The sequence below is a fragment of the Salicibibacter cibarius genome (genome assembly GCF_016495725.1).
GTDB classification, from domain to species: domain Bacteria; phylum Bacillota; class Bacilli; order Bacillales; family Marinococcaceae; genus Salicibibacter; species Salicibibacter cibarius.
Window position 1 is genome coordinate 57,672 of sequence record NZ_CP054705.1, and the last position, 57,671, is coordinate 115,342.

At 46.2% G+C, this 57,671-nt stretch carries 58 protein-coding genes, 1 tRNA gene, 3 rRNA genes, 1 other RNA gene and 1 pseudogene (2 of these 64 cut by a window edge); 62 read left to right on the plus strand and 2 right to left on the minus strand.

Going from position 1 to position 57,671, the window contains the following annotated elements; all coding sequences use genetic code 11:
- The 8 genes from HUG15_RS00230 to HUG15_RS00265 all read left to right on the plus strand — a co-directional run.
- Positions 1-1,161, plus strand: partial view of an N-acetylmuramoyl-L-alanine amidase family protein gene (locus tag HUG15_RS00230; protein WP_200126182.1) — the 3' end only. It extends 1,656 nt beyond the left edge of the window; 1,161 of the gene's 2,817 nt are visible here — the last part of the coding sequence; the start codon falls outside the window, past its left edge; the stop codon is at positions 1,159-1,161.
- A 284-nt stretch (positions 1,162-1,445) separates the two neighbouring features.
- A complete protein-coding gene (locus HUG15_RS00235; protein WP_200126184.1) occupies positions 1,446-2,879 on the plus strand; it encodes an ATP-binding protein in 1,434 nt (477 codons plus the stop codon).
- A gap of 234 nt (positions 2,880-3,113) precedes the next feature.
- The gene (locus HUG15_RS00240) at positions 3,114-6,131 is read left to right on the plus strand and encodes an SH3 domain-containing protein (protein WP_211202311.1); all 3,018 of its coding nucleotides are present in this window, start codon (positions 3,114-3,116) and stop codon (positions 6,129-6,131) included.
- 448 nt (positions 6,132-6,579) lie between these two features.
- Complete coding sequence (locus HUG15_RS00245) at positions 6,580-7,965, plus strand: sugar transferase (protein ID WP_200126188.1); 1,386 nt, start codon at positions 6,580-6,582, stop codon at positions 7,963-7,965.
- A gap of 34 nt (positions 7,966-7,999) precedes the next feature.
- Positions 8,000-8,971: an SDR family NAD(P)-dependent oxidoreductase gene (locus HUG15_RS00250; protein WP_200126190.1), complete on the plus strand. Its 972-nt coding sequence runs from the start codon at positions 8,000-8,002 to the stop codon at positions 8,969-8,971.
- Between the two features lie 445 nt (positions 8,972-9,416).
- Positions 9,417-9,509 (plus strand) — tRNA-Ser (locus HUG15_RS00255).
- Between the two features lie 195 nt (positions 9,510-9,704).
- Positions 9,705-10,721 carry a tyrosine-type recombinase/integrase gene (locus HUG15_RS00260; RefSeq protein ID WP_200126192.1) on the plus strand — a complete coding sequence of 339 codons (1,017 nt, stop codon included), beginning with the start codon at positions 9,705-9,707 and terminating at the stop codon, positions 10,719-10,721.
- A 216-nt stretch (positions 10,722-10,937) separates the two neighbouring features.
- Complete coding sequence (locus HUG15_RS00265) at positions 10,938-12,014, plus strand: helix-turn-helix domain-containing protein (protein WP_200126194.1); 1,077 nt, start codon at positions 10,938-10,940, stop codon at positions 12,012-12,014.
- 782 nt (positions 12,015-12,796) lie between these two features.
- On the opposite strand, the gene HUG15_RS00270 is transcribed toward HUG15_RS00265, so the two are convergent.
- Both HUG15_RS00270 and HUG15_RS00275 read right to left on the minus strand, forming a co-directional pair.
- A complete protein-coding gene (locus HUG15_RS00270) occupies positions 12,797-13,348 on the minus strand; it encodes a tyrosine-type recombinase/integrase (protein ID WP_200126196.1) in 552 nt (183 codons plus the stop codon).
- Between the two features lie 241 nt (positions 13,349-13,589).
- Positions 13,590-13,808: a helix-turn-helix domain-containing protein gene (locus tag HUG15_RS00275; RefSeq protein WP_200126198.1), complete on the minus strand. Its 219-nt coding sequence runs from the start codon at positions 13,806-13,808 to the stop codon at positions 13,590-13,592.
- Between the two features lie 126 nt (positions 13,809-13,934).
- Between HUG15_RS00275 and HUG15_RS00280 the strand changes: the two genes are divergently transcribed.
- The 54 genes and pseudogenes from HUG15_RS00280 to rsmI form a co-directional block, all read left to right on the plus strand.
- On the plus strand, positions 13,935-14,183 hold the full coding sequence (locus HUG15_RS00280) for a hypothetical protein (protein ID WP_200126200.1): 249 nt from the start codon (positions 13,935-13,937) through the stop codon (positions 14,181-14,183).
- Positions 14,170-14,334 (plus strand): hypothetical protein, encoded by a 165-nt coding sequence (locus HUG15_RS00285; protein WP_200126202.1) that lies wholly within the window; start codon positions 14,170-14,172, stop codon positions 14,332-14,334. The genes HUG15_RS00280 and HUG15_RS00285 overlap by 14 nt, the downstream gene beginning before the upstream one ends.
- Complete coding sequence (locus HUG15_RS00290) at positions 14,335-14,664, plus strand: hypothetical protein (RefSeq protein ID WP_200126204.1); 330 nt, start codon at positions 14,335-14,337, stop codon at positions 14,662-14,664.
- The gene (locus tag HUG15_RS00295; protein WP_200126206.1) at positions 14,665-14,847 is read left to right on the plus strand and encodes a hypothetical protein; all 183 of its coding nucleotides are present in this window, start codon (positions 14,665-14,667) and stop codon (positions 14,845-14,847) included.
- Positions 14,848-15,464: 617 nt separating this feature from the next.
- Positions 15,465-15,854, plus strand: a complete 390-nt coding sequence (locus HUG15_RS00300; RefSeq protein WP_200126208.1) for a hypothetical protein — start codon at positions 15,465-15,467, stop codon at positions 15,852-15,854.
- A 13-nt stretch (positions 15,855-15,867) separates the two neighbouring features.
- Positions 15,868-16,077, plus strand: coding sequence for a helix-turn-helix domain-containing protein (locus HUG15_RS00305; RefSeq protein WP_200126210.1), 210 nt, complete (start codon positions 15,868-15,870; stop codon positions 16,075-16,077).
- A 29-nt stretch (positions 16,078-16,106) separates the two neighbouring features.
- Positions 16,107-17,249: a DnaJ domain-containing protein gene (locus HUG15_RS00310; RefSeq protein WP_200126213.1), complete on the plus strand. Its 1,143-nt coding sequence runs from the start codon at positions 16,107-16,109 to the stop codon at positions 17,247-17,249.
- 370 nt (positions 17,250-17,619) lie between these two features.
- A complete protein-coding gene (locus HUG15_RS00315; protein WP_200126215.1) occupies positions 17,620-17,871 on the plus strand; it encodes a helix-turn-helix transcriptional regulator in 252 nt (83 codons plus the stop codon).
- Between the two features lie 326 nt (positions 17,872-18,197).
- Complete coding sequence (locus HUG15_RS00320) at positions 18,198-19,622, plus strand: TOTE conflict system archaeo-eukaryotic primase domain-containing protein (RefSeq protein ID WP_200126217.1); 1,425 nt, start codon at positions 18,198-18,200, stop codon at positions 19,620-19,622.
- 195 nt (positions 19,623-19,817) lie between these two features.
- Positions 19,818-19,964, plus strand: a complete 147-nt coding sequence (locus HUG15_RS00325; protein ID WP_200126219.1) for a hypothetical protein — start codon at positions 19,818-19,820, stop codon at positions 19,962-19,964.
- 30 nt (positions 19,965-19,994) lie between these two features.
- A complete protein-coding gene (locus HUG15_RS00330; protein ID WP_200126221.1) occupies positions 19,995-20,525 on the plus strand; it encodes an HNH endonuclease in 531 nt (176 codons plus the stop codon).
- Positions 20,522-20,674, plus strand: coding sequence for a hypothetical protein (locus HUG15_RS00335; RefSeq protein WP_200126223.1), 153 nt, complete (start codon positions 20,522-20,524; stop codon positions 20,672-20,674). Before HUG15_RS00330 ends, HUG15_RS00335 begins: the two co-directional genes overlap by 4 nt.
- A gap of 495 nt (positions 20,675-21,169) precedes the next feature.
- Positions 21,170-21,547, plus strand: coding sequence for a hypothetical protein (locus HUG15_RS00345; protein ID WP_200126226.1), 378 nt, complete (start codon positions 21,170-21,172; stop codon positions 21,545-21,547).
- The gene (locus tag HUG15_RS00350; RefSeq protein ID WP_200126227.1) at positions 21,535-21,966 is read left to right on the plus strand and encodes a hypothetical protein; all 432 of its coding nucleotides are present in this window, start codon (positions 21,535-21,537) and stop codon (positions 21,964-21,966) included. The genes HUG15_RS00345 and HUG15_RS00350 overlap by 13 nt, the downstream gene beginning before the upstream one ends.
- 161 nt (positions 21,967-22,127) lie before the next feature.
- A complete protein-coding gene (locus tag HUG15_RS00355; protein ID WP_200126228.1) occupies positions 22,128-22,367 on the plus strand; it encodes a hypothetical protein in 240 nt (79 codons plus the stop codon).
- Positions 22,364-22,606, plus strand: a complete 243-nt coding sequence (locus HUG15_RS00360) for a hypothetical protein (protein ID WP_200126229.1) — start codon at positions 22,364-22,366, stop codon at positions 22,604-22,606. The genes HUG15_RS00355 and HUG15_RS00360 overlap by 4 nt, the downstream gene beginning before the upstream one ends.
- Entirely contained in the window at positions 22,596-23,081 is a 486-nt protein-coding gene (locus tag HUG15_RS00365; RefSeq protein WP_200126230.1) for a hypothetical protein, read from the plus strand. The genes HUG15_RS00360 and HUG15_RS00365 overlap by 11 nt, the downstream gene beginning before the upstream one ends.
- Positions 23,082-23,096: 15 nt before the next feature.
- Positions 23,097-23,753: a 14-3-3 family protein gene (locus HUG15_RS00370; RefSeq protein WP_200126232.1), complete on the plus strand. Its 657-nt coding sequence runs from the start codon at positions 23,097-23,099 to the stop codon at positions 23,751-23,753.
- Positions 23,750-24,124: a hypothetical protein gene (locus HUG15_RS00375; RefSeq protein ID WP_211202312.1), complete on the plus strand. Its 375-nt coding sequence runs from the start codon at positions 23,750-23,752 to the stop codon at positions 24,122-24,124. The genes HUG15_RS00370 and HUG15_RS00375 overlap by 4 nt, the downstream gene beginning before the upstream one ends.
- Positions 24,124-26,739 (plus strand): phage tail tape measure protein, encoded by a 2,616-nt coding sequence (locus tag HUG15_RS00380; protein WP_200126236.1) that lies wholly within the window; start codon positions 24,124-24,126, stop codon positions 26,737-26,739. Before HUG15_RS00375 ends, HUG15_RS00380 begins: the two co-directional genes overlap by 1 nt.
- 383 nt (positions 26,740-27,122) lie before the next feature.
- Positions 27,123-27,761: a hypothetical protein gene (locus HUG15_RS00385; protein ID WP_200126238.1), complete on the plus strand. Its 639-nt coding sequence runs from the start codon at positions 27,123-27,125 to the stop codon at positions 27,759-27,761.
- 46 nt (positions 27,762-27,807) lie between these two features.
- A complete protein-coding gene (locus tag HUG15_RS00390) occupies positions 27,808-28,473 on the plus strand; it encodes a hypothetical protein (RefSeq protein ID WP_200126240.1) in 666 nt (221 codons plus the stop codon).
- 9 nt (positions 28,474-28,482) lie between these two features.
- Complete coding sequence (locus tag HUG15_RS00395; RefSeq protein ID WP_200126242.1) at positions 28,483-29,928, plus strand: DUF6792 domain-containing protein; 1,446 nt, start codon at positions 28,483-28,485, stop codon at positions 29,926-29,928.
- Positions 29,929-29,949: 21 nt separating this feature from the next.
- Entirely contained in the window at positions 29,950-30,261 is a 312-nt protein-coding gene (locus tag HUG15_RS00400) for a hypothetical protein (protein ID WP_200126244.1), read from the plus strand.
- A gap of 6 nt (positions 30,262-30,267) precedes the next feature.
- Complete coding sequence (locus tag HUG15_RS00405; RefSeq protein ID WP_200126246.1) at positions 30,268-30,606, plus strand: hypothetical protein; 339 nt, start codon at positions 30,268-30,270, stop codon at positions 30,604-30,606.
- A 134-nt stretch (positions 30,607-30,740) separates the two neighbouring features.
- Positions 30,741-31,841 carry an IS630 family transposase gene (locus tag HUG15_RS00410; protein ID WP_200126248.1) on the plus strand — a complete coding sequence of 367 codons (1,101 nt, stop codon included), beginning with the start codon at positions 30,741-30,743 and terminating at the stop codon, positions 31,839-31,841.
- Complete coding sequence (locus HUG15_RS00415; RefSeq protein ID WP_200125331.1) at positions 31,842-32,132, plus strand: hypothetical protein; 291 nt, start codon at positions 31,842-31,844, stop codon at positions 32,130-32,132.
- A gap of 454 nt (positions 32,133-32,586) precedes the next feature.
- Entirely contained in the window at positions 32,587-33,093 is a 507-nt protein-coding gene (locus HUG15_RS00420; RefSeq protein WP_200126251.1) for a hypothetical protein, read from the plus strand.
- A 122-nt stretch (positions 33,094-33,215) separates the two neighbouring features.
- Positions 33,216-33,617: a nucleotidyltransferase substrate binding protein gene (locus tag HUG15_RS00425; protein ID WP_200126252.1), complete on the plus strand. Its 402-nt coding sequence runs from the start codon at positions 33,216-33,218 to the stop codon at positions 33,615-33,617.
- 2 nt (positions 33,618-33,619) lie between these two features.
- The gene (locus HUG15_RS00430; RefSeq protein ID WP_200126254.1) at positions 33,620-33,946 is read left to right on the plus strand and encodes a nucleotidyltransferase domain-containing protein; all 327 of its coding nucleotides are present in this window, start codon (positions 33,620-33,622) and stop codon (positions 33,944-33,946) included.
- Positions 33,930-34,397: a tRNA adenosine(34) deaminase TadA gene (gene tadA / locus HUG15_RS00435; protein ID WP_200126256.1), complete on the plus strand. Its 468-nt coding sequence runs from the start codon at positions 33,930-33,932 to the stop codon at positions 34,395-34,397. The genes HUG15_RS00430 and tadA overlap by 17 nt, the downstream gene beginning before the upstream one ends.
- Positions 34,398-34,444: 47 nt before the next feature.
- Positions 34,445-34,710, plus strand: an RNA gene (gene ffs, locus HUG15_RS00440) — signal recognition particle sRNA large type.
- Between the two features lie 110 nt (positions 34,711-34,820).
- On the plus strand, positions 34,821-36,122 hold the full coding sequence (locus tag HUG15_RS00445; RefSeq protein WP_200126258.1) for an IS91 family transposase: 1,302 nt from the start codon (positions 34,821-34,823) through the stop codon (positions 36,120-36,122).
- A 294-nt stretch (positions 36,123-36,416) separates the two neighbouring features.
- Positions 36,417-37,298: an Rpn family recombination-promoting nuclease/putative transposase gene (locus HUG15_RS00450; RefSeq protein ID WP_211202313.1), complete on the plus strand. Its 882-nt coding sequence runs from the start codon at positions 36,417-36,419 to the stop codon at positions 37,296-37,298.
- A gap of 319 nt (positions 37,299-37,617) precedes the next feature.
- The gene (gene dnaX, locus HUG15_RS00455; RefSeq protein ID WP_200126262.1) at positions 37,618-39,360 is read left to right on the plus strand and encodes a DNA polymerase III subunit gamma/tau; all 1,743 of its coding nucleotides are present in this window, start codon (positions 37,618-37,620) and stop codon (positions 39,358-39,360) included.
- Positions 39,357-39,671, plus strand: a complete 315-nt coding sequence (locus HUG15_RS00460) for a YbaB/EbfC family nucleoid-associated protein (protein WP_200126264.1) — start codon at positions 39,357-39,359, stop codon at positions 39,669-39,671. Before dnaX ends, HUG15_RS00460 begins: the two co-directional genes overlap by 4 nt.
- Positions 39,672-39,683: 12 nt before the next feature.
- Positions 39,684-40,280 carry a recombination mediator RecR gene (recR, locus tag HUG15_RS00465; RefSeq protein ID WP_200126266.1) on the plus strand — a complete coding sequence of 199 codons (597 nt, stop codon included), beginning with the start codon at positions 39,684-39,686 and terminating at the stop codon, positions 40,278-40,280.
- 1 nt (position 40,281) lies between these two features.
- The gene (locus HUG15_RS00470) at positions 40,282-40,494 is read left to right on the plus strand and encodes a YaaL family protein (RefSeq protein ID WP_200126268.1); all 213 of its coding nucleotides are present in this window, start codon (positions 40,282-40,284) and stop codon (positions 40,492-40,494) included.
- A 92-nt stretch (positions 40,495-40,586) separates the two neighbouring features.
- Positions 40,587-40,862 carry a pro-sigmaK processing inhibitor BofA family protein gene (locus tag HUG15_RS00475; RefSeq protein ID WP_200126270.1) on the plus strand — a complete coding sequence of 92 codons (276 nt, stop codon included), beginning with the start codon at positions 40,587-40,589 and terminating at the stop codon, positions 40,860-40,862.
- A gap of 351 nt (positions 40,863-41,213) precedes the next feature.
- Positions 41,214-42,770: ribosomal RNA gene (locus tag HUG15_RS00480) — 16S ribosomal RNA — on the plus strand.
- A gap of 196 nt (positions 42,771-42,966) precedes the next feature.
- Positions 42,967-45,902, plus strand: a 23S ribosomal RNA gene (locus HUG15_RS00485).
- A gap of 69 nt (positions 45,903-45,971) precedes the next feature.
- Positions 45,972-46,088: ribosomal RNA gene (gene rrf, locus HUG15_RS00490) — 5S ribosomal RNA — on the plus strand.
- The 16S, 23S and 5S rRNA genes sit together here, the layout of an rRNA operon.
- 549 nt (positions 46,089-46,637) lie before the next feature.
- Positions 46,638-46,769: a transposase gene (locus HUG15_RS00495; protein WP_246516448.1), complete on the plus strand. Its 132-nt coding sequence runs from the start codon at positions 46,638-46,640 to the stop codon at positions 46,767-46,769.
- 654 nt (positions 46,770-47,423) lie between these two features.
- Positions 47,424-47,624 (plus strand): sigma factor G inhibitor Gin, encoded by a 201-nt coding sequence (locus tag HUG15_RS00500; RefSeq protein ID WP_200126272.1) that lies wholly within the window; start codon positions 47,424-47,426, stop codon positions 47,622-47,624.
- Between the two features lie 167 nt (positions 47,625-47,791).
- Positions 47,792-49,198: an aminotransferase class I/II-fold pyridoxal phosphate-dependent enzyme gene (locus HUG15_RS00505; protein WP_200126274.1), complete on the plus strand. Its 1,407-nt coding sequence runs from the start codon at positions 47,792-47,794 to the stop codon at positions 49,196-49,198.
- A gap of 1 nt (position 49,199) precedes the next feature.
- Complete coding sequence (gene tmk, locus HUG15_RS00510; protein WP_200126276.1) at positions 49,200-49,826, plus strand: dTMP kinase; 627 nt, start codon at positions 49,200-49,202, stop codon at positions 49,824-49,826.
- A 429-nt stretch (positions 49,827-50,255) separates the two neighbouring features.
- On the plus strand, positions 50,256-50,585 hold the full coding sequence (locus HUG15_RS00515) for a cyclic-di-AMP receptor (protein WP_200086711.1): 330 nt from the start codon (positions 50,256-50,258) through the stop codon (positions 50,583-50,585).
- Between the two features lie 18 nt (positions 50,586-50,603).
- Positions 50,604-51,593, plus strand: a complete 990-nt coding sequence (locus tag HUG15_RS00520; RefSeq protein ID WP_200126278.1) for a DNA polymerase III subunit delta' C-terminal domain-containing protein — start codon at positions 50,604-50,606, stop codon at positions 51,591-51,593.
- Positions 51,594-51,595: 2 nt separating this feature from the next.
- Positions 51,596-52,411, plus strand: coding sequence for a PSP1 domain-containing protein (locus tag HUG15_RS00525; protein WP_200126280.1), 816 nt, complete (start codon positions 51,596-51,598; stop codon positions 52,409-52,411).
- A 25-nt stretch (positions 52,412-52,436) separates the two neighbouring features.
- The gene (gene yabA, locus HUG15_RS00530) at positions 52,437-52,796 is read left to right on the plus strand and encodes a DNA replication initiation control protein YabA (RefSeq protein ID WP_200126282.1); all 360 of its coding nucleotides are present in this window, start codon (positions 52,437-52,439) and stop codon (positions 52,794-52,796) included.
- A gap of 565 nt (positions 52,797-53,361) precedes the next feature.
- Positions 53,362-54,285, plus strand: a pseudogene (locus tag HUG15_RS00535) (IS4 family transposase); the annotation flags it as partial.
- A gap of 93 nt (positions 54,286-54,378) precedes the next feature.
- On the plus strand, positions 54,379-54,810 hold the full coding sequence (gene tnpA / locus HUG15_RS00540) for an IS200/IS605 family transposase (protein ID WP_200126286.1): 432 nt from the start codon (positions 54,379-54,381) through the stop codon (positions 54,808-54,810).
- Between the two features lie 1,229 nt (positions 54,811-56,039).
- On the plus strand, positions 56,040-57,119 hold the full coding sequence (locus HUG15_RS00550) for a GIY-YIG nuclease family protein (protein ID WP_200126290.1): 1,080 nt from the start codon (positions 56,040-56,042) through the stop codon (positions 57,117-57,119).
- On the plus strand, positions 57,049-57,671 hold the 5' portion of the coding sequence (gene rsmI / locus HUG15_RS00555) for a 16S rRNA (cytidine(1402)-2'-O)-methyltransferase (protein WP_425504041.1). It continues 250 nt past the right edge of the window; the window shows 623 of its 873 coding nt (coding positions 1-623); its start codon is at positions 57,049-57,051; its stop codon lies off the right edge, out of view. The genes HUG15_RS00550 and rsmI overlap by 71 nt, the downstream gene beginning before the upstream one ends.

Sequence of the window (57,671 nt, forward strand, 5' to 3'; positions counted from 1 at the left end):
AGTGATCTTCTAAACGTCCGCGAAGGCCCGAATACGGATGAAGCGCGTGTGCATCAATTAGAACGTAATGAACAAGTGGCCATTGTCGGCGAGATAGGTGACTGGTATAAATTACAATTGGCTGATGTTGACGGTCCGACATACGTGAATACCGATTACATCAGTGAGGAAGAAACGTTAGTGTCGCCTGAGCGCAGCCACGGGATCGTGCAGTCCTCCCACTTGAATGTCCGGTCCGGTCCCGGAACGGACTATGACACGATCGGCGGCTTGAGCGATTACACAAGAGTGGAGCTGGAAGGCGAAACGTCCGATGGCTGGTATAAGATCAGTGGCGAAGGGTTCAGTGGTGAAGCGTATGTGTCGGGAGACTTTATTGTCCCGGTCGATTTACCGGAAGAAGATATCGGTTATGTCGATGCCAATGTATCCCTGAACGTACGTGAAGGTCCGGGAACGTCTTATGATCAAGTCAGTTCCATCCCACGTGGAGAACAAATCGATGTTGTCGGGGAAATTGACGGTTGGTACAAAATTCAAATGGATGATGTTAGTGGACCAACGTACGTGAGTGCGAGTCTAGTATCCAATGAAGAAATTACTGCTCCTGAAGTCAAAATCTTTATAGACCCTGGTCACGGTGGAAGTGACTCCGGTGCCGCCGGTAATGGTTTACTGGAAAAAGATGTTGTGCTTGATATATCGCTCCAAGCAGCTGAAGTATTGGAGGAAGAATACTTAGGCGTTGACGTCATGATGCCCAGAACAACAGATGAGTTTATTGAGTTGGAAGATAGGGCAGCAATGGCGAATGACTGGGGCGCAGACTATTTTGTTAGTTTACACAATAATGCCTTTGATGGCTCGGCAAGTGGCTTTGAAAGCTTTATCTTTGATGGCAACGTATCAAGTACAACGATAGAGAAGCAAGAAGAGGTCCATCAGTATATTGCTAATGAGTTAGATGCTACTGATCGAGGTATGAAAACGGCAAATTTTAGCGTGTTACGCAATACAACCATGCCAGCTATATTGTTAGAGTTATTGTTCATTGACAATGCTGTCGATGCAGAAATGTTAGGAAGTGCTGAAGGTAGAGCTGAATTGGGTCGTATTACGGCAGACGCCATTGCTCATGCTTGGGATATAGAGGAAAGGTAGCAACGGGGTAATCAAACAGATGATCATAACAGGAAACTGTCAAACTGGTTTGCTCTTTCACAAAGCCGTGGATAAGCAGGCATGATAGGGTCCCTCTTGATTTTTAGCAACTCTGAGGGTGTCCTACCTTTTTACGCCATCTTGTTGACACCTTTCAACTATGGCATCATTGTTAAGTGTCCAAATCACTCTGCGATTTGGACCTTATTTGTAATTGATTGTCGAATTTTGACACATAATGTGTTTGTTCTGTAAATAGATTTTATAGTAAATGGGGTATTTAAGTGAGCAAAGATCATCATTTAGAGCATTTGAAACATTCATTGCCCAAAGATGTTGTTACATATCAAACATCTTTTTATACCGTTGCTTTAGAGGGATGGCGAAGAGGGCTAAAATTAAATTTTTATAACAATAAAAGAGGAAGTGTACCGCCACTTGCATATCAATATTCCCTATCTGATGGGGAAAACGAATATTTATTTACTTGTGCTCGTGGTTCCAAAACATCGGATAAGGCTATTGATCTAGCAGAAAATAAAAGTACTGCCTATAAATATATGAAAAGAAATAACGTTCCGGTACCTGAAAATAAAACATTTACCTTTAGTAAAACCTCAATAGAAAAAATGTGCAAGCATGGCGAAAAAATTGGCTATCCACTTGTAGTGAAACCAACTGATAGGGGGAGCGGTAAAGGGGTTTATACGAACATTACCTCCAGGAAAAGGTTAGAAGAATGCATATCGAAAATAAGGGATGAGTTTAAGGCTAAAGAAGTTATAATCGAACAATATTTTGCAGGAGGCGTAGACTATCGCTTCTATGTGATAAAGGATGAGGTTATTGCGGTTACTAAGTCATACTCTTCAAATGTTATTGGAGATGGTGTCAATAATATAGAGGACCTTATAAGTGAAAGAAATAAAGACATACGAAAAAACGTTGCAACTAAGAATAGGTCTATTGTGATTGATAATGATTTAAAAAGATTTTTAGAGGAACAACACAAATCGCTTGAGTTTATACCTGAAAATGGGGAGCGAGTATTTGTAAGACGACATGGTACGCATCTTGGAGATCGATTGAACGTTGATTGCACCCAGAGCGTAGATCCAAAATTTAAAAAGTATGCTATAAAAGCTTTAAATGCCATTCCAGGTTTACCTACCGGTTCTATAGATATGGTCATCAATGAAGAAAAGAATGAAGGTATTGTAAATGAGATCAATACCAAAGGTGAAATTATGATGCACGTTTTCCCATTTGAAGGGCGTGCAATCGATGTTCCAAAACACTTATTAGACTTCTACTTTCCGAATAGCGATAGTAGAAACGAGAAGTTTTATTTTGAATTTAAACCTATAAAAGATTTATTATTTAACGGATATGCAGATCAGATCAGTATACCCATGATTCCAAAAGAGATACAGTATCAGAAAAATTTTACTATAAAAGGAAAGCATCTCGGACCTCGTTACTTGAGACTGTTGAAAAAACAAGCAGTGAAATTATATTTAATCGGTAGCATTAATCCGGTCTCAAAAAAGTGGTTAGAAATAAAGGCCATCGGTTCACAAGAAAAAATAAACCAATTTGAAAAAGTTATTAATACATTAGGTACTAAAAAATCAAAAACAGAAGATGTTACTGCAACTCAATTTGAAGAGTTCGAAGGAAATAGTAACATATCTTTTGAAATCATTTCTGATGTTTAAGGTTCATGTTTGCCCATATAACAAAATGAATAAACATGCTTAAAAACTGACTTCATTTTTATGGAGTCAGTTTTATTTTTAAATAATATATCCTTTTATTTCAAAAAACTGATATTATAATAATAGATTTAAAGTCTTGAGTATATCCTAAACACATAGTGTTAGTTTATGATATCTATGATATTATGATTACGTGCAAACTTTTACTAAATACTTTAATGAAGGAGAGTTGAAATGATATTCAGGTCTTTAATGTCAGTTTTAATAATCTTATTTCTATTTGTTGTTTTACAAGACGATGAGCTAAATCATGAAACCTTAGCAGAAGCTAGTACATTGGAGGAAGTTGAGCACGATTATGGCGTTGTCGAAGGATCGGACGCGTTGGATGTCCGAGAAGGGCCTGGCGATGATTATGATGTAGTCGGGCAGCTGGACGATGACACGCGCGTGGAATTGGAAGGCCAGACTTCGGATGGTTGGTATAAAATAAATGCCGATGACATCAACGAAGATGCCTACATTTCGGAAGAAGACCTTGTGCCGGTTGATGAACCGGACGAGGAGGAAGGCTATGTGGACGCGAGCACTTCTGTCAACGTCCGGGAAGGCCCCGGGTCGTCTTATGATCAAGTTGAAACCCTTTCACAAGGCGAATCTATTGATCTCTTGGGGGAAGTTGAAGGCTGGTATAAGATTCAGTTAGATGATGTAGATAGTACATATATCAGCGGCGATTATGTGACGTTCACAGAACCTCTTGAAGCCGCTGAATTAACGGAAACAGCGCGAACGCACGGTGTGGTCCAAGGATCCGGTTCGTTGGATGTTCGAGAAGGTCCAGGCAATGACTATGAAGTGGTCGGCCAGCTGGACGATGACACGCGCGTGGAATTGGAGGGCCAGACCTCGGATGGTTGGTATAAAATAAATGCCGATGACATCAACGAAGATGCCTACGTTTCGGAAGAAGGCTTTGTGCCGGTTGATGAACCGGACGAGGATGAAGGCTACGTGGACGCGAGCACCTCTGTCAATGTCCGGGAAGGCCCCGGGTCGTCTTATGATCAAGTGGACTCCATTCCGCGAGGAGAGTCGGTTGATATCGTGGGCGAAATCGATGATTGGTATCTCATTCAATGGGACGATATGGACGAGCCCGCGTATGTGAGTGGGTCTCATATAACGTCAACCGAAATACAGGAAGAGACGCAAGCAGAAACGCAAGACCAAGCATTGACTGAACCCGAACATAGCCACGGGATTGTGCAGTCCTCCTCCTTGAATGTCCGGTCCGGTCCCGGAACCGACTATGACACGATCGCTGGGTTGGATGATTACACAAGGGTGGAACTGGAAGGCGAAACATCCGATGGCTGGTATAAGATCAGTGGCGAAGGATTGAGCGATGAAGCGTATGTGTCGGGGGACTTTATTGTCCCGGTGGATGTACCGTCCTATGACGAAGGATATGTCGACAGCGATCTTCTAAACGTCCGCGAAGGTCCGAATACGGATGAAGCGCGTGTGCATCAATTAGAACGTAATGCACAAGTGGCCATTGTCGGCGAGATAGGTGACTGGTATAAATTACAATTGGCTGATGTTGACGGCCCGACATACGTGAATGCGGATTACATCAGTGAAGAACAAACGCTAATGTCGTCCGACCGCAGCCATGGGATCGTGCAGTCCTCCCACTTGAATGTCCGCTCCGGCCCCGGAACGGACTATGACACGATCGCTGGGTTAGATGATTACACAAGGGTGGAACTGGAAGGCGAAACGTCTGATGGCTGGTATAAGATCAGTGGCGAAGGATTGAGCGGGGAAGCGTACGTGTCGGGGGACTTTATTGTCCCGGTGGATGTACCGCCTTATGACGAAGGGTATGTCGACAGTGATCTTCTAAACGTCCGCGAAGGCCCGAATACGGATGAAGCGCGTGTGCATCAATTAGAACGTAATGAACAAGTGGCCATTGTCGGCGAGATAGGTGACTGGTATAAATTACAATTGGCTGATGTTGACGGTCCGACATACGTGAATACCGATTACATCAGTGAGGAAGAAACGTTAGTGTCGCCTGAGCGCAGCCACGGGATCGTGCAGTCCTCCCACTTGAATGTCCGGTCCGGTCCCGGAACGGACTATGACACGATCGGCGGCTTGAGCGATTACACAAGAGTGGAGCTGGAAGGCGAAACGTCCGATGGCTGGTATAAGATCAGTGGCGAAGGGTTCAGTGGTGAAGCGTATGTGTCGGGAGACTTTATTGTCCCGGTCGATTTACCGGAAGAAGATATCGGTTATGTCGATGCCAATGTATCCCTGAACGTACGTGAAGGTCCGGGAACGTCTTATGATCAAGTCAGTTCCATCCCACGTGGAGAACAAATCGATGTTGTCGGGGAAATTGACGGTTGGTACAAAATTCAAATGGATGATGTTAGTGGCCCGACGTACGTCAGTGGTAGTCTCATAGAATTCTATGAGACGTCTGGTAATGAGCACATTGCTTATACAAGCTATGATGTTACGTTTGATGAAGCATTATCCATACAAATGAATGGTTCACCACAAATATCTTCTGCAAGCGGTGGTTTTCAGGATGCCAGTGAGGCTGATGTTGCCGAATATCTTGACCCCAGTAACAACAACCAATTCCAACATCTTTTACTAACCGAGAGTGTAGGGGTCTCAGCGAACCAGTTGAATAATGTTTTATCCGGAAGCTTAGATGGCATGGGGCAAGCTTTTATTGATGCCGGAGATGAGCATTCGGTGAATGAAGTATATCTCATATCACATGCTCTATTGGAAACAGGCAATGGCACATCTAATTTGGCGACCGGGATTGAAGTAGGTGAAAATAGCAATGGCAATGCCCAAGTAGTCACTTCTGGTAACAGAAGCAACTTAAACAACATTAGAACAACGTATAATGTGTTTGGAATTGGTGCTGTGGATCATAATCCAGAGACACTCGGAGCAATTCATGCCTATAATCAAGGGTGGTTTTCTCCGGAAGAGGCTATCGTTGGTGGTGCAGCTTTTATTTCGCAGAGATATATCCACAATGATTATAATCAAAATACGCTTTACAAGATGAGATGGAACCCTGCGAATCCCGGTTATCCGCAATATGCAACGGATATTGGATGGGCTGTAAAACAAGTCCCGCGTATAGAAAGCTTGTATCAACAATTAGATAACCCTGATTTATACTTTGATATTCCCGAATATCAATAACGTCTGACGTGACTCCGGTTCATCACCGGAGTCATTTTCTTACACTATCAGAATGTATAAATTGTTCGGATGATAGTATAAGAAAAGACTGTGACTTTCGCCAACCTTGGCGAAAAATCAAGTTTTTCTAAGCATTCGCTCACATTCCGAAAAAATTACACATTTTATCTATGATCTCCCATATAATTTCCAAGGTGGAATCAATTGCCGTGTGTGACAGTGTTTATTTTTCATTTGGTTCGAAAATGTTCATGGGGTAGTCAAAAATTGTCACCACCTTGTAGATTCTATCCAGAATTTGCAGTTTTCTTTTACATGTTTTTTTGATATGGTATAAATGCATAATCAGTGGTTCGTCTGTTTAATATTAATGATTACATGAATGGATTTGTTTTAGTTATCTTAAGATACAGGAATTTATTTACAGTATCTAGTGGGAGAGGTATGAATGCCGGATAACAGTGAATCGCGAAATCATAAATTTATTATCATATTGATCGACCTCTTCGTTATTTTGGCAGCCTATATAAGTGCATTTTATATACGGTACAACGGGTTCCCCGCGGAAAACTGGTCGTCGTTTATGGCGTTGTTGCCTTGGATTTTGTTGATCGGTTTATTCTTTATTTCCGTATATGAACTGTATGCGCTGAGCCGTAAAAATACGATTTGGGATGTGCTATTGAAGATACTCATCGCGGTGTCTTTTATGGCCTTCTTAACGATGGCTGCTTCCTACTTGTTTAGAGAGTTTGCCCTTCCGCGTTCCATTATATTAATTGCCAGTATCTTCACGGTTTTATTCATGGTTTTTTGGAAATCCTTATATTTAAAGTTCATTCGGCGCAATGTCGTCGGAAAGGTTCTTTTAATCGGGGATGGCGAAGAAGCGCAAAAAATGATGTCGAAAGTAAAACACCCGATGTTGCAAGGGACGCGCGTCAAGCACATCGAAGCCGATACTCCGATTGGGCTCGTGACATCTTTCTTTCGCCAAGTGGACTATGTGATTTTATGTCCGAACATCAGCAAAGAGCAAAAATCGCAAATCATTTATCACGCGATGGAATGCAACAAAGTCGTTTACGTCATTCCGACCTTATATGAATTGCTCATGCAACGGTCGCAAGTGACGCCGCTTGAAGATACGCTGGCCATGTCGGTAAAACCGTTCGGCTTGACATGGGATGAAAAACTGATCAAACGAACGTTTGACATTCTGGCTTCCGGGTCGATTTTGCTCGTCACTTCGCCTCTGTTGCTTTTGGTAACATTGGGCATTAAAATCGAAAGTCCAAAGGGCAGCATCATCTATAAGCAAGAGCGGCTCGGACAGGACGATCAACCGTTTACGATCTACAAATTCCGTTCCATGATTGAAGGGGCGGAAAACGGCACCGGACCGATGTTATCCACGGAAAACGATAACCGGATTACAAGAGTCGGAAAATGGATCCGTGCCACACGTTTGGATGAGCTTCCGCAATTGTTCAACGTGTTAAAAGGCGACATGTCCATCGTCGGTCCGCGTCCGGAACGTGAATTCTTTATCAAACAGCTTTCCGAACAGTATTATCACTATAGTTATCGCAATACGGTAAAGCCAGGGATCACCGGGTATGCCCAGATTATGGGCAAATACAGCACGGAAGCGGACGATAAATTACGATTTGATCTATATTATATCCGGAATTACAGTTTCTGGTTGGATATCATTATCCTCCTCAAAACATTCGCTGTTGTATTTGACATGTCTAAAACAGAAGGAACGACAGAAAAAAAAAGCACGTCGTCTATGGAGAAAAAAAACAAAGCAACCTTTTATAACCAGTAGCGGAAATATAAAGCTTGAAAAAGAGGATAGGCATATGCAAAAAATACTTGTCACAGGCGGAGCAGGGTTTATTGGCTCGCACGTCGTCGATGCACTGGTTGAACAGGGGAAAACGGTGCTCATTGCCGATAATTTGAGCACCGGGCAAATGGCACACGTGAACCCGAGCGGACACACGCATTTTTTTGATGTCGATATTACAAGCCGGGACAATTTGGAACACATCTTCCGGCAACATTCCGACATTGACGGGGTCATCCATCTGGCTGCGCAAAGCAAAGCGAGCCCTTCTCTGGATGCGCCGGAGCACGATGCGAACATTAACATTCACGGCACGGTGAACGTGTTGGAATTAACAAAGGCTTATAAGGTAAAAAATTTCATTTACGCGTCGTCCGCGGCGGTGTACGGTGACCAACAAACGTTGCCCATCGCAGAAGATGTGGCGGTAGAACCACTATCCCCATACGGCGTGTCCAAATATGCCGGCGAAGAGTATGTGAAAGCTTACCGAAGGTTGTATGATCTCAATGCCCGGGTGTTGCGTTTTGCGAATGTGTATGGCCCGAGGCAAAGCGTCGACACGGAAGCCGGGGTCATCACCATTTTTGTTGAACAGTTATTGAATGGCGAGCAACCTGGCATTTATGGCGACGGAACACAGACAAGGGATTTTATCTACGTGAAAGATGTGGCGAGCGCGATTCTTCAATGTTTATTCGAAGCACCGAGTGAGCCTGAGGCGTCGCCGGTCTACAATGTGAGCACGGGAGAAGAAACAAGCATTGAAGAGTTGCTGCGCGAATTGTGTGCGGTTATAGATCGGCGCTATCGCCCGCTCTATATGGAGAAAAGGGCGGGAGACATCGAGAAAAGTTACCTGGACAATCGCAAACTGTGCTCGCGCTACACGTGGAAACCTGAAACATCGCTCGCGGACGGCTTGACTGCAACGATCGCTCATGCTAAGCGCTCCGGTGTCCCGTACGAAAAAATCGATTCGTGAATGGGAGGAACTTGGTGCGCAGCCTTAGTTGCACTTATGCAGGTAAGAAACAATGGGGCTACGCTTCCCTTACCCACCATCTACGATGAAAATGGGCGTTTGTATAAAACAGAGACAATCTTCGCTCGCCCCCTAAAAATGAAAAAATGTTCAAATGGGGAGCGCTGGCGATTCTAGCGCCCCCCAAAAAGGAAAAATGATAAAAATGGGGTGCGCTGATGGTTACAGCGGCCCCAAAAATGGAGTGCGACACTATTTGAGGTGCGCGGCGCGCATCAAAAATTATTCAATCCTGAAGAATAAACGAGAATAACAAATGCAGAGAATTGTATTGCTTTTTAACCAAAGGGCTTTCTTACCTGCGAAAAAAATTGCCTTATTGCCTTGCATTCCTGATTCGGACATGCTAACATTGTTTTTGTCACTGACAGATCTACCTACATACGGAGGAGTACCCAAGTCCGGCTGAAGGGAGCGGTCTTGAAAACCGCCAGGGGGTTAACGCCCCGCGGGGGTTCGAATCCCTCCTCCTCCGCCATACTTAAAAAACATTGATGAGACGGTAGTTTTAGCGATATTTTAGGCGAGATATGAAGCGAAAAACCCTCTCGCGAACAAGCGGTTTTAACCGTAAAGGTTCGGGGTATTTTCGCGGAAACCGCAAGGTAAACCGATACATATACGAACACGAACGGACGCCCTCTAGGCTTAGATGCTTAGGGGGTGTTTTTTATTGGCAGAAAAACGAAAAACGATTAAGCGACGAAAAGGGTACAAACGGCCGGCCGAAATTAAAGAACTAAGCGAGGCGTTGGAGTTTGTCGTAAATGTGAAGATGACGCAAAACGTTAAGCCACGCACAATTAAAGATTACCGCAAACAGATACAATATTTCAACGACTGGCTAATTGACAATTACGGCGAAGATGTCAAATTGACCGACGTTGATATTGACTTATTACGTGAGTATGTCCGTTGGTGCCGGCACGAAAAAATCCATTACGAAGGGCACCCGTTGCGGACGAAAACAGCCAACCAAAAAATACGGGGTTTAAGCGCCGCGACCGTGAATATTCGCATTCGTTTGTTGAAATCGTTTTTTAGAACGCTTTATGAAGAAAAGGTTATAAACGTAAACCCGACGGAAAACTTGAAACTTATGAAAGTAGAAAAAGACAACATACAACCATTAACGAAGGAAGAAATAAAACGATTACTAAGTGCGCCCGATCAAGGTAGCTTTGCGCAATTCCGTGATTATGTGGCGATTTTGCTGATGTTAGATACGGGCATGCGTATAGGTGAAGTTTGCGCCGTGGATGTCCAGGACGTTGATTTGAAAGCGAAGCGAATCATTTTGCCGGCAAGTGTAAACAAGAACCGCCGGGCGCGTGTGCTGCCTTTGTCGGATAAGACAACGGGCGTGCTTAGGCAGCTTATAAACGAAACGCAAGAAGCATTTACAACGAACGCCGTGTTTACCACGTACGCCGGCGACCGTGTTAACGACAAGACGTTACAAAAAGGTCTACATGACTATGCAGCAATAGCCGGCATTGATCGGACAGTGACGCCGCACATTCTTCGTCATTGTTTTGCTAAGTATGCATCGTTAAACGGTATGGATATTTTCACTTTGCAACGAATCCTTGGCCATGAAGAAATAACGACCACTCGTAAGTATGTACAGATTCACGACGAGGACGTTATGGAGCAGCACAAACAACACAGTCCGTTGTCATGGTTGTGATCACGCACGTAATCAAGAGGCGAAAAATAAATAAAAAAGAGTGCCCGCCACAAAAACGGACACAAACCGTGCTGGTAACACGGACTAAACAAAAACTATGTGCGTTTAGTTTAGCAAAAAAATCGGCTGAATACAAATTCGGCAAGTATGACTTATAAATCGAACGTACATTCGTTTATTGTGGTGCGGCGCCCTTTCAAAAAGGAGCGCAAGAAAATGTTATCAAACGCAAGTATGGCTGAATATAAGCAACTATCGCAATTTGAAACGACCGATCAGTTAAACGAAGCCGTCCGCGCCCACTTGTACGCCCGCAAACACGAACTAACACCGGCCGCAGTCGCCGTGTACGAATATTTACACCGTGCGTCGGTTAACAGCGCTCATTTAAGCGGCATCGGCGTACGGTGCGATAAGTACGCCACGATTGCGAAAAATACCGGTTATAGTAGCCGTACAATAAAGCGTGCCGTTAAATCGTTAGTTGAACGCGGCATGATCGAGAAATACGAAACAACACGCTCAGTGGGCGCCTGGCTAGGCGGAAGTGGGCATAATATCTATTGCGTCACCCCGAATGTCACCCCGTCCGTGACACCTCGCGAGGAAGCCGAAACAGTTGACGTGGCAGGCGGTGAAGTGTCGAAAATTGACGACCAAGTAAGCGCTGATAAACAAGCCAACTACGTATATAAAGACAAAGAGTCGAACGCAGGCGCGCGCGAGGACGAACACCCTACACAAAATTTTGCGGAAGGTGAAGCTGCGCGCGAGTTAGAGAAGCTGGAGCGTGAGAAAGCGAAGGGAAGGCAAGGGAATCGAACCGACAAAGCGGGGAACATTCCGCAGAATTCTGCGGAAAGTAGAGAAATAGCAGCGAAGGAGTCCGGCTTCGGCAGTCGCGACACGTACAGCAAAGCGAAATATATCGGCGAACACGCTGACGACCTTGACGCAACCTATGCACCCGTACCGGAAGCCTTTGCGAAAATTGCTCGACCCTTCTTCGATGCAACCCTGACCTCGAAGCTATTTCGGCGCGTACAAGCGGCATATCGACGCACAGGAGGGCTTGACCACGACTTAGGAGCGTACATGCATGAAATCACGGCGGCTATGAAACGGGCGGTGTATGCGCTTAAAACGGGCAGGATTCGCAAGGACTTCGTAGGTTATTTTTATACAGCGGTAAAAAACGTCTTTGATGACGTTTATATTGCTGAGTTAAGCGAACTAAGCGGAACAAGTGGCGGCGAATTACGGTTTGGGCCGAGGGGTGCCGAGATTGTTTGACGTGGGACATAAGGGCGCGTGGCGGAAGTATCGGAAGTGTAAAGAGTCTTACCGATATGACATGTCTAAAATAACGACTATGCAGGCTAAAATACCGGGTGCGGGTATAATAATGTAGAAACTCGAATAAGGGGCGGTAGGTGGGCGCTCAATGACGTATAAAATTATGCCCGATGATGTCCGACTAGGTGCGACACCTAACGTAGGGTAGCTACGTAACCATACGGTATACGTACGGCACACCTGGCACACCATCCAGGCGCGTGCCCCGCAAAACACTTCGGAACAAGAACATTAGTTCGATTATTACCGGTTTTGAATAGTGATGTATTGTGTGTATACGAACGTATAACGGGGGCTAGTATGCAAATAGTATGCAAGGTTAGCGGGGTTACCCAGGTTAGGCGGTAGCGCGGTGGTAGGGGTTACGGGGTGCATACGGTAGGCGGGGTGACGGGGTTAGTGCGTAACCGGCCTAACGCCTATGTGACGGTAGTTTCGGTGTTTAACGAATCTAACAAAACCGGATTCTGTTTGATTCGACATTCATTATTAATCAATATTTATACATCGAAATGCAAAATAGAAATTGTGTTTTCCACCGAAATAATTCCGAAAACTTAGCTCGAATAGGAATAAAAGTTCGATATTGCTACTCCCCCAACCCCACGCACGCATATTCGGTTAGGTGGCGCTCGCACCTTACGCAAATCAAAATTTCACTTTGGTCTTTAACGTAGAAAAGCCGCCATGCAGCGTAAGCCAAGGCGGCTTTGTATCGTTTATAAGCAAACATTCGCGTAAACTTCATCTATATCACGTTGCTGTATCCCGATATATTTAAGCGTTTCATTTTGGCTACTATGGTTAAATATGCGCATGAGCATCGCTAAATCCGTGCCGTTTTCATACGCCTTTGCACCAAATGTCTTCCGCATCGTATGTGTGCCGATCTTACCGACCTTATCCGTTAGTCCGGCACGCTCTACAGCATCGTTTAGGACTGTGTAAGCCTGCACGCGACCGATTGGCTTGTTAACGCCCTTGCGGCTTTTAAAAACGTACTCATCGGCGCTTACTTCGGCCGGCACGCACTCTTTCACGGCTTTCTTGATTGCAGCATTCAACGGAAACCGTTTGCGCTTTTTGGTTTTACCTTCCGTGATGGTTATGTTGTCCTGTCCGCGCAAATCACCGACCTTGAGGGCAAGGATATCGGAAATTCTAAGGCCGGAGTTAATGCCGACAATCCAAAGTAGTTTATTGCGACCATGAAGCGCATTTTTAATCCGGTTGATATGTGCGGTGTTTTTGATTGGGTCAACAGTATTCATTTACGAATCACCTTCATTAATTAATGTGTTATATTCAGTGTTGCACGAAAAAAGGGCGCCGTCAAGCGCCATAGGCAATTGTTAGAAATTCAACTCGCTTACTTAAAAAATTTTCGCAAGCCTTTTCCGGTATAACGACCAGCAACCCGACGGCCAACACGCCGACCTATGCGGCCTTTCTTGATTGCGTTTATATCGCCTAAGATACGTGCGAGTTTGTACAGAAATGACCGGAAGTTATTCACTGTTGTTCGCCCTCCTCAATTTGTAATAAGTCGCCCGGTTGAACGCCCAAACCAACGCAAAGGTTATATAAAGTCTCGAAGTCTATGCGCCGGGATGCGTTCATTTGCAGGCTTTTGACGGTGTTTCTACTTACTTTATTCCCCGTTTTCTCTACAACTTCGCGATTGGAAAGTTGTCTTTCCGCCATTATATCGCCTAATTTGCACACTATCATTATGAGCCTCCTAAAAAGTTAAGTCAATTAGTTGACAACCTGACATAAGTAAGTTAGTATTGCTGTATAAGTTAACAAGTTGACATGTTGACTGCACCATTATATCACATTTAGGAGGCGTTTTAAATGAACGCAACAACAACGAAAACAGCACTAGACATTACGAAAAAGGTGGGCGCAGGTTGGCAGTATCGCCCGGACAAGAAATTTTACACGGTGAAAGAGGTGCAAAGTAAACGCGCTTATATTGTGTTGCCGGATGATTGGGAGGCGTTTTTTGTGGAAAACGGCTTCGTGAGTAAAGGCGCAGTTATGGGGTATATCGAAGCGCCCATTGAATTATACAAGGAGGCGGCTTTCTTTGAAGGTAGTTAACGACACGCAAGCAAAGACGATCACCGCAACTATGACGTACGACGAGGTGGCCACACTTGCGCACGCATTGAAGCAACCGGCGCGTAAGGACGCGGAAATAAAACAAATGTTGCATAACCTGCATAATCCAACCGTTAAGGGGCGCGAATAAATGAACAAACTACACATTGAAAAAGTATACACGACTATGACGGCGATATCGCCAGACGAACCGGACACGCCGGAAACAGGAGAGGGCTTACTTGTTGATGGCCGTTATATGATTAATTTTATCGAAGAACCAAAGAAGCATGTCGCTGTACACGAATTACGAGCGTGTCAATACACGCCCGGCGGCCACGTTCTTTACGATATTCTCCGCGATGTTGGTCGGCAGATCGTTGCTGAAAGAGGGCTTAACTTAAACGCTGATGAACTTCGAAACTTGTCCGGCATAGAATTGCTGATACATCTTACGCAGAATCAAAAAGGGGTCGTATAAATGCGTAGCCTCACAACAATAATGTTCAACGATTGCCCGGCACGTACGCGGTTTCTGGAACGTGTGAGGGCGGACACAGGTGCAACAGCTTACATGCAGCACGTAGACAGCGACATAATACAGTTTATTGACGATAACTGGCGCGTGATTGCGGAAGTTAAAGAGGACAAGCTACCCGGTTAAAGGGCGGCGATTGGCAGCGCTGCCTAATGGGAAAAGATTTAGGAAGCAAGGGCGAAAAAGGTTTAGGAGTAAGTGAAAAGTTGGCATTTATATATAACGTTTAGGGCGATGGCTGGCAGCATCGCCCGATAAAAACCGTAAAAAATTCAATCGGAAACTAAGGGCGGAAAAATAGCGCCGACATGTCCCAATCTACGTATCTATATCTGTAATATAAGTAGGTGGGTTAGAAAGTTAGCGCTGAAATGTCCCAAAATGGGGGGGGCAAAATTTCCGTACAGTAAAGTAGAGGGGCAAAAAATTTTTCGGTGATTCCGTAAAAAATTCATTCGGGAAACGGTAGTACAGGTAGAGGCGGAAAAAATTCAGCACAAACCGTAAATTTTTCGTTTGGGAATCGTAAATATAGTGAGGGCGGAAAACCGTAAAATTTTCGGTTGGTTTTGTAAACGTAATGAAGGTTGTCCCAAAATATATGGCCGTCGTGGTCTACTAGAGTAGGAGGGCGAAAATTTTGCGGGGATTCCGTAAAAAAATTTAGCTGAGTCGTAGTTATGAAGCACCGGGCGTGGGCAAACACAACACAAAAATTTTTACGAAAAGGGAGAGATTTTATTATGTTTAAATTTCAACGCGAATTAGGAGATAAAGTGACAGTGTACGGACGATTAGTAAAAACTACCGGTGGTGACGTTGACAAAGTGAAAAAAATCGTAAAAACGGGCAAGAAGATTGAAACAGTACGCCATGAAAATGAGTATTTCGACGAACCAAAAGACGGTGTAATAGTTGGGGTACGAAATTATGTAAAAACACTTGAACATTCACCACGATTAACCGGCAAATTTTATGAAAAGAGAGTATGCGAATCAAAACCGAAAACGCGCGGCAAAGCGTATTTAGTCGCTTTAAATATGCGTGATACGGTAAAAGTGCCGGCAGAATTAGTTTCAATAGACCTTCAAAGACAATTTAATTTATCGGATGAAGACATGTTAGAAATTTAAAGGAGGCGATACTATGAAACTATCACGGCGCGGCTTCCGTTATCTCCGGTTTCGGGAGTCGCTCAATCAGTACGAATACGCCGCAATCATTGGAATCTCACAAAGGCTAGTATCGGCCATTGAACTAGGCAATCGCAAGGTGTCGCCACGAACGGCGGCACTTGTGTGGGCGGCTTTTAAGTTGGACGACAACGAAGTGCTGACGTTGGAAGAACGAGGGTAAAACTAATTACGAAAAGGGAGGCGGTTGTTTTGGCAACTCCAACGGTACATGACCGCGTACAAGGATTGACTTTCGAAGAGATGAAAAGCGATATTTCAAACTATCAATCACTTGTTGCGGAATCGGTTGTCGAAATCGGCGCGAGATTGAAACGTATCAAAGAGGAAGATTTAACACACGGCCACTTTACGGAGTTTCTCGAAGAATTGGACATAAAGCCAAGACAGGCGCAAAAAATGATGCAATGCGCCGACCAGTTTGCAAATGCGCCGTCAACGGCGGATTTAACACCGGGAAAAATGTATGAAATGTTGACGTTGCCGCCCGAAATCGATCGGGGCGAGTTTGCGCAAGGTGAACATGTCGTGCCGTCCACGGGCGATCACAAGACCGTTGCCGATATGACAAGCAAGGAAATGCGCGAAGTTGTAAAGGCGCACAAGCCCGAAAAAGAAGCGCCGGAGCAGCCGCAAGCAAGGGAAACGATAGACATTGAACCGGAAGAACAAGCGCACACAAGCCAAACAAACCGAGAATTAACGGGCGAGGAAGCTATTGCGAGATTGAAACCGACTTTTTGGCTTCTTTTATCTGAGGAAGTCGAGGAAAACATGACACTGACAGATTTAAAAAATATCGCGCAGTTATCACACGCCGATCAGTCAATGTGTATCGGAGACTATGATAAATACGGACTTTTCCCGGTAGAAAAATATTTCTACGGTATTTCAGACAAAAATTACGGCTACCTAATGCGTATTATTGAAAAGTTATATAAGGAATTAGTCTTTTCCGGATTAAAAGACAGTTTAAACGAACGTGTAGACAAATTGAACGAAACTTTTCAAACACAAGAGGAATACCGTCGCGAATTAGACGCAATTAACGCAGAAGTAGACGAATATATAGCGGAAAAGAAAAAGGAAAGAGAAAGTCACGATGATTGGTTTAAAAGCGCGTTTGAAAGTGGCGGAAGCGCCGGCATTGCAAAAAGTTACGAAACATTAGGCCTTGAAGTGGGCGCGAGTGCTTCGGAAGTTAAAAATCAGTATAAGACTTTAATGAAGGCTTTGCACCCGGACGTAAGCAAAACGGACGTTACCAGCCATTTATTTCAGATGGTTAAGGACGCATACGACGACATTAACGCGCAACAGGAGGCGGCAGGATGACGCGGCCAAGCGCCGACGGCAAGGCGCAATGTAGGTCTTTTTTACTTTTCCATCGAAATTAAACAGGTCTTCCGTACCTTTTTTCTAATTTGCCGTTGTTAAACGGTGTCTTATTTAAACTAGTTATATAGAGGGGCGTAACTAAATGCCGCCTCTGTCTCTGTCGAGTTTGCGTAAGAATATAGGCGCGATGAAATTTTATAGGTCTTCCGTACCTTTTTCCTATTTTGCCGTTACCAAACGCCTTATTATTCGAACTAGTTAGTAAGGGAAACTTTTTGCCGATAGCTGGCCGGCCTTTCTCTTTTTTGGCCTATTGGTTTGTATCTTAAACTTACATATTTTTATTTTACGAAAGGAGGACGGCATAATGCAGCAGATCACGCCGCAACAACTTAAATACGTCCGTGCATCTTACGGAATCAGCCAAGAAGAACTCGCCGAAATGTTGGGTGTCACAGCCGGCATGATAGGACTTATTGAGCGCGGGCGCCGTAACATGTCCGCGAAGCTAATGACTAAATTTGAAAATGCGCTCGATTTATCGGCTGAACGAATACAAGAAATCGAAACAGCTTTCAAAGAAATTGAGCGCATGAAAAAGGCAGCAATGAGCGTTTAATTTGAACGGGCCTTGATAACGTAACGGACGTAAAACGTAATGGATTATGTTTATACGAAAGTATAGGCGGCCCTGTATCGTCACTATATATAATAAGTATTTCTTACCGAAAACGTACACATACCAAAAAGGAGCAATCAAAAATGGATGAAAAATTTAAGTGCATATTCAGTTTGCGAGTTGCGAAGGAACTGGTTCGAAAAGGTTACACTATCGTAGATATCGAGCCGTCGCACCGATTTAAAGGGATGTTAGTTTTCATTTTCTTGAACACACCTGAATTGAATTGCGAATTATCAAAATTTAATCGCGAGGAGTAATAACCAATGGCACCTACCAAGACAGACAACCAAAAGCCAATCATTAAGAAGTTGAATGATTTTTATATACAAACGCGGAGGAAATACCTTGTTCAACTGACCGAAGGTAAGTATATCACGTTGAACAAAGACCGAATGGAGAACGTATTTTACTTAAATGACGGAATGATAAAACGACACCTAAACGGAGATTTAACCTACGGTATTTTTGCTGGCGGTTATTTCAACAAATTTATATCGTTCGATGTTGATTGCGAAACTAGAGACGCCGCAAGGTGGGCGACATTACGGCTTATTTATGTGCTTACGGAAGAATTTAATATTATGCGCGGCCATATTCATGTAAGTTTGAGCGGGAATAAAGGGTATCACGTTGATTTATTTTTCAATAAGCCAATTGCCATTCAAGACCTAAAAGCATTCTATACGACAGTTATCCAAGAAGTGGGTGAAGTACCTAACGGTGAAATTGAATTCCGACCTTCATGGTCGCAAGGGGTAAAGTTGCCGTTGGGTGTTCACCAAAAAACTGGCCGCCGGTGCTGGTTTGTTGACACTGAAACGCTGGAACCGATTAAACGATATGATTACATTTTGGATATTGAGCCGATGCCAGCCGATACCGTAACAGACCAATATTTCGATCTTTCAGACGAACAGGCGGCCGAGTTTGAACATGTGGTCGAATCAACCGACATAACGGCAAATGTGGCCGATTACAGCGCCGGGTTGAAGCGAGCAACACGTATTCTTGATGCTGGCCAACTGCTCGAAAGCAACTCTCGGCACCACGTCACATTCGACCTTGCAAAATTTTTTCATTCGCAGGGTTACGAAGGGGATGAAGCCGTGACGCACATTTTAACGGTGCTACATAACACGCCACGTGATTATTTCCACAGTGACAGCACGCCGGATTTTTGGCGGCGAGAGGCGGAGCGGATAACGGCGCTGGTTTTTGATCGGGGTTATACGTTTGGAAACACTGATCAGCCGATAGTTATACATAAATCGGAAATATTGGCCGTTCTTTCATGCGGCACCTTTAAAACGAAGCAGTTACTCTACGCGATGCTGGTCACAAGCAAGCGTTACGGGAAATCGTTCTATTTGACGGCGCCCACAGCAAGGAAAATGTTGGGGACAAAATCAAACGAAACAGTTACAAATGCTTTAAAACGATTAGCAGATGGAGGCTTTATAGAATATACAAGAAAAGGTGAAATAGATGTCGCTATGAGCCGCGACATTGGCCGTCCAAGATACAAGCCGAATAAATACCGGTTATTAATTGACGAACCGGCCGCCGATGAACCAAGCGTGCAAGTTACACAAGAACAATCCGTCGTCGAAGTGGCTTTTTTACTTTGCGATCCGGCCGAGATAAAACAATATGTTAAGCGTAGAGAATACGAAAATCAGTGGCAGTGAGCGCGTCTTTATACCGTCACTATATATAATAAGTATTTCTTACCGAAAACGTACACATACCAAAAAGGAGTAAAAATAACATGCCAAGTACAAACGAAATAACCAAGGACGTTTATATGATCAACGAAGCCAACAATAAGTGCGCCGCCGGCTAACAATCGGCGGTGCCTTTTATTTTAAACGGGAGGTGATGGGATGGGAAGAAATGAAAGATTACACGCTTTGGCAACGTATTTAAGCGCCCTGGCAACGATTGAGCAAACCGGTATTACATACGTATCGATGGAAATCCGCGAAACAGTCGCAGAGGCACAAAAAGAAATCCATAAACAAACGAACTAATAAATATGAAAAGGGATGGGATGAATTGAAATGAGTAATCAAGCCGAATGTAAACACTGCCACAAAACCAAACCGGTATCCGAATTTAGACGCGACCGCCGTAGAAAGCACGGCATCATTAACGTTTGCAAGCCGTGCCGCAATCACGCGGAAAAATCAGCGGGCAATTATCACCGTGTCTATTTTATGCGCCACAAAAGAAAATCCGAACAGCAGCGCAATCAAGACGTTTTAACCTATGATCAATACAAAGACCTTGTACAACGCGACTCATGCCCTTATTGCGGTATTGCCAATGACAGCAACACCACGTTTACAATCGATCACATAACGCCGAAACCAAAAGGTCCGCATAGCCAAGCAAATATCACATATTGTTGCGCAAGTTGTAATGCGGCCAAGGGCACCCGCGACCTGTTAACGTTTTTTGAACAGTCCAAATCGTTTACCTTACCTTTGTTTTTGACGTTTTTGAGCGAATGGGCGCAAGCAAACGGCCAGGAACCGGCTGACATGATGGATCACGTTATGTTTGGTTACCAGGCGGTGGCCGCCCAATGACAGATATACTTACGCAGCTAAATGATGACATGAACGAAATAGAAGCAGCAAAAGCGCGGCAAGTGGCGGCATTTTGGCAGCAGATCGAAAAAGAGGCGGTGAATCGCGGTGAATCAGAGAAAAAGCCAATCATTACAACATCGGATTGAGCAGCACGCCTCGAAAAATTGCGCTTTCCATGAAGGTAAGAACGGCTGCAAACTCACAAATCACGGAAAATGTATGTACTCATTCCGAGCGGACCAACCGACAGGAAACATGTGCGGCTATTTTATGAAATACGTTGCGCCCGGTGATCCGGATTTATACGCCGAATATGTTCAGTGTTTACCAGTTGGCCATCCGTTAAAACTGGCGGAAAAAACAGACGACATGCCAAATTGCACCGAATGCGGCCGCCCGTTTGCTCGAAAATCCAACAGCCAAAAATATTGTACTACTTGCAAGTATGAAGTTAGACGCAAACAAAAAGCCGAAAATGAACGTAAGCGACGGACTAACACCATGGACACACCGAAGTAATAAATGCCCGTTTCACAAGGGATACAGAAGCTCATGAGGTGTATTATCGGGCTGGTGCGACTATTACATCCTAATGTGCGGATTGTGTATTTCTATATGTCCATAAAACGGAGGGCGTTCTATTGACAGAATATTTAGGCATAAACCGAATTGAACGAAACTTTAACCGGTATGGCGAGCAGTCAATGCGGATTGTCACCGAATGGCCGGACGGGAGTTATACTTACCCACGTCATGACTTCCGCCCGCCGACGATTTACGGACATTGGGCGGTCGTTCATTACAATGTAAGCAAAACGCGATCTTACCATGTTGATGTAGTCGCGACCGTGTATGATGCCGCCAAAATGAACAAGCCTGACGAAACAATAACGCTGAAGTATCGGAAAAATCACCGGATAGCCAGCAATCAGGCGGAACATGATGTATCCAAAACGTTGTATGAACGAGGATTTCGTAAAATACTGGACTGGGAGGACGTAAAAGAATGGCAGAAATAGCACGGATAAGGATATGTATAGCGGAAAATGGTGGTGCTGGGGTGCATATATCACGACGATTACCCAACGGAAGGTACAGCCTATATAAAGTTGGGTCCGTCCACTTGCCTGGTGACGACGACTCCAAACGTACCAAATTTTTGCAACTGTTACCGCAACTTTACGACGAACTACCGCCTCAAACCGAAATGATCCATATCGCTGCTACTCATCCGTTTTTGCGAAACAAGGAATTTAAGCAGAAAGCGAAGGATGTCTCGGACTTGCCGATGCGTCTGTATGGCATTCGTCGCATGAAGGCACAAGCGCGTTGGGAATTAAAGACGCTAGCAGAAGATGCTGAACGCGGTTACCCGGTTTGGGCGATTATAAATGATTGGCAATCGGCAGGTGACGATGGTGAACAGCAAGCTACGTGAAGCACGCGGAGAGCCACGAATAGCCACGCGAGTAAACGACATTAATGCGCCGTGGATTGACGCCTTGATACTAAAAAACCCGTCGGAATTTGGGCACCTAGAACATCGTAGGACCAAACTACAATGCGTAACATTTGCACATAAACCTTGGGGGCGATAGCTTGCGTTTGAAAAAGTGTATCACTACGCAACAATTAACAGGCGATTTGTCCGGTATAACGGCAACCGTGCGGGTGATTAACGAAGAAACCGGCGAAGTTGTGCGGCATTTGGAGCGTACTTACTGGAACGTGCCGCCGTTTATTGTAGGGAAACGCATAAAAGATGCTGCTTACGAGTTGGCACAGGACGCAGGTTTTGAACATGTAACGGAATTTCACGAAAAGGAAGCGATAGAATGAGCGAATATAAAGAAATTAGCGACCAGTTAGAGGCGGCCAAAAATCAGCGAGACTTTACCGCCGTGGTGGCGTTAAGCAACAAATTAAAGCAGCTAACGCCGGCTCGTCCGGCCGACATGCCAACGGACGACCTGGAAGCCGCGAAGCAACAAGCCGCAGAGGTCGGAGACTTTGCGGAGGTTGTACGGTTATCCAACGCCTTGATCGATCGAAAAGAGGCGCAAGGCGATGAAATATAATTTATACGTTTCGTATGTCGAGAATGACCGTCACGCCGTCGTTAGTTGGTTGTTAAGCGATTATACAGGAGTGGTGGACAGCGACATTTACATCGTCACGGGCAAAGCAAAACAAGACGCAAACCGGGCGTTACATATTGGATTGACAAGGGCTTTGCGCCGATCAGCGAAAGCAACCGGCGCCCCGATGCAGTTAACACTTTATATGGATAAAAGCGTTATAAGTACGATTGGTTTCGAGTTAATCGACGTCGATCAACCGAAACATGACGGCTTGTTGATGCAAACACAGCGAAGTTTGAAGCGGTTCGATAGTTGGCAGGGCGCTAATTTTAGCGACGAAAACGACTTGCGACCGGAAGAATCAGCCGTTATTGATGACGGCATGGACACTCTAGCATTTTCGGAAACGTTTAAAGGGCGTTGCCAACTGCTCATGTGGCGTCTTACGAAACCAAACAAAGTTATTACGTAAAGGAAGCGATAAAGAATGTTTAATTACGATATGCCAAAGAGCGTACAGGAAAAGATCAACGAATATGAACGGATCGGCGACGATCGTAAGGCCGCCGTTGGTCAACACAACGACCGCGCCGAAGAATTGAGCGCCGAAAAGATCAAAAAAGAAACCGAATTGAAGGCGTTGGTTGATGAAGGGGTTCGGAATCCAAGCAAATTGGACGAAGCCAAGGAAACGGAATTGCGCCGGGATATTGCTTCGCTTGAATTTCAAATTACAGGCGCCCAGGATCGAGCAAAACGCGCCCGGTCACTTGATCGCGACGACCAAAATCGAGCAGCGATTGATGCGATCCAAACCGCTAAGGATTACAGCGACCGCAAATACAGAAAAGAATACCCGGAGAAATTGCAGGCGATTGCCGAAGCGAAAACGGCCTATTTGCAGACTTTGGCCGATTATCACGACCTTAAAGAGAAATGTACGGACGTGGTTCACGAAGCCGCAAGACAAACGCAACCTAATAAGCTGGACCACGTTGGCCGCCCTTATGCTTCGAGACATCCTATTGCGTGGAATCACCATGATAGTGCCTATTCAGACGGCTCTCGTTACACTGTTACGACAATCGAATTAAATAATGCGCTGGATCACGGCGTAGTCAAACAAGACGGAAAACGAGTATGAGAAAGGAATATTTGAAAATGAACGAACAAGAAACATTCGAAGCAGTGTATAATTTAACGGAAAATTTAGATATATTAGAAACAACCATAAAGAGCGCCTATCAACCGGGCGCTTTTCCTATTTCCGCAAAGAAACTCGAACGAGACGCCCGCGAACTCCAAGCGAACACTGACGATGCAGACGTCTGGATGCTTGCGGTCAAGGTTGCAAGGTGCGCAAAACAGGCGGCGCAGTTGAACGATCCGTACTTGTCAACGAGGGAAAAGCGCAAGAAAGCTAGTAAACTTAGGGCCGACGTAACCGCAGCCGATGCGGCAGGGATGCGTTATATTACACGCCTAACCACCGATTTACAGGCAGGCGATGCGTAATGGCTATGGACTTACAGGCAACGATAAGGCTAGTAGATGAGTTTTCCAAACCGATGCAGGATGCGGAGAAAGCAACGGAAGATTTTAAAAAGACCGCAAGCAGCCTGGATGACCTACAAAACACGCTAAGCAATATCGGCGGTTCACTGACGAAAAACGTAACAGCGCCGTTGGTTGGACTTGGCAGCGCCGCCTTTTACGCCGCAGACGATATGCAATCAGCCATGCGTGATATCCAAGTACAAACCGGCGCAACTGGCGACGAGTTAGATACACTAGAGGAAGACTTCCGCGAGGTGTTTACGTCAATTCCGACTGGTAGCGAAGAAGCGTCGAGCGCCCTTGCGGCGTTGCATGGCGCAACAGAAACAACCGGCGACGAATTACAGGACATTACAACGCATGTTTTAGAAGCTAGCCGCATGATGGGCGAAGACGGCGCACAAAATGCTGAATCATTTGCAGAAGCGATGAATCAATGGCAAGTTGAATCAGCCGATGCGCCGGACACATTAGATAGCATTTATGCTGCAACACAAGGCACGACCGTTGGATTTGGCGAATTAATTGGACATTTAACGGAATATGGTTCCGTACTCAACAACGCCGGCTATGACATGGAAGAAGCAGCAGGATTCATGACTGAACTTGAACGGCAAGGTATCAGCATAAGCCGAGTTATGCCGGGTCTTAATATGGCCTTCCGAAATTGGGCTGACGAAGGTAAGGATTTAACAAGCGAACTTGAAAACACATTTGACGCAATGCAACAAGCTGAATCGGATTCCGAGGCTTTAGCTATTGCGATGGACACATTCGGAGTCGAAGGCTCGCAACGATTAACAACCGCCGTTAGAAATGGTGAAATTGCGGTCGATGACCTTACAGAAGCGATGGACGGAGCAGAAGGGTCAATAATGGACGCCGCGGACGGAAATTATACGTTTGCGGAAGCTATGAGTTTATTAGGCAACAAGACCATGGCTGCAGCCGAACCGTTGGGCAATGTATTAGTCGATCTGCTCGATGACGCGATGCCATATATTGAAGATGCCGTTGATTGGGTAGTTGAACTTGCCGATTCATTTCGCGATCTTGACGGCGACACCAAAGAGTTGATTGGGCAAATCGGTTTGTTTGCCGCAGCATTAGGACCGGCGATACTTGCGGTCAACGGGTTGATTAGCGTCATACGTACGGCTAGGACGGTATTCTTAGCGTTTAATGCCGTGCTACTTAAAAACCCGATCGGGCTGGTTGTGACGGCTATAGCTGGGCTTATATACGCAGGTTATCAACTTATTACAAATTGGGAAGAAATAACGGAAAGTATTACAAATTTCTTCAGCGAACTAGCGGAAGGCGAGGGCATGATTGCCGCGTTTGCCCAGGCTTTCGAAAGAAACTTCGAAACCATTTTCACGGTTGTAGAGGAAACGTGGGGTTTTATCACCCGGTCATTTAGCCGAGGGATTGAATTTATTGCCGCTTTATTAGAGGGCGACCTTGACGAGGCTTTTAATATAGCAGGCGAACAGTTCCGGGATTTTGAAGAGACAACAGATATTATTTGGCAGGAAATCCAAGACCATTTTGACGAATATTTGAACGAAATCCTGCCGACGTTTGAAGAGGCTTGGGAAAGTTTGAAAATTGTTGCGGGTGAATTATGGGAAGAAATAAAACAAGCGATAGTCGAAAAACTGGAAGAAATGGTTGATGAATTACCTGAATATATGGAATTGTTAGGCGATAAGATTATTGATCGACTCCTTGAAATGAAGGAATCAGCGAAAGAAGGTTGGGAAAATTTCAAGCAGGCGGCTGATGAAAAAATTGCCGAAATGATCGACTCAATTCCGGAATTATTCCGAACAATGAAAGACGACGGCCTTGCCGTGATTGCCGAAATGGCAACGGGCGGTATCGTTAGATTTGACGACATGGAAGGTGGCATTACTAGCACGACAGGTAGCCTTGTAGGAACCGTTATTAGCGGATTTGCCAATATGGCCCAGGACGTCGTAGACGAGTTGATCTCCTTTGAGGGGATGGCCTTAGGCGTTTTTAAGGACATTGATATTGGTGCCAGCGAGTCTATGCAATCGTTAAAAAATACGATTTCCGAAATTTGGACCGACATCAAGAATAGCTTTGCGGACGGCGTAAACAGTCTTATCGGCGACATTAACAGCCTTATAGACTCGTTTAACAGTTTAGGCGACACACGGGTTGGGAGCGCCTTGATTGGCGGTGTGTTTTCTGACGGCATCCCCAACATCCCTGAAATGGATGGCGGCACAACGAGTGCCTCGCCACAAGCAGGCGGCAGCAGCCCCGGCGGCGCCTACCACGGTCTTGACCGCGTACCTCGTAATGGCGGCATGTACCGATTGCACCGAAATGAGGCTGTTCTACCACGCAATGAGGCGGCAGCTTATCGCGCCGGTCGATCAGGCGGCGGAAGTGGCGGCGCAGGCGATGGCGGCGTGACTGTTAATATCAACGGCGGTAACTACAATGTACGTCAACAAAGCGACATTGATGCCATCGGTGATTCAATCGCTAAACAAATTAATTCGTCAATTAAAGGTGGCGCGTTAGCACACGGCTAGCGGTTACGACCAACGTGCGGCAACTTGTCGTCGGTTTTCCGGCGAGGTTGTCGCCTTTTTTTTTGTGCTTGAGGATCGACCTGTGGCGCAATTAGATTGAGGTAGGAGGATAAGTGTGCATGTAATTACGAAATTTGGTGCTTGTATTTCCGCGAAACTCCGTGTATTATAGTGGTAATAACTAAGCCGCTAAGGGCTTCGATGATTGTTCGTATATTTTACCTTGATATGAACGCTAAAACAGGCGAGAACTGGCGAAAGTAGCACCTTGAAAACCGCCAGGGGGTTAACGCCCCGCGGGGGTTCGAATCCCTCCTCCTCCGCCATACTTAAAAACGACCGTCCTCCCCTGGGCAATATTGGGGGAGGGCTTTTTATTATTTATGAGAGGGCATGATAAAATGAAGAAATTTTCGCAATTTATAACGGGGAGCGCTTTTATTTTACTTATCTCAGGATGTTTTGGAACTGAAGAATTTACAATGCCTTCTGAAATAATGGACTACAGTCCCTATGACATTGAAGAATTAGGTGGAGAGTTAGAAGAGCAGGCTGCTGAATCAGAAGAAGAAGTAGAAATAATTGAAAATGATGACGGTTCTTTAACCATTGAAACAGAAGAAGGTGATTATGAATTAATGGCACATGAAGATGGTTCTTTAACGGTTACAATGTCAGCTTCTCGACATCAAGAGCAATTAAACAACTATGAAGAGATGATTGAGGAAGAGATCCAGCAAATTAGAAATAGTGAAGAAGCTGTCTTTATTGAAGATGTACAGACGAATGAAACTTTTTCTGAATATACATTGTTGGTGGATCAAGAATTATATGAAAATCTGGAAAGAGACTCAGAACTTGTGCTCGAAGTATTACAATTGTTTGCGCATGGATTTACACATCAAGTTTTAGACGGTGTTGATAAAGAAGATTATGAGATAACACTACTTGTAAAGGATAAGGATACCCGGGATGTTCTTGACGAATACGATTTTAGTGAGGAAATGTTCGAAGATGGATGAATGCATTACAATAAAAGGAAGTTCGCACCTGTTGGGAGTGGAGAAAATGAAACAGGTATTATTAGGAATAATCATGTTGGGATTGTTAGGGGGCTGCCAGATGGGTCAAGAGGATTCACAAGGGTATGGAGGTCAGCAAGAAGAGGAAGAAACTGTAGATGTGCGGGCGTTACAAGATGAGTACACCCGTGACCACTTAGTCTCCACGGAACAGACGGAAGATGGGTTCTACACGATGGAAGGCGATTCGGGGAAGTTTCGCATGTTGTTTCCAGAGGATGCTGTTCTATCTCAGGACATGCATAGACTTGAAAAAGGGGTCGGAGAAGACATGCGATTTACTGACCCTGTTGAAGGAGAGAACAGGCGTTATTTTGTATCGATTCGTTATCAGGACGGTATTAGCATAGAACATTCAGACAGATGGGTTGAATCTTTTAGTGATAGTGTAAATTTTGAAGGAGAGCTGGAAATTAAGGAAGATGAAGATAAACGTATTTACTTTGGAAAATCAGTTTATGAACTAGAATACACTGAAGGTGCTTCCCACGTCTATTTTGCGTATATTTTTTCCAGACAAAGTGATCAAGCATTACGAATGCAGTACAGGGTTAGTTGTGAAGGAGAGAACTGTGAAGAGGATATGGACTTTGATCGAGAAGAAGCGTTTTCCTCAAAGCTAATGGATTCAATAGAATTTCAACACTCATAGGAGGATGACATGGGAAGAGGGGATCAAGAAACTTTGCGTATTCGGCTGGCAGAATTAGATTACCGAATACAAAACGAGGATGGTTTAACAGATGAGGACATCATTGATGAAGTTAAACGAATCCACGTAGAAGAGACAGGGAGACCATTGAATGAAGTGGGACTTTTCCATATGAAGAAAGATCAGGAAAACCACGGTTATTCAACAGATGCTAATGGAACGTCGTTTCAATTGACACTAGAAACGGAAGATGGCAAAAGACAAGAAGATATTTATGTTGTTTCTACAGGTACACTGACAGATGAGGATTGGTGGTATAACGTGTTGGGGATCGGGGTTGGCAGTGGAGGTATGAATCAAGCTCTGGAAACGGATGCTTTCACCAAGGACGCCCTTCTATACCATGGAGCGAACGAACAGACAAACGTTTATGGCATTGGTCATTCCCAAGCCCATAACCATTTAGTCAATGTACAGTTAAATAATCAGCATTTTGATGACGTATACACCTATAATGGAGCGCAAACCAACGTTTATCAACTTTTGCAAGAAGATGAGGATTTTGAAGAAGAAGTTCGTGGGAAATTTAATATCTTCTCTCAAGACCGAGATGTCTTCCGCTCCATCAATCCTGATGAATTGGAAGCATTTGCCAAAGACTATTACGGGGATCATTCCGACAGCATCCATCACACCCGTTCCACCAGTGATATTCTATACGCGATTGATCATCTTCCCGGGTCGTTTGAATTGGGCAATGTGGAAGAGGTGCGAACAGATAGCGATCATGCCGGATTCTCGGATGCGATCGCGTCTGTTCTCCAAGAAGATCTTCAGGCATTAAGCGATTTTTTGGTTCCGTTCGGAGAAGCATATAAGGAAGATGGAAGCCAGGGGGTCATAGATATGTCGGTTGAAAACGCGTTGGGTTTTTATCTAAACCTAGAGGATAGTAATCTTGATTTTACGAAGGCTAGAGAGGCATCGATTGTCATCGTGGAAGAATTGGAGAACGCGAACTATCTATCTGAAACTGAGGCAAGAGAAACGGCAAGAGATTTAAACGTAATATTCAATACAATTGAGAATGTGTACGATCATGCTATTGAACGACGCCATGAACAAGATAGTGATGGGTTCCTGGATGATATTAATAATTTCGCTGAAAATCTCTTTATTGATTTATTTCAAGGAGGGGGGAGCTACAAGATTATTTTAGAAAGACGACTCGAAAACCTCATGGATACGTTTGAAGGCTTAGGGGACACCATCCTCGAACATCATGGACTTGAAGCCTTGCTAAATGAACAAGCGGATGATGGCATGACCTACAAAGATAATGAACTATATTTAACCGGTAGCGATGGGTCCGGCAACAAAATCGTGCTCAACCTATCCGCCACGCTAGATGCATATAGCAGTGGCATGCGGCTTTTGGATGAACAAAAAGAATAGCTGGATCGCTATTTGGAGGCGGTGGAGCGAGAATATGTCGAGGATTATGAAGAGCGAAAAACAATAATCATCAATAGCATGAATATGATGGAATCGAGTCCAAGCTCCTATCAAGATCTGCTCCCGGATGGTCGGAACGCCCATGTCACCCGTTTGAAGTTCCATGATTCTTTCGAGTCTCTCGTTGGCGTGCCGCAGGAGGGGGTCGTAATGCTTGTGAACAAGCAGCAAGAAGAGTTGCGGGAGACGATCAAGCAGATGAAAGAAGGGGTCGAGAAGCTATTCGATGAAGATTTTAACGTGAGTCAAATGTTCCATCACTTAGGGGGGTGATCGCCAATGTTGGATATGGAAAATACCTTGACGTACAGTAGCGAGTATACATTTTCCCAAGATCAGGGCCTTGAATATAAAAGTCAGACCGTGCAAGCGCCTCTCTTGGAAATGATCGAAACGTTCAATGCTTTGAACCAGGGCATCGAAAACAGCTTAGCGTCGAGCGAAAGCAAAACCATAAAGGAGGCAGTCGAGAAGATTAAAAAGGAAACGACCCAAGGTCAGCAAAGCATCCAAGCGGTCATCGATGAGCTCATCCGCTTTGACCGGCAATTTCAAACGAAAGTGACTGATATGAACACACAGCCGTTTGTCATCACTTATATTGATGTTTCGGACTAGTACAACGTATCATAAATTCTTTCCCAGAATAAAAGTTCGGAAATGATATCAAAAATTGGTGTTATTTGACTCTCCTCGATGGTTGATTTTACCATATGGGTAGAAAATACTATCTGGGAGAGGGGCCCATAAAGTTGTTATTTACGTTTGACGCGAGTACCGAACAATGCCAAAAATTAGCCAACCTCCTTCGCAGTGGAAAGACCGAGGTTCGTATTCAATTCCGCGCTCAAATCATTTGGTCTCTAGCTGTTCTGGGCCAAAGCATAGCTAAGGTGGCACGCCAGCAACAGACATCGAAAAAGACGGTACGTAAATGGCGAGATCGGTTTATGTCTGATGGTGTTGAGGGCTTGCGTGATCAACCCCGGCCTGGTGCACCGCCGACATATACGATCGAAGAACGGTGTGAAGTCATCGCGATCGTCTGCGACGCCCCCAAACATTACGGGTTTGGGGAACGCCCTCAATGGACGCTCGATCTATTGGTAGAAACCATCAAAGCTGAACACGATTTGAAACCCATGAGCCGTTCGAGTATCCATCGAACGTTGATCCACAATGATCTCAAACCGCACAAGTTCCAAATGTGGCTTCACAGCAAGGATCCACACTTCAAGGAAAAAGTGAATTCGATCGTGTCTTTATACTTGAATCCGCCCGCAGATACCCGCGTGCTTTGTATCGACGAGAAAACGGGGATACAAGCCCTGGAGCGAAAATATGAAACGAAACGTCCAAAACCTGGCGTCACCGGACGGTTCGAACATGAATACATGCGTCACGGGACACAATCGTTATTCGCCAGTTTCGATATTCAAACCGGGGAAGTATTTGCTCAATGCCGTTCCGGACGGAAAGCGGAAGATATTCAAGCCTTTATGGAAGATCTGGCCGAGCATTACCAAGATGACACCAACATCACTGTGATCTGGGATAATCTCAACATCCATTATGACGGACCAACTCAACGGTGGACAACCTTCAACCAAGGCCACGCCAACACATTCACATTTGTCTATACGCCGATTCATGCGTCGTGGATGAATCAAATCGAAATTTTCTTTTCCATCTTGCAAAGACGCTGTTTGAAACATGCCAGTTTTCATTCTGTCCAAGATTTGGCTGAAAAGGTCATGGCTTTCATTCATCGCTGGAATGAAACCGATGGCCACCCATTCGAATGGACGTTTAAAGGCTATCCTATGCAAAATGCGGAAAAGGAGGCGGCTTAAATGGTTGAACCTATCATGAGTGCAGCCAAGTCAACGCTTAAGGATGCCCTTCATGAGCAAGGGTTTACCCACCTTAATGTTCGAACGCATGGCCCTCATCTTGTTATCTATTCTGAGGAAGACGGAGAAAAGGTCAATCGCGCGAGATTGACACGATTCAATGATCAGACGTATGAACTAAGCATGAGCAATCATCGCGGAAAATGGGAAGCAACCCCTTTTTCCGGTACAATGGCTGAAATGCTCACCTTACTAACCAAACAATTTCCGTTTACACTCACCGAATGGTAAACCGAACCAGGGAAGGAATTTCTGGAATAGAGTACTAGCCCCTGAGGCGGTGCAGTATTCATCGTAAAATCTACACAGACCACTTGAGAAGCAAGGGTCTTTTTTTAGTGTGCTCTGCAGTCACACGATCTAGGTGGTTGAAATCCATCCGGTAACTTGCCCTTTTGAAGTGCCGTAGCCGAAGCAACGGCCTCACCTCTAATGAGGAAGGTCGGACAGGGTGTCTCTAGAGATAGGGAATTTGATGTATTTGATGCTGCCCAAGAAAAGGGCAAAAGTGTTCCAAGATAGAATTAGGCATCTCTCCAGAAGGCAACAATCCGAGGGCGAAAGCCCTCGATATGAATGGGAAAATTTGTTGATAAATGTAAAACGATTCTAACAGGAAGTTTTTATATTTTATAGAATAGATAGTATAAGGGCATTATTAAATACAAAAAGGATGGTGCATAGAATGTTTAATAAGGTAAAGTTCAAATGGTTGCCGCATACAGAGCAAGATAATTGCGAAAGCAAACTAATAAAGGTGATGAGACGTTTAAAAATTGAACATTATCGTTTTAATTGGGACCGCAATAGTTGTTATATTGAATTCCGCTACCAGGACAAATCGTACAGGCTGGAACACTCGATCCAAAATGCAAAAGAAAAGGGGATCATTTTGAGAAACGGCTTGGATTGTCTAATGGAATTGATCCACTCCCTGGAAGATTTGTGTGGGATTATTAATAGGGGAACGTATACACTTGAGACTTGGATCGCCGGCATGAATCTGTCTCCGGAAGAATCTGAATATCAAGAAGAGCTTCATATCAGATATAGATCATTAGGTGAACAACAGCGTGATCGCAATGAGACGTTTGTTCCGGATGTATCGGAACCATCTTTGGAAGATTTTGATCGAAACCGCCAGATGCGAAGGCCACAATCTGTGTTAGCAAGAAATTATAGGAACGGTTAGAGCTGAAAAGCCCGGGTGCAGAAGGAAGCATTCGGGCTTTTCAGTGGGATTCGCTATAGGGTGTTTTAGGATACTAAGTCTTGTAGTAAAATAAGGAAAAGTATCGAAGGGATAGATAGTGAATGGACAACGAAAAGGAGATACGATGGAAACAACGCTTTTATAATTTCGAAAAATCATACGCTCTTTTGGAAGAATATAAGGACCATCCGTTCGAAACAGAGTTGGAGCGGGCAGGATTGATTCAATTATTTGAAGTGACCTTTGAGCTGGCTTGGAAAGTATTAAAGGATTATATTGAATCAGAGGGATATATAGTAAAAAGCCCTCGACAAACGTTAAAGCAAGCGTACCAAATGAACCTTATTGAGGACGGGCATACATGGATAGACGCTTTGTCAGATCGAAACCTGACTGTACACACGTATGATGAAGCTGTAGCGAACAAATTAGTAAAAAACATTAGAGAACGCTATTTCCCGCTTATGGAAAAAATGTACGTAAAACTCTCAAAGGAACGATAAATATGACTGGGTTAATTGATCGGGATTTGTTTTATATACAAAAAGCGCTTGAAAAATATCCAGAGATTGAAAAGGGAATCATTTATGGCAGTCGTGCTTTGGGCAACTACAAAAGAGGGTCCGACGTAGATCTTGCTATTGTAGGGGAGCCGGTTTCGCACAGAACTATGGTGGGATTAAACGATGATTTGAATGAGGTGTATCCACTTCCTTATATGTTCGATCTGGTTCACTACGATGAACTTTCAAACGAAGACCTTAAAAATCATATCGATCAATATGGCAAGGAACTGTATAGCAAGGGTGTTTCACATGAAACAAAACGATGAATTTTATATGAAAATGGCACTTGATGAAGCTGCCAAAGCCGAGGAAGAAGGTGAAGTGCCGATTGGGGCGGTGATTGTGCATGAGGATCGCGTGATTGCTCGTGCATATAACCGCCGCGAGCAGGAACAACATATATTCACCCACGCGGAATGCATTGCGATGCGTAATGCGAGTGAAGCGATCGGTTCCTGGCGTTTGGAAGAATGCACGCTCTATGTCACGTTGGAACCGTGCCCGATGTGTGCGGGCGCGGCTTTGCAGGCGCGTGTTCCCCGTGTTGTTTTTGGTGCTACCGATCCTAAAGCCGGCTGCGCGGGCACGCTGATGAACTTGCTCGATGACGGGCGTTTCAATCATGTGAGCGACGTTATCGGCGGGGTGCTGGAAGATGAATGTAGCGAGCGGTTGTCGTCTTTTTTTCAAAAATTACGTGCCGGGAAAAAGAAATAAACTTCTCCCGTTGATTTCTCGTTCGCTATGATTTATACTATAATTTGCCGTGCTAGGCGGGGAGGTAGCGGTGCCCTCTGCTCGCAATCCGCTAGAGCGAGGCTGAATCCCTTCCCCAGGTTTGCATATTGTAGGGTCTGCCCTTTGTAAGTGGTGTTGACGTCCGGGTTCCGCGCAACGGAAACTCGTGAACCCTGTCAGGTCCGGAAGGAAGCAGCAGTAAGCGTGACCTTTCGTGTGCCGCGGAGGTGCCTGGATCGAGCTAACTGCTTAGGTAACGCTTATGATATGCTTATCGAAGGAAGGTGCACGGCATACATAGTCGAGAGGAGTCCAGGCGCGAGCTTGGACTTCTTTTTTTAAAAGATAAGAAAGTATAAATTTTGGCTCCCTCTATGCCGGGGAATGTGTTAGGGTGTAGATATGGAACCTAATATTCTTCGACGTATATTCTTTGACCACCATCATCATTGGGAACAATTTGTCGAAAAACACGGGGATCGCATCCGCCCTGTTGTCCATAAAGAAGTGGAAAAATTCCGCGATTGTGGGAATCCCGAGAACGGATTCAAACTCTTTGTATGCGAAGGCTGCCACGAGACTCGAAAAGTCCCCTATCGCTGTAAAGGGCGATTTTGTACGACCTGTTCGATTGGAGAAAGCGAGGAATGGAGTCGTCTGCTCATGGAAGACGTGTTCCAGGTCAACCATCGGCATGTGATTCTGACGATCGATGAGGGATTAAGAGAAGTGTTTCTGCTCCACCGGGAATTATTAAAAATGTTGATGGATGAAGGTGCACGGCTGCTCAAAGAATATTTCGAGAAGAAGAAAAAAGTGACCCCGGGAATCATTGCGGGGTTACATACCTTTGGCTCCCAAGTCAATTTCAATCCCCACATTCACATGTTGGTGACGATGGGCGGGATGACAAAGAAGGGAGAATGGAAGGCGTATGATTTTATCCCCTTCCAGATGCTTCGCAAACAATGGCAAACCGTTGTCTTGAAGCTGATTCGCAAGCATTTATCCGGGAAGGACAAGAAACGCGTGCAAGCGCGTCTCCAACAAGCGTTTTCCAAAAACGGAGAGGGCTTTTATATCTATGCCCCTAAACAACGGGGGGAGGTGCAAGACCAACTCCGATATATTGGCCGTTATATGCGTCGACCGGCGATTGGCATCAATCGGATCGAGGCCTATGACGGGCAAATGGTGACGTTTAAGTACCATGATAAAGTCGATGGGAAAGAGAAGTATGAAACGATAAGTGTTGAGGTCTTTATCATGCGTCTGATCCGTCATATCCCGGATGAACAGTTTAAAACGATCCGTCATTATGGGCTGTACTCGAGAAGAACGAAGAACGTGAGTAAAAAGTTACTGGCAGCGTGGCAAAAAACGAAGAAGACGTGGATCACCCAGGTGAAGCGAACCCCGCGCCGCCAAACTTGGAGAGAAAGGGTCATAGCCAGCGGACATAAGGGTCCTCTGCGGTGTCCCAAATGTGATAACTACTTTGAGTATAAGGGAGAAGTCTGTCTTGAGAACGGGCGATTAGTGGTTAAAGTCGCCTTGGGTGAAACGGCCAGAAGCTATTTGGAAAGGGAGATCGGTCATGTCCCCCGTATCGAAACACCGAAAAAAGAAACAAAAAAAGAAGAAGAAACCACCGACGAATCAGCATCCCAAGACCGTCAACTTTGTTTGTTTACAGTGTCATGAACACGAAGCGATCCCTTACACAGTGGTACGCGATTTTGACGAAATGGACCCCGGCGACCCCAGTGCCCCACCCATGTTTGCCTGCCAACAATGTGAAGGGGAGATGTATCCGGAGTATTATAAAGGCGTTCATGGTTATGAGTACCGGCTATCGGACAAGCAGTGATCATGACAAGGACCTAGCTTGGGCGGTTTTCCCAAGCTAGGTTTTTCTTATCACCTAAATAAAAAATAAGTATCCGTCCAGCTTTTTATGGTAAAATGAACATAAGGAAACCCGGGGCGGTGAAAATAATGGCGTACAATCGCTTAAAACCCAAGAATGATTTTATTTTCAAACGATTGTTTGGAGAACAAGAAACGAAGGAAAGCTTGATATCCCTTCTGAACGCCATCATGCGATTAGAAGGAATCGATCAGATTGTTGATTTGACGGTGATTGAGAATAAAGAGTTGCTCAAAGAAAATTTAGATGACAAGACGGGTCGATTGGATGTACGTGCTGAAACAAAAGATGCCATGTTGATTGATGTAGAGGTTCAGCTAAGAAATCAAAAAAATATGGTAAATCGAACCTTGTATTATCTGGCCAAAATGTACACGCAATCCATTAGTGAAGGTCAGGATTACACAAAACTAAAGAAAACCGTTACGATTAACATTCTTGATTTTAACCTTTTCATGTTCGAACGTTTTCACAGTACCTTTCATTTCTACGAAGATCATGAAGAAGCTATGCTTTTGACTGATGCTTTGGAGGTTCACTTCGTGGAGTACCCTAAATTCAAAAAGATGAAGAAATCACTCGAAGATCCCCTTCATCGTTGGTTGCTATTTCTCGATGAAAGTTTACAAGAAAATGAAAGAAAGGAGTTAATTGAAATGGATCCTGTTATTCGAAAGGCTGAAGAAAGATTGGAGTGGCTTAGTGGTGACGCCGAAACCCGTCAGCTTTATGAGGCTCGGAAGGAATCCATGCTTGAGCGAAATACCATAATCGCGGAAGGCAGGGAAGAAGGCAGGGAAGAAGGCAGGGAAGAAGGCAGGGAAGAAGAAAGGATTGCTACAGTAAATCATTTGCATAGAAAGGGTCATAGACCCGAGGACATTTCTGAGCTGATGGACTTGGAAGTTGAGTGGATAAAATCTGTTCTCGATACAACGGAAAATTTTTAAAAAAAATCATTAATGAACAGACGTTTGAAATTGTATGAGTAGCTAACCCTTTTTTACGTGCGCGCGTATCCTGCTGAACCGATGCCAGGGAATGCTTGGAATGGCTGAGCGGTGACGAAGACCGATGTTGGAGGGCAACAGCTTGATCGCCGAGGGTGAGGGAAAGAGGGGGCGCGCCTGGTCAAAAAATTGCTGGGACAGTGCGTCAAGAGAGGGCTTACAATACGCCCTTTTTTGTTTTGAAAAAAAGCAGCGAAAAACGTATAATAAAAGAAGTTATGATCGTTGGATTTAGCGAATAAACCAAGGAGGGCTTTTGTTGAGTTATCAAGCGCTTTATCGTGTCTGGCGCCCGCAGCGTCTGGAGGATGTTGCCGGTCAAAATCACATTACGCAAACACTGCAAAATGCGCTTCGCCAGCAAAAATTCGCCCATGCCTATTTATTCAGCGGTCCGCGGGGCACGGGGAAGACGAGCGCTGCCAAGATTGTCGCGAAGGCCGTGAACTGTGTGCATGCCCCGGTAGCCGAGCCGTGCAATGAATGTGACGCATGCCTCGGGATACAGACAGGATCTGTCGTCGATGTGATTGAAATTGATGCAGCTTCCAACAATGGGGTCGACGAAATTCGTTACATACGCGATAACGTCATTGCCGCACCGCGCGATGTACGTTATAAAGTGTACATCATCGATGAAGTGCATATGCTTTCGACCGGTGCCTTTAACGCTTTGTTAAAAACATTGGAAGAGCCTCCCGCCCATGTTGTTTTTATTTTGGCTACGACAGAAGCTCACAAAATTCCGCTTACAATCGTTTCCCGTTGCCAACGCTTTGATTTTAAGCGAATCAGCGGGGAGACCCTTGTGGCACGAATGAAAGAGGTTATCGCCGAGGGAGAGATCGAGGTAGAGGATGATGCCCTTCATTTTATCTCCCGCGCGGCCGAAGGTGGGATGCGGGATGCATTGAGCCTGCTTGATCAGGCGATTTCCTTTGCAGACACGAAAGTCACCGCTTCTGACATCCAAGCGATAACGGGGGCTGTTTCCCAATCGTTCCTCGCTTCCGCAATAACGTCATTGATCGATGGGGATGCACGAAAAGCCGTGCAATCAGCAGATACGTTGATACGGGAAGGTAAAGATCCGTTGCGTTTTATGGAGGACGTCATCCATTATCTACGTGATTTATTGCTTTTTCAGACGGCTCCCGATGTGGAGGAGCTCTTGGACCGTGTACAGGTTGATGATGCGTTTCGTTCCCTTGCGGATAAAATAGAACCGGATTGGGCCTATCAAACGATTGATGTGCTTCATGATGAATTGCGGGAAATGAAAGGGTCGTCGCACCCGAAAATTTTTCTGGAAATGGCTTTTATTCACATTTGCCAGGGAGATGCCGGGCCGCAGGAAAATGCTTCGGCAGGCAATCAACAGGTGCAACAGTTAATGGAACAAGTCCAAAACCTTGAAGCAAAAATCCGCACCTTGGAAGAAGGGCAAGCGGCACAAGCTTCGCCCCGGGAAGAAGATGCTCCCCGTCAAGCCGCCCCGCGAGAAAAACCGAGACCTTCACCAAGCTCTTCAAACGGTGCAGGGGTGAGACAAGCCCAACAGTTGCTTGAGCAAGCTTCGAAGGATGAGCGGGTGAAAGTTGAATCACGGTGGGCGGAAACATTGCAAACGCTGAAAAAAGAAAGTGTACCCGCGCATGCGTGGTTGAATGACGCGCAGCCGGTAGCGGCGACGACGGACGCGGTGCTCCTCGTTTTTCGCAACGAAATGCACCGCGGCATGATTGCCGATAAATTTAAAGCATTGACAGAGCACGCCATTGCGGCTAATAATGACCATAGTTATCATATCTTGACGTTGCTCAAGCAAGACTGGGACCAACTAAAGGAAGCTTATCGAGGAAAATCTCAGCAAGCGGCAACGAAGGAGACGCCGACGGAAGCAAACGAAGAGGATCCCTTGATCACCGAGGCGAAGAAACTTGTCGGCTCTGAGTTGGTGGAAGTCGTGGACGATTCGAATATCGAGGAGGAAGACAAATGAAAAATATGGGCAACATGATGAAACAAATGCAGAAGATGCAAAAACAAATGCAGCAAGCACAAGAGGAACTGAAAGAAAAAACCGTAGAAGCGACCGCAGGCGGTGGTGCAGTGAAAATCGTTGCCTCAGGCGACAAGCGTATCACAGATGTTGAAATCGATGAAGAAGTCGTTGATCCTGAAGATGTTGATATGCTTCAAGATTTAGTTTTAGCTGCCATTAACGAGGTTATGGGCAAGGTAGATGAACTGGTGGAACAAGACATGGGCCAGTTAACGAAAGGGATGAACTTGCCACCTGGAATGTTTTAGGAGGATTGACGCGTGCAATATCCTGCCCCGATATCAAAACTGATCGACGGCTTCATGAAATTGCCGGGCATTGGCCCGAAAACCGCGAGCCGTCTGGCTTTTTATGTACTCAATATGAAGGAGGACGATGTGCTTGATTTCGCAAAAGCGCTCGTTAATGCGAAACGCGATTTAACGCATTGTTCTTCTTGTTTTTATATCACGGATCAAGATCCTTGCATGATCTGTGACGACAGCCATCGCGATCGTTCCGTTATTTGTGTCGTCGAAGATTCCAAGGACGTCATGGCTATGGAAAAAATGCAGGAATACAACGGACTGTATCATGTGTTACACGGGGCTATTTCCCCGATGGATGGGGTTGGTCCCGAAGATATTCATATCCCGGAATTGATTAAACGGCTGCAAGATGAAACTGTCCAAGAAGTGATAATCGCTTCAAATCCCTCCATTGAAGGGGAAGCGACAGCCATGTATTTATCCCGTATGATAAAACCGACGGGGATACGCGTTACGCGCCTTGCCCACGGGCTTCCGGTCGGCGGGGACTTGGAATATGCCGACGAAGTCACGCTCTCCCGTGCAGTGGAAGGAAGGCGTGAACTGTAGGATGGCAAAAAAGCAAAAAATAAGAAAAAGAGAAGAAGCCCGTCTTTATCAACTTATCGACCGTCAAAAACAAAAGTATTTCCGCCAAAAAAGTTTATTGGAAAGAAGCATCGATCCAAGTGAAGATGTGCGGCTCCAATTGAAAATGGAAGAGGCGAAATATCGTTTTTTATTGCGGGAAGCCCGCTTGTTAAACGAGCGCACGAAATTATAAAAAAGACTTGCCACGTTTTAGGCAAGTCTTTTTGTGTCCAAGCATATGGATCAATTAAAAGGATTTGATCTAATGCGAGGGAGGTGATAGGTGTGGATCCGGTTCTTATTGTGGCAGCGATCGGGCTCGGAATCTTTATATTGATGTTTCTCGGCCTTCCGTTGAAGTCGTTTAAATGGGTGGGGAACGGTGTTGTACGAATTATGATAGGTGCCCTTGCGCTGTTTTTAATTAACTTATTCGGTAATTTTATGGGATTGCATATGCCGATTAACCTTTTTACTTCCGCAGTTACCGGAATTTTAGGGCTCCCCGGCGTCCTCATGTTGTTTGCCGTACATTTTATAGTACTGCCGGGTGGAATGTAGACGGTGATTCGCCGTCTTTTTTGTAATTAAAATGAACGGTTGACACTTTCTATAATGAAGTGATAGCATTTCAACAGTCGACGCAATCAGCTAGGTCATTTTGCGTATAAAAAATAATCGAATCAACGGTTGACGTAATGGTTGTGCGATGATATATTAATAAAGTCGCTTTGAAAGGCGATGAAAAATGCTTCTTGACACAAAAGACGGCATTCGATATAATAAATAGGTCGCTTTAAACAGCGGCATCAACATTTGCCCATTGAAAACTGAATGAAAGCCAAGCGAACGAAAGAAAGAAGCAAGGAGTCAGCGCTTTGCCCACCCCCGTGAGCGAAGCGGAACTTAACATTTATGGAGAGTTTGATCCTGGCTCAGGACGAACGCTGGCGGCGTGCCTAATACATGCAAGTCGAGCGGGCCACCGGAGGTGCTTGCACCTCCGGCTGGTCAGCGGCGGACGGGTGAGTAACACGTGGGCAACCTGCCTTTGAGTTTGGGATAACACCGGGAAACCGGTGCTAATACCAAATCGATCCTTACTCGCGCCTGCGAGCGAGGAGAAAGACGGTCAATGGCCGTCGCTCAAAGAGGGGCCCGCGGCGCATTAGCTGGTTGGTGGGGTAAGGGCCTACCAAGGCGACGATGCGTTGCCGACCTGAGAGGGTGATCGGCCACACTGGGACTGAGACACGGCCCAGACTCCTGCGGGAGGCAGCAGTAGGGAATCATCCGCAATGGGCGCAAGCCTGACGGTGCAACGCCGCGTGAGTGAGGAAGGTTTTCGGATCGTAAAGCTCTGTTGTGAGGGAAGAACAGCTTTTGGAGGAAATGCCAAGGGTTTGCCGGTACCTCACCAGAAAGCCACGGCTAACTACGTGCCAGCAGCCGCGGTAATACGTAGGTGGCAAGCGTTGTCCGGAATTATTGGGCGTAAAGGGCACGCAGGCGGTGAGGCAAGTCTGATGTGAAAGGCCGGCGCTTAACGCCGGAATGGCATTGGAAACTGCCTGACTTGAGTACAGAAGAGGAGAGTGGAATTCCACGTGTAGCGGTGAAATGCGTAGAGATGTGGAGGAACACCAGTGGCGAAGGCGACTCTCTGGTCTGTGACTGACGCTGAGGTGCGAAAGCGTGGGGAGCGAACAGGATTAGATACCCTGGTAGTCCACGCCGTAAACGATGAGTGCTAGGTGTTAGGGGTTTCGATACCCGTAGTGCCGAAGCAAACGCAATAAGCACTCCGCCTGGGGAGTACGACCGCAAGGTTGAAACTCAAAGGAATTGACGGGGGCCCGCACAAGCGGTGGAGCATGTGGTTTAATTCGAAGCAACGCGAAGAACCTTACCAGGCCTTGACATCCTCTGACCGCCTTGGAGACAAGGTATCCCTTTTGGGCAGAGAGACAGGTGGTGCATGGTTGTCGTCAGCTCGTGTCGTGAGATGTTGGGTTAAGTCCCGTAACGAGCGCAACCCTTGAATGTCGTTGCCAGCATTAAGTTGGGCACTCGACATTGACTGCCGGTGACAAACCGGAGGAAGGCGGGGATGACGTCAAATCATCATGCCCCTTATGGCCTGGGCGACACACGTGCTACAATGGACGGTACAACGGGCAGCGAAGCCGCGAGGTGGAGCCAATCCCCAAAAAAGCCGTTCTCAGTTCGGATTGCAGGCTGCAACCCGCCTGCATGAAGCTGGAATCGCTAGTAATCGCGGATCAGCATGCCGCGGTGAATACGTTCCCGGGCCTTGTACACACCGCCCGTCACACCACGAGAGCCGGCAACACCCGAAGTCGGTGAGCGAACCCTTATGGGACGCAGCCGCCGAAGGTGGGGCCGGTGATTGGGGTGAAGTCGTAACAAGGTATCCCTACCGGAAGGTGGGGATGGATCACCTCCTTTCTAAGGAGCACCACGGCCCCTCGGTGAAGGGGCCGGAGGCCAAGCGCTTAGGCTTTCATTCAGTTTTGAGCGGGCAACTGCTCAAGTGGGAAAGGCGTTCTTTGAAAACTGAATAACGCGATAAAGCTTGAAACGACACACACCGGGTGTCAAAAAGAAACGAGCGTTTCTTGGAAGAAAGGCCCATGCCTTGTGTGGTTAAACAAGGAAGGGCGCACGGTGGATGCCTTGGCACTAGGCGCCGATGAAGGACGGGACGAACACCGAAATGCTTCGGGGAGCTGTAAGTATGCTTGGATCCGGAGATGTCCGAATGGGGGAACCCCTTCTCCGTCATGGGAGAAGATCATCTGCCCAAAGGATTAAGCAGATGAAGGCAGACCCGGCGAACTGAAACATCTTAGTAGCCGGAGGAAGAGAAAGCAAACGCGATTTCCTGAGTAGCGGCGAGCGAAACGGAAGCGAGCCCAAACCGGACGGCTAGCCCGTCCGGGGTTGTAGGACACGCCATACGGAGTAAGAAAGGGGCAGTGTAGCGGAAGCGACTTGGAACGGTCCGCCACAGAAGGTAAGCGCCCTGTACGCGAAACACAGCCCTCTCCGGCGTGGATCCTGAGTACGGCGGGTCACGAGCAACCCCGTCGGAAGCAGGGAGGCCCATCTCCCAAGGCTAAATACGACCTAGTGACCGATAGTGAACCAGTACCGTGAGGGAAAGGTGAAAAGCACCCCGGGAGGGGAGTGAAAGAGAACCTGAAACCGTGTGCCTACAGGTGGTCAGAGCCCATTCAAGGGTGATGGCGTGCCTTTTGTAGAATGAACCGGCGAGTGACGATGGCGTGCGAGGTTAAGTTGAAGAGACGGAGCCGCAGCGAAAGCGAGTCTGAAAGGGGCGTATGGAGTACGTCGTCGTCGACCCGAAACCGTGTGATCTACCCATGTCCAGGGTGAAGGTCGGGTAACACCGACTGGAGGCCCGAACCCACGTAAGTTGAAAATTACGGGGATGAGGGGTGGGTAGGGGTGAAATGCCAATCGAACACGGAGATAGCTGGTTCTCCCCGAAATAGCTTTAGGGCTAGCCTCGGATGAGAGAGTCCTGGAGGTAGAGCACGGATTGGATGAGGGGTCCCCACAGGATTACCGAGTTCAGTCAAACTCCGAATGCCAGCGACTTGTTCTCCGGGAGTCAGACGGCGAGTGCTAAGATCCGTCGTCAAGAGGGAAACAACCCAGACCACCGGCTAAGGTCCCCAAGTATGGATTAAGTGGGAAAGGATGTGGCGTTGCTTAGACAACCAGGATGTTGGCTTAGAAGCAGCCATCATTGAAAGAGTGCGTAATAGCTCACTGGTCGAGTGACGCTGCGCCGAAAATGTACCGGGGCTAAATCCATCACCGAAGCCGTGGCCCGGCGCTCAACACGTTGAGTGCCGGGGGTAGGGGAGCGTTCTGTGTGCGGGGAAGGTCGACCGAGAGGACGGCTGGAGCGCACAGAAGTGAGAATGCCGGTATGAGTAGCGAAAAGAAGGGTGAGAATCCCTTCCGTCGAAAACCTAAGGTTTCCTGAGGAAGGTTCGTCCGCTCAGGGTTAGTCGGGACCTAAGCCGAGGCCGAAAGGCGTAGGCGATGGATAACTGGTGGAAAGTCCAGTACCACCGATGGCTGTTGGACCGAAGGGGGGACGCAGAAAGGTAGGGCGAGCGTGCTGCTGGAGTAGCACGTCGAAGCGACCGAGGCTGTTGGGCAGGCAAATCCGCCCAACGCGAAGGCTGAGGCGTGAGCGCGAGGGAATTAAAGTACCGAAGTCCCTGATCCTCCGCTGCCGAGAAAAGCCTCTAGGAAGGCCATGGGTGCCCGTACCGCAAACCGACACAGGTAGGTGGGATGAGAATTCTAAGACGCGCGGGATAACTCTCGTTAAGGAACTCGGCAAAATGACCCCGTAACTTCGGGAGAAGGGGTGCTCTTGCGGGTGATGAGCCCGCGGGAGCCGCAGTGACAAGGCCCAAGCGACTGTTTACCAAAAACACAGGTCTCTGCGAAGTCGAAAGACGATGTATAGGGGCTGACACCTGCCCGGTGCTGGAAGGTTAAGAGGAGGCGTTAGCCGAGAGGCGAAGCGTCGAATTGAAGCCCCAGTAAACGGCGGCCGTAACTATAACGGTCCTAAGGTAGCGAAATTCCTTGTCGGGTAAGTTCCGACCCGCACGAAAGGTGCAACGACTTGGGCACTGTCTCAACGAGAGACCCGGTGAAATTATATGACCTGTGAAGATGCAGGTCCCCCGCGACTGGACGGAAAGACCCCATGGAGCTTTACTGTAGCTTGATATTGGGTTTTGATATGGCTTGTACAGGATAGGCAGGAGCCTAGGAAGCCGGAGCGCTAGCTTCGGCGGAGGCGCTGGTGGGATACTGCCCTTGCGATATGAAAATCCTAACCTCGAACCGTGAGCCGGTTCAGGGACAGTGTCTGGTAGGCAGTTTGACTGGGGCGGTCGCCTCCTAAATGGTAACGGAGGCGCCCCAAGGTTCCCTCAGAATGGTTGGAAATCATTCGCAGCGTGCAAAGGCAGAAGGGAGCTTGACTGCGAGACATACAGGTCGAGCAGGGACGAAAGTCGGGCTTAGTGATCCGGCGGCCCCGCATGGAAGGGCCGTCGCTCAACGGATAAAAGCTACCCTGGGGATAACAGGCTAATCTCCCCCAAGAGTCCACATCGACGGGGAGGTTTGGCACCTCGATGTCGGCTCATCGCATCCTGGGGCTGAAGTCGGTCCCAAGGGTTGGGCTGTTCGCCCATTAAAGCGGTACGCGAGCTGGGTTCAGAACGTCGTGAGACAGTTCGGTCCCTATCCGTCGCGGGCGCAGGAAATTTGAGAGGAGCTGTCCTTAGTACGAGAGGACCGGGATGGACACACCGCTGGTGTACCAGTTGTTCCGCCAGGAGCATAGCTGGGTAGCTACGTGTGGATCGGATAAGTGCTGAAAGCATCTAAGCACGAAGCCGACCTCAAGATGAGATTTCCCGCGAGACCCCTTAAAGACGATAAGGTAGATAGGTCTGGTGTGGACGCGTGGCGACACGTGGAGCTGACAGATACTAATCGGTCAAACGGTTTATCCACCCATGGGTCACCCGGAAGCCGTCGGTCAAGCTTAAGCGTTATTCAGTTTTGGGAGAATGGCTCCCACGGTCAGGTGACGATAGCGAAGAGGCCCCACCCGTTCCCATGCCGAACACGGACGTTAAGCTCTTCAGCGCCGATGGTAATCGGGCGGCAACGCCCCGTGAGCGTAGGACGTCGCCTGGCAATGACAACCAAAAACACCCGCTTGTTCCTGAATCAGGAATAGGCGGGTGTTTTTTTGTTAAAGTGACAGATTATATGGCGAAAATGACAGATTCCGCGGCAAAAGTGACAGAATAATTGATCCTGTTTACGATACACATGCCGAGTTTAAAACGTTCTTAGTATGTAAGACTAACGATAGGCGACACAAAATCGATGCTGGGCACCTGTCATTGGTTGTTTTTTCCGTTTAGAGGTGCCATGAGCTGCTCATGACACCTATAGTTGGAATAAGCATCCTTTCACAGGTGTCATAAACGATTTATGGCACCTATGATTGGAGAAATTTCCCCTCTTAACGGTGTCATACTATTGATAAAGAAGTAGGGACGGTGATTGCAACCAGAACAATGGTAATAATGGCATAAATCATTTGATTTTTAGACCCATCAATGGGAAAGGTGAAACACGTCACGTTCAAAGCTTGACTATTAGAAAAACAATGGTGGAGCACTCGTAAGAATTAAACCTTATTATACCAGCTAAGATTGTTCAAGCTGTGGGAAGCGTGTGAAAAGGGCTCTGGCCGTTCGCGCGCATGTATGCAAGTCATGCGGGACCGTTTTAGACCGCGACCATAATGCGGCCATCAATATTGAAAAAGTTGGACTGGATCTTCTGGGTTTGTGTCCAATTGTATAAATACATGGTTTCCACTGTAGGGCAAGGTCCTGTCCGAGCAGTATAAAACAAAGCCCTGGGAGATGATGTAAGACTTGGTTCAATAGAACAAAGCTATCGTCCATGAATAGGGAAGCTCCACCAAAATCTTTGATTTAGGTGGAGAGGTTCACTACATTCAAACAGAAGGCCCAGTAACTGGTCAATTCTCCCTTGATCTTATCAAAATCCATGTTCCCCGATGCGTGTTCTCTTTCTTCAATTATATGAGTGCTGTGCACATGGACTGTTTCATTTGGTTCATTATTTAGTTGAACCTTCTGATCACAATGTTCACAAAAATTATCGCCCTGGCCTAACTCATAATCGCAAGAATGACATTTCATTGATGATGCCCTTTCAAAATTTCAATATTTTAAGTCCTATTAGAAAAACCTTAATATGATCCTAATATAATAAAATATTTACAAATAATGGATTTTAATTTAGCTTTTTTCTCACTTCTTTATGCTTAATCATTTCGAATAGCCGGGTCCATTTTTTTAAGCCAGGCACGATTTGGGCGTTTGCCCCATAAGATAACGTAAGCTCCAGTTCATTCGGCCTCTAAGTTGTATAGTTTCTATAAAAATAGGAAACACTAAAAAGGAAATGATTGTGTAGGGGGGAAACGGAATGTATAAGAGAGCGACAGGAGTGGAAAGTTGCGGGGTATGTAGTCAGGAAAGCGAAAAAGGATTCTTTTTACTTTCCATGTGGATTTGTCTCTCATGCGAGCGAAAAATGGTAGAATTGGATGTGGAGGACCCAAGCTATGCTTGGTATATTGACCGATTGCGCGGGAGCAAGGTCAATCATCGTATGTTATCTCACTAAATCCTTGTTATAATAAAGTGAAACTTCCATCAGAGGGGGTTTTCCTCTGATGGTTAGTTGAACGAATCGGGGTGTTAGTCGCCCGTTAACTCCCGCTTACGGGGTTGAAGCGGGAGTTTTACGGGCGCTTACCACCGGGATAAAAGAAAAAAGGAATGGAGTCATATATGAACGGGAATTGTCCGCTCTTTGAGCGGTTGTGCTCCCATGCTCAACGTGCTCCCCTATCGATGCATGTGCCTGGACACAAAAACGGAAGCTTATTGCCGGCGCCGTATGCGGCTTATTTTGAGCGAATCATGCGCCTCGACCAAACGGAATTGCCGGGGCTTGATGATTTGCACGCGCCGTCGGGGGCAATATTGGAAGCAGAGGAGTTAGCAGCGGCCCAATACGGTTGTGCCCGCACCTTGTTTCTCGTCGGAGGTTCAACGGTCGGCAATTTGGCGATGTTGCTTGCTTTTTTTCAAAGAGGGGAAAAAGTGTTGGTGCAACGGGATGTGCATCATTCGGTGATTCATGGCCTGGAGTTGGCAGGTGTGCATGCCGTTTTTATTGCTCCGGAGGTTGACGTTGAATCGGGATTGGCTACCGGGGTTTCTGAAGCGACGGTCGCTTATGGATTTGAATGTTATCCGGAGGCTAAAGGGTTGGTACTGTCTTCCCCAAGTTATTACGGGTATGTAGGGGAATTGGAAGCAGCCATTGCCGTTGCAAAAAGATACAGTGCGGATGTGCTCGTGGATGAGGCGCACGGGGCCCATCTTCATATCGATCTGCATTTCCCTGCCTCGGCGTTGCAAGTGGGGGCTGACGCGGTTGTGCAATCGGCGCACAAAACATTGCCTGCTCTTACGATGGGCGCTTTTTTGCATTTGCGGTCCGCGGCTGATGAAGCGCGTTGCCGTTATTGGTTGCAACGATTGCAAACGAGCAGCCCTTCTTATCCAATCCTTGCTTCCCTTGATATGGCCCGTGATTATAACGAATCCTTGATCGGCGAAAACATTGTCGGGAAATTGCATGCGTTTCACCGAACATTGGAGGAATTATGTCCGGGTGTCCGTGTGAGAAACGACGATCCTTTAAAATTAATCTTACGGGCGCCTGACGGATGGAACGGATGGGAATGGGAGAAACATTTACATAAAGAACACATTTATGCTGAATTAAGTGACAGGAACCACGTCTTGCTCGTCCTTCCGTTGGCTCATCCTGAAAACTGGGAAAGGGCGCTCCTTCCTAAGCTGGTTTCTTTTTACAAAGGAAAAAAATTAAAGCGAACGTACGCGCTTGCATACCCGCCGTATCCAAAGGTTGCGGAGCATTCTTTTGCGGACGGGTGGGGGGAGCAAGCACCGTCGGAATTCGTTTCCATTCAGGAAGCGGAAGGAAGGGTAATAGCTGAGGATGTTGTCCCTTATCCGCCCGGGATTCCGCTTTGGATGGCGGGAGAGGTGGTTGACAGGGCGCGTTTACAATTTCTTCAGCATTGGTTGTCATCCGGAGGACGCGTGCAGGCAATGTCGCACATACAGGATGGATTTTTGCTCGTTAGAAAAGAGGTCATTTAGGATGGATAGAGGAACGTTTATCACGTTTGAAGGCGGGGAAGGTTCAGGGAAAACAACGGTGATTCCGCGAATCGCTTCACGATTGGAGGCGGATGGGTTTGAAACACTCGTGTCCAGGGAGCCGGGGGGCGTGTCGAGTGCCGAGAAAATACGTAATTTGTTGTTGGGCGACGAGGACGAGGGGCTCGATCGTTACACGGAAGTTTTGTTGTTTGCGGCTGCCCGTCGCCAACATTTGGTGGAAAAAATTATTCCTGCTTTGGCGGACGGAAAAATCGTTCTCTGTGATCGCTATCTCGATAGCAGTTTAGTTTATCAAGGTTACGCGAGTGGTGTCGGGGTAGAACAAGTACGGGAAATCAATTTGTTTGCGGTTCAAAACTGGTTGCCGGACCGCACGTTTTTCTTGGATATTCCGATTGATGTTGGTTTGGCACGAATTGCGCAAAATGCTCGCGAAGAAAACCGCTTGGACCAAAAGGGGCGGGCGTTTCATGAGCAGGTGCGCGACGGGTATCATTTTCTTGTTGAGGAAGCGAAAGAGCGGTTTCGGATGATTAACGCAGATGCGAGTATCGCTCATGTCGAAGAGGAAATATATGCATCCATCCGGGAAATGTTCGTTTAGCTGATTGGGGGGCGTGCAAAGAAGATCGTTAGGGTCTGATCAAGTGACCGTTCATGGCGACCGAAATCGGAGCGGCACGGCGTTTACGGGTTTCATGACCCATTCATGGCGCCCGAAACTGAGGCGATGCGACGATTTCGGTCCACATGCCCCGTTCATGGCGCCCGAAACCAGAGCGGCACGGCGTTTACGGGCTCCATGACCCGTTTATGGAGCCCGAAACTGGCGTGGAGGGACGATTTCAGGCCTCATGATCGTGCCGTACCCTGGGCAGAACGGTGTTTTCGGACTCCATGTCCAATGAACGCCATCAGCCCCCGTTATTTTAAAAAAAGAACGATTTTCCGGTATGTTACACTGGTGTTACGAACTTGCATATCGTATGATAAAAGAAAAATCGATTCATATCCCTAAGGGAGGGTTGCTGCCATGAAATTAATTATTGCTGTTGTTCAAGATAAAGATAGCAATCGCCTATCGACGGCTCTTGTGGAGAATGATTACCGTGCGACGAAATTGGCGTCTACCGGTGGTTTTTTGAGGGCAGGGAACACGACGTTTTTAATCGGTGTCGAGAATGAACAAGTGGCTGATGTGCTGGATATCATTAAAGAAAACTGTGAAAGCCGTGAACAGTTGGTCGCTCCTGTCTCCCCGATGGGCGGAAATGCAGATTCTTATGTTCCTTATCCTGTTGAAGTGCAGGTAGGGGGAGCGACTGTGTTTGTCGTCGATGTGGAGCAGTTTGAACAATTTTAAAATGGAGGGAGCTCGCGCATGGAATGGGATACCTTGCATAAGGAGCAGCCGGTCGTTGCGCGTTTGTTGCAACATGCTGTTTGGCGGGAGCGCCTTCCACATGCATATATTTTTGAAGGGGAAGCGCTTGATGAACAATTCCGGGCGGGAGCGCTTCTTTGTCGTGCTTTTTTATGTAGCGGCCAAAATCCCGAGGTGAAGCCTTGCAATCAATGCAGCGAATGTAAACGTGTACGTGCCGGCAACCATCCGGATGTTACCGTTATCCGACCGGATGGCCTTTCCATAAAAAAAGAGCAAGTGGCGTTGTTGCAAAAAGAGTTTGCCTATAAAGGGATGGAGTCTGCGAAAAAAGCATATATCGTTGCAGAAGCTGATAAAATGACGACGAGTGCGGCCAATAGTTTATTGACGGCGTTGGAAGAGCCGAATGGGGAAACGTTGGCGATTTTAGTGACCGAAAACTTGCATTTTTTACTGCCGACGATCGTGTCACGGTCGCAAGTGATCTCTTTCATGCCGTTGTCGGAAGAAAAACGGCAAGCGCTTTTGAAAGAGAAAGGGGAAACAAATGAATTGGCAGCGATTAAAGCGCGGATCGGAGACAAACCGACGGATTTAGACATAAAGGAACGGACAAGTTGGATTGTACAGGGGCGTCAGGTAGTGATACAATTAGCAGAAGAGGTACTAAAAAGACCTCCGCAAGCCAAGTTGTTGTTGCAGGAAAAATGGCATACGCATTTTAAAGATAGAGAATCAGTGGATATAGGCCTTGACCTCTTCCTTTTTTGGTATCGGGATGCATTATATACGAAGTGGGGCAGGGAGGACCTAGCTTATCCTGATCAGTTAGAGAGATTGAAAACGGAAGCTTTCAATCGTTCGGAACCCATGTTGGCGGCTAATATGAGAGCGGTTATGGAAGCGAAAAGATATCTGGCGGCCAATGTGAATCCGCAGCTGTTGATGGAGCGGTTGCTGCTTCGCCTCCAGGAGGGAAAATAACGTTGCATCAGGTGATAGGCATTCGCTTTCGAGAGACGGGAAAAATTTATTATTTTTCTCCTGCCGGATTTGATGTGCAAGCGGGCCATTCCGTTGTTGTTGAAACGACCCGCGGTGTGGAATATGGGTACGTCGTGCTGGAAGAGAGAACGGTAGACGACGACGACGTTGTTCTTCCGCTTAAAAAGGTCGTTCGGATCGCAACGGACGAGGATAAAACCCGGATAGCGGAAAACATCGAATTTGCAAAAGAGGCCCAAAGCGTTTGTAAAGAGAAGATCACGGAACATAAGTTGGATATGAAATTAGTCAGTGCTGAATATACATTTGACCGTAATAAAATCCTGTTTTATTTTACCGCTGATGGCAGGATTGATTTTCGAACGCTAGTAAAAGATTTGGCGTCGATTTTTCGGACCCGCATTGAGCTTCGGCAGATCGGTGTGCGGGACGAAGCGAAGATATTGGGCGGCATCGGCCCATGCGGGCTCGTTCTTTGTTGCTCGACTTTTCTCGGTGATTTTGAACCCGTTTCCATAAAAATGGCAAAGGATCAGAATTTGTCCCTTAATCCCGCGAAGATCTCCGGTTTGTGTGGACGTTTAATGTGTTGCCTTAAATATGAGAATGATGAATATGAGCAAGCAAAGAAAGAACTTCCCGACATCGGAGAAAACATACATGTTGAAGAGGGCAGAGGGAAAGTTACCGGCTTAAATATGTTGGAACGCATCGTCCAAGTAGAACTTGCAGACCCTGAACGAACGTTGGAGTTTTCTTTGGAAGAGCTCATCGGGCAAGGCGCTTTAACCGGCTGACGTTCCACGAGAAGGTGGGGAAAACGTGGCAAAGCAGGAAATGTTTTCACAAGTCATTCATATGGAAAAGAAGCTGCTCACGGTTCATGAAGAAATACGTGAACTCAAAGAACAGCTGGCATCCCTGATTGAGGAAAATCAAGGCCTCGTCATTGAGAACCGAATGTTACGGGAACGCTTGGAAAACGTGGGCGGTTTCTCGGATGCGGCGTCGGAGGAAACATCGGACAACAAAACAGATGCAAGTACAGGGCTTCCGGGCGAAGGCTACGATAATCTTGCCCGTCTTTATCAAGAAGGTTTTCATATTTGTAATTTAAACTATGGGGGTCTACGGACAGACGGAGATTGTCTCTTCTGCCTTTCATTTTTTCAAAATAAATAAGTGTTTAGATAGCCCGTGCACTTCGGTAGCGCGGGCTTTTTCCGCTTATGTCGGAACCTTTGACCGGCTTCAACCTATGTTGAAATATCATATTGCTGCCCCCCAAAGGGAAGGGAAGCTACTCCTAGAGGTACGAGAAACCCGTTCTTGTCCCCCAAAGGGAAGGGATGTTGCACCTAGAGGTACGGCAAACCCGACTCATCCCCCAAATGGGGTGAATTTGCTTTGCCTGACCCGATGTAGTCTGCTTGATAGGAGTAAATTCTACACCTTTTTGGCTCATGCTTGCATAGATATCAGGATTTTATGTAAAAATTGGATTTTATAGGTTCATCGAATTTTTTAGAACTACACCAATAGGAAAGAACTTATGAAACATTGCATTAGTACAGAGTGGTCGAATTATCCGGTCACACCCAAGGGCAACATCAAAAAAGGAGGACGGTCACTAGTGCATTATCACGCCTGTTGATTTACCAATAAAACCCAAGGAAATCTATACAAAAAGAGGCATCCTTTCGTAGAATGTAGTTAGGAAAGCAACACTCAAGAAAGGATGTCTCTCTTGAATAAGTCTACCACATTCCCAAATCTACGCCAAAAACTTCATATTGATGATGAGTTGAAACCCTTGTTAGAAAAGGTTGGTTATAACGACACAGCACGAAAATTGGATGTGTTCACGCTCCTCCAATATTTGACCAGTGCCTCCGTCCATGAATGGACTGGCTATCGCCAATCCGCCACGGAAGGCGGATCATACGGCTTGGTGGAGGTCGATCACACGGCTCTGTCTAAAAAAGCCAGACATGTTCCGTATACGATTTTCAAAAAGCTTTTCCACAAGGTCGTATCCATGTGCAACCGCACCACTCGCCGAGCCTTGAACTTAAACAAAGATCTTTTGGCCATTGATTCCACGACGATTACCGTAGGGGAGGGTCGCCTTCCTTGGGCGGTTTATCATGGGAAACGTTCGGGCGTTAAGCTCCACGTGGCTCATAAGCCTTCAACCGGTAGCCCTCTCCAAGTCGAAGAGACCGGTGGCTTGAAGCATGATGGACCGGTTGGCGAACAATTGGTCAATGCCGATTATACGCTCGTTGAAGACCGGGCCTATTTCAAGATTAAGCGTATCGATCGATTCATTGATGACGAGCAATCGTTTGTCATCCGAATGAAGGAAAATGTGGCGATCGTTCGACCTCAATCATTAAAACGCTTACCAAATGAAGAATCGCGTGTGACCCGTGATATCACTTGTCAACTCGGCTCTTCCCAAGTTCGATCTCAGAAAAGGCATCGTGTCGTGTTTTTCAATGATAACCACGGGAATGAAATCCGAGTCGTCACCGATCTCAAGGATGTCTCTGCTGAAAAAATTGCGGACATCTATCGCGAACGCTGGGCTGTGGAGTCCTTTTTTCGGTGGATTAAACAATATTTGAATGTACCCACACTGTTTGGAACCACCCCCAATGCGGTGTTTAAGTTACAGAAGCGTGGTCTAACTCCCCCGTCTTTAGACGGGATACGCTTTTAGCCTTGCTTTTCCGTGTCCATACTTAAACTGAGGGAAAGTATGGATGGATATCGGAAAAGCAGTCATACGGTCTATGATATCAAGTACCACGTAATCTGGGTAACAAAATATAGATATCAAGTGTTGCGGGGAGATATCGCCCACCGTGTCAGGGAATTGATTAGACAGGGGTGCGAAGCAAGGAATATTACGATATTGCAAGGAAGCGTAGGCAAGGACCATATTTACTTGTTGTTATCATGCCCGCCGAGTATCGCTCCGAGTAAAATCATGCAATATCTCAAAGGAAGATCATCGAGATTATTGCAAGATGAATTCCCAGCTCTGAAGAAGAGGTACTGGGGGCAACACTTATGGGCAAGAGGATATTTTTGTGCCACCGTAGGAAATGTGACCGAAGAAATCATTAGAAACTATATCGAAAATCAATCAACTGAGAGAAGGGATGATATCTTCGGGATTGATGAATGAGTTCAGTCTCATTTAGTGAGCTTGAGCTTAAGGTCTTTCAGCGGACTTCAGTCTGAACAGCGACTTTCAGTCGCGGACATTTATGTCCAAATCCACCTGCTTTAGCAGGTGGTCGTTTAATCAGCTTTATGCAGCCCTCATCGCATACGTGCTTTTACGTTGGTTGTTCCAACGGACGGCGAAAATGCATGTATTCAAGCGTTTGTCATTTATTACGTTTACCAGACACCTTCTTGCTCAAAATTTGCCGGTGGATTGGGCCTCGGAGATGGCTGTGATGTTGAACAATTGGAAACGACTCTATAAGTTAGGTGTGTAAAATTATGGATAATCAACAGGCGTGGTGCATTATAGCTGAATTTCCTCACACTTGATGATTTTTGGCTTCCGGTTGCTCCACATGACTCACTCATGGCCCCTCTAATTGGGGTATTATTGCTTTTAGAGGTGTCATAGGTCGTTCATGGCACCCCTGATTGGATTATTTAACCTTCAAGTGGTTCCATGACTCACTCATGGCCCCTCTAATTAGGATATTATTGCTTTTAGAGGTGTCATAGGTCGTTCATGGCACCCTTGATTGGATTATTTAACCTTCGAGTGGTTCCATGACTTACTCATGGCCCCTCTAATTGAGATAATCTTGCTTCTAGTGGTGTCATAATGGGGATTTCGGACGTTCTCTTCGCGGAAGATAATATTAAACGCGCCTTCTATTTTTGGTATCACAACCACTGGGTGGGGATCTGGTACGTTTCCTAAATTTGGCGCCAACAACAATGGGGATCATTTATTTCAGCCGTTCAGCACTAGTGGTGTGCCAAAAATTCTGATATGAATCCAACCTGTTTTCTTCCCTTAAGCGGAGGGCAAACGGCTTCCAATGGTACAAAAACCTCGATTTCGTACCACTATTGGGGGAAACGATTCCAAAATGGTACGATTAACCCTGATTTTGTTCCTTTAATTAAGATTGGTTCTGCCCTTCCCTTAAACCACTCGTTTTGAACCATGTTTCATAGATATCCGACTGGAAACGTGCATCGATTTACCCTTTATTTACGGTATTTTTTGCACTTTAAGAATGTTTAACTTTGCTAAAGGATTAAAGTATAAGATAAACTAAGGCTTCCACTATAAAGACTTGGTGGAAACCAAGTTTTTCTAAAAACACTATCATAGAAAAGAACTTATGAAACATTGCACTAGTTTTTCTAAGAGGTGAGATTATGCGCTTGCATCCGGAGGAACGGGTCGATTATATTTATAAAAATCGTTTGCGGATCATTCAAAGCACAGATACGTTTCCTTTTTCCAAAGATTCGGTACTGCTTGGGCAGTTTGCTTCGGTTGCAAAGACGAGGGGCAAAATGGTGGATTTATGCTCCGGTAACGGTTCGATCGCCCTTGTGATGGCTACGCGCAGTAATGTGAAAATAACCGGTGTGGAGTTGCAGCCCAGGTTGTGCGATATGGCCCGGCGGAGCGCAAAATTGAATGGATTTAAAGAGCAATTGGCTTTTATTCGCGGGGATATAAGACGGGCAAGCGAATGGCTGGGAACGGAAGCTTACGATGTTGTCATGTGCAATCCGCCTTATTTTCAGGAAAAAGAAACGAATAAGCAAGCGGCTATTGCAACGGCGCGGCATGAAGGGGCTCTTTCGTTCGATGATGTAGCCTGGGTCTCGGCTAAGCTTATAAAATATAAAGGAAAAGCGGCGTTCGTTTATCGGCCGGATCGTTTAACGGAAGTATTCAATGCTTGCGAGCGCGTCCAACTTGCCCCGAAGCGCCTTCAATTTGTGCATCCGAAAGCGGATAAGGAAGCGAACATGGTTTTAGTTGAAACGATTAAAGGCGGAAAGCCCGGGGTGAAAACATTGCCACCTATCGTTGTTTATGACCGGGATGAAAATTATACGGAGCAGTTTTTGCAAGCTTACGGAGGGAAGGAACTAGGAGAAGAGCAGCGTCTGGCTAAGGTCGCAGGCAAGGATGTGGCCAATCATTACGTGTACATGCTTGAGTGCAAGGATGGCTCGTATTATACCGGTTACACTCGTGAACCGTATGCACGTCTTGCCAAGCACAATGAAGGCGCGGGGGCCAAATATACACGAGGGCGCGGTCCGGTTACGTTGATCCATTTGCAGGCGTTTCCGAGTAAAGAAGAAGCGATGCGGGAAGAATGGCGGATTAAACAGTTGCCAAAAGCAGAGAAGAAACAATTGATTGATGAAAGGAGGCGGAGCGGTTTTGGGACACGGCATGCTTTATCTCGTTCCGACACCGATTGGAAATCTTGAAGATATGACTTATCGTGCCACTCGGATTCTTGGCGAAGTGGATCTGATCCTTGCCGAAGATACGCGGCAAACAAGGAAATTGCTTTCTCACTACGGCATTCACACACCGATGAGAAGCATGCATGAACATAATGAAGAGAAAAGAACGGCCGAATTATTGGCAACCCTTCACGATGGCGGACAATGTGCGCTCGTCAGTGACGCCGGAACGCCCCTCGTTTCCGACCCGGGCGAACGATTGGTGATCGCGTGCATTCATGCCGGTGTTCCGGTCGTTCCCTTGCCGGGGGCAAACGCTGCCGTAACCGCGTTGGTTGCCTCGGGATTTGGAGGAGGCCCTTTCCATTTTCACGGCTTTCTTCCTCGCAAGAAAAAAGATCAAAAAGAAACGCTCGACCGGCTTCGTCGTATTCAAGCACCGATTATTTTTTATGAATCACCTTATCGGCTTACTTCGACCATTGAGCAGCTTGCTGAAACTTGGGCGAATCGTGAAGCGGTGGTCGCTCGGGAGTTAACGAAGCATTATGAAGAGTTTCACCGCGGTCCTTT

Excerpts from the sequence above, each read along its gene's own strand:
- HUG15_RS00395 (WP_200126242.1), top strand. The coding sequence starts at position 28,483 with ATGGGAAGAGGGGATCAAGAAACTTTGCGTATTCGGCTGGCAGAATTA.
- HUG15_RS00380 (WP_200126236.1), top strand. The coding sequence starts at position 24,124 with ATGGCTATGGACTTACAGGCAACGATAAGGCTAGTAGATGAGTTTTCC.
- HUG15_RS00240 (WP_211202311.1), top strand. The coding sequence starts at position 3,114 with ATGATATTCAGGTCTTTAATGTCAGTTTTAATAATCTTATTTCTATTT.
- HUG15_RS00450 (WP_211202313.1), top strand. The coding sequence starts at position 36,417 with ATGGCGTACAATCGCTTAAAACCCAAGAATGATTTTATTTTCAAACGA.
- HUG15_RS00365 (WP_200126230.1), top strand. The coding sequence starts at position 22,596 with ATGAAATATAATTTATACGTTTCGTATGTCGAGAATGACCGTCACGCC.
- HUG15_RS00515 (WP_200086711.1), top strand. The coding sequence starts at position 50,256 with ATGAAATTAATTATTGCTGTTGTTCAAGATAAAGATAGCAATCGCCTA.
- HUG15_RS00245 (WP_200126188.1), top strand. The coding sequence starts at position 6,580 with ATGCCGGATAACAGTGAATCGCGAAATCATAAATTTATTATCATATTG.
- HUG15_RS00330 (WP_200126221.1), top strand. The coding sequence starts at position 19,995 with ATGAGTAATCAAGCCGAATGTAAACACTGCCACAAAACCAAACCGGTA.
- HUG15_RS00420 (WP_200126251.1), top strand. The coding sequence starts at position 32,587 with ATGTTTAATAAGGTAAAGTTCAAATGGTTGCCGCATACAGAGCAAGAT.
- HUG15_RS00415 (WP_200125331.1), top strand. The coding sequence starts at position 31,842 with ATGGTTGAACCTATCATGAGTGCAGCCAAGTCAACGCTTAAGGATGCC.
- HUG15_RS00430 (WP_200126254.1), top strand. The coding sequence starts at position 33,620 with ATGACTGGGTTAATTGATCGGGATTTGTTTTATATACAAAAAGCGCTT.
- HUG15_RS00275 (WP_200126198.1), bottom strand. The coding sequence starts at position 13,808 with ATGATAGTGTGCAAATTAGGCGATATAATGGCGGAAAGACAACTTTCC.
- HUG15_RS00385 (WP_200126238.1), top strand. The coding sequence starts at position 27,123 with ATGAGAGGGCATGATAAAATGAAGAAATTTTCGCAATTTATAACGGGG.
- HUG15_RS00520 (WP_200126278.1), top strand. The coding sequence starts at position 50,604 with ATGGAATGGGATACCTTGCATAAGGAGCAGCCGGTCGTTGCGCGTTTG.
- HUG15_RS00325 (WP_200126219.1), top strand. The coding sequence starts at position 19,818 with ATGGGAAGAAATGAAAGATTACACGCTTTGGCAACGTATTTAAGCGCC.
- HUG15_RS00425 (WP_200126252.1), top strand. The coding sequence starts at position 33,216 with ATGGACAACGAAAAGGAGATACGATGGAAACAACGCTTTTATAATTTC.
- HUG15_RS00370 (WP_200126232.1), top strand. The coding sequence starts at position 23,097 with ATGTTTAATTACGATATGCCAAAGAGCGTACAGGAAAAGATCAACGAA.
- HUG15_RS00305 (WP_200126210.1), top strand. The coding sequence starts at position 15,868 with ATGAAACTATCACGGCGCGGCTTCCGTTATCTCCGGTTTCGGGAGTCG.
- HUG15_RS00460 (WP_200126264.1), top strand. The coding sequence starts at position 39,357 with ATGAAAAATATGGGCAACATGATGAAACAAATGCAGAAGATGCAAAAA.
- HUG15_RS00375 (WP_211202312.1), top strand. The coding sequence starts at position 23,750 with ATGAGAAAGGAATATTTGAAAATGAACGAACAAGAAACATTCGAAGCA.
- HUG15_RS00265 (WP_200126194.1), top strand. The coding sequence starts at position 10,938 with ATGTTATCAAACGCAAGTATGGCTGAATATAAGCAACTATCGCAATTT.
- HUG15_RS00360 (WP_200126229.1), top strand. The coding sequence starts at position 22,364 with ATGAGCGAATATAAAGAAATTAGCGACCAGTTAGAGGCGGCCAAAAAT.
- HUG15_RS00320 (WP_200126217.1), top strand. The coding sequence starts at position 18,198 with ATGGCACCTACCAAGACAGACAACCAAAAGCCAATCATTAAGAAGTTG.
- HUG15_RS00250 (WP_200126190.1), top strand. The coding sequence starts at position 8,000 with ATGCAAAAAATACTTGTCACAGGCGGAGCAGGGTTTATTGGCTCGCAC.
- HUG15_RS00405 (WP_200126246.1), top strand. The coding sequence starts at position 30,268 with ATGTTGGATATGGAAAATACCTTGACGTACAGTAGCGAGTATACATTT.
- HUG15_RS00500 (WP_200126272.1), top strand. The coding sequence starts at position 47,424 with ATGTATAAGAGAGCGACAGGAGTGGAAAGTTGCGGGGTATGTAGTCAG.
- HUG15_RS00350 (WP_200126227.1), top strand. The coding sequence starts at position 21,535 with ATGGCAGAAATAGCACGGATAAGGATATGTATAGCGGAAAATGGTGGT.
- HUG15_RS00290 (WP_200126204.1), top strand. The coding sequence starts at position 14,335 with ATGAACAAACTACACATTGAAAAAGTATACACGACTATGACGGCGATA.
- tmk (WP_200126276.1), top strand. The coding sequence starts at position 49,200 with ATGGATAGAGGAACGTTTATCACGTTTGAAGGCGGGGAAGGTTCAGGG.
- HUG15_RS00270 (WP_200126196.1), bottom strand. The coding sequence starts at position 13,348 with ATGAATACTGTTGACCCAATCAAAAACACCGCACATATCAACCGGATT.
- HUG15_RS00300 (WP_200126208.1), top strand. The coding sequence starts at position 15,465 with ATGTTTAAATTTCAACGCGAATTAGGAGATAAAGTGACAGTGTACGGA.
- tadA (WP_200126256.1), top strand. The coding sequence starts at position 33,930 with ATGAAACAAAACGATGAATTTTATATGAAAATGGCACTTGATGAAGCT.
- HUG15_RS00315 (WP_200126215.1), top strand. The coding sequence starts at position 17,620 with ATGCAGCAGATCACGCCGCAACAACTTAAATACGTCCGTGCATCTTAC.
- HUG15_RS00445 (WP_200126258.1), top strand. The coding sequence starts at position 34,821 with ATGGAACCTAATATTCTTCGACGTATATTCTTTGACCACCATCATCAT.
- HUG15_RS00470 (WP_200126268.1), top strand. The coding sequence starts at position 40,282 with ATGGCAAAAAAGCAAAAAATAAGAAAAAGAGAAGAAGCCCGTCTTTAT.
- HUG15_RS00390 (WP_200126240.1), top strand. The coding sequence starts at position 27,808 with ATGAAACAGGTATTATTAGGAATAATCATGTTGGGATTGTTAGGGGGC.
- HUG15_RS00505 (WP_200126274.1), top strand. The coding sequence starts at position 47,792 with ATGAACGGGAATTGTCCGCTCTTTGAGCGGTTGTGCTCCCATGCTCAA.
- HUG15_RS00295 (WP_200126206.1), top strand. The coding sequence starts at position 14,665 with ATGCGTAGCCTCACAACAATAATGTTCAACGATTGCCCGGCACGTACG.
- tnpA (WP_200126286.1), top strand. The coding sequence starts at position 54,379 with ATGGATGGATATCGGAAAAGCAGTCATACGGTCTATGATATCAAGTAC.
- HUG15_RS00280 (WP_200126200.1), top strand. The coding sequence starts at position 13,935 with ATGAACGCAACAACAACGAAAACAGCACTAGACATTACGAAAAAGGTG.
- HUG15_RS00335 (WP_200126223.1), top strand. The coding sequence starts at position 20,522 with ATGACAGATATACTTACGCAGCTAAATGATGACATGAACGAAATAGAA.
- HUG15_RS00550 (WP_200126290.1), top strand. The coding sequence starts at position 56,040 with ATGCGCTTGCATCCGGAGGAACGGGTCGATTATATTTATAAAAATCGT.